Here is a 56,370-nt window from a genome sequence, read left to right on the forward strand (position 1 = left end):
ACGACAGGGTCGGGGAATCGATCGAACGGCTGATGGCGGCCATCGTCAAGATCGAGGCGGTCTGGGATGGCGAGCCGGCGGTCGAGCGGGTCCAGCTGCTGGGCGGCAACGTTGAGACCGCGCGGCCCGATGGTCTTCTGGAATACGAGATCCCGCCGCGGCTGCGGAAAATCATCTCTAATTCGACCATTTTCGCGCGGCTGCAACGGGAGGTCATGTTTGCCCTGTCCTCCAAATACGCACTGACCCTTTATGAGATGGTGCAGAAGCGCGGCAATCTGCGCTGGCGTTCTTCCGAGAAATTCAGCCTGGAGGCGCTGCGCGGCGTTTTGGGTGTGCCGAAGGGCAAGCTGACCTCGTGGTCCAATCTGCGGCTGCGGGCCATCGACCCGGCGGTGGCCGAGGTCTCGGCCCTGTCCGATTACATGGTGGAGATACAGCCGATCAAAACCGGGCGGTCCGTAACCCATGTGGAGCTGCGCTGGTGGCGCAAGGACGGAGAGGCGCGCGACAAGGTGGAGCGGGCGCTGCAATTCGCCTCTCCCGGTCGCCGGGCTCGGGCGGAGGGCCGGGAGGAAGCCGTGGAGACGCCCGCCTCTCTCCGCCCGCGTCCGGCCTGGCTCGACCGGCAGGGGGCGGCGCTCAAGACCCAGACCTATGAAACCGCGCGGCTCAGATATCCGGGCTATGACCTCTATTATGTCGAAGGCGAATGGCGGAGCTGGTCCAGCGGAAAGGAACCGCCAAATGATCCGGATCGCGCCTTCCTGGCGTTTTTCCGGAAATTCGCCGAGGCCAATCCGCTTTAGCCGTAACGTTCTGATATAAAGAAAAAAACCGAGTTCTTGCCAATTGGCAACGGGCCGGAGAGTGCGGCCCGTTGTCAGGGCGGGATCAGTCCCGGAACAGGTAGATCGGGCTGCTCCAGACCTGATTGCCATCTTCCAGCGTGGCGCAGATCCATAGCGGCGTGTCGCCGGTTTCGCGCAGGGGCACGCGTTCCTGCAGTGTGACAGATGCGGGCAGGGGGCCGTCCGGCAGGCGCTGCACCCGCAATTCCCGCGCAAGACCGCCAGCGGGCATGACCGATGGCTCCAGCCCGATATCCGACACAGCGAGATCGAGGTTGCCGAGGCTGGTCGCGATCTGGAGCCGGGCCTCCGGTTCCGGCCCGATCCGGGCGTCGAACCCCATCATATTGCCGGTAGTGACGGTCGACCAGACCACGGCAGAGGATCCAGTCTGATCGAGCAGCTGCTCATGGTTGAGCCGGTTGATCCGGGTAAATTCCTCGATCCGGGTGCCAAAGAAATCGGCCCGTCCGCGCCAGGTGGTGTTACGGCCCCGGCCGCGATATTCGGCGCCGGACCACATCACCCGGATCCGCTGTCCCAGGTCGGCCGCGGCATAGGGTCGGAGGCGCCGGATCACCTCTGTACCGTCGCGCAGCTCCAGGCTGACGATGCCGGTTGGCGCTTTGACCGTGACCGAGATCTCGGCGCTGTCGCCATTGACCCGCACGATATCGCCCATGATGCACTGGTCCACCGCTTCGGTGGCTGTGTCGGGGAAGGCATCGGGATTGCGGTGAAACAGGGTGCCACCCTCGGGCAGGCGGACCGTCACCTCGGCAAAGACCCGGGGGCCCGTGGTGCCGTAGGTATGGCGCCGGCGGATCGCCTCGAAAACCGTTTCTCGGGTATTTTCGGACATGATGAAACAGGTCAGCCCGCCATAGGCACCAAAGACAGAGGCGCCCGGATAGCTGGCACCGGGCCGACCCTTGTGGCCGTCACTGTTGCAGACAACCCCGACCCTGCGGCGCAGCGGGAAGCCGTCGGTCAGAATCCATTCAAAGCTGCCCCAGGCCGAATGCATTTCGACGGCGGCCTCATACCGGGGATCGTGATCGTAAAAGATATTCGCATATCGGCCGCCGACATGGGCATACATGACCTTGTCGACGGGCTCCTGCTCGAACTTGGCGTAGAGATCGGTAAGCGTGTGGGCGTCGGTGTCCATATCGCTGCGGTCGGCGACCAGCGCATGGGAGCAGCGGTAGATCGGGGCGCCCTCGGTGGCGTAGAACACATTGTGGTCGCCCCCGACCGCGGTGTTGCCGGACCATTCATATCCGGGCAGGACGGTGAACCGGCCGGGCTCGTTGGCCGCGGCGGTGATGTCATTCAGGTGGCGCCAGAACCTGTCGGTGATCTGAAAGTCATTGCCCTGATGGCTGGTCACATCGAGGAAGGATTTCGTGCGGGCAAAATCGAAATAATATTCGGCGGTATTGGTGCCAACGGTTTCGCCGGTCTGACCATGCAGATCGCCCCAGAAATGAACCTCGGGCCGGTCCGCGACGGTCATCGGGCCGGCCCGGACGATCTGGCCCCTGTCATCGGTCAGAGTGATGCGGAGCTCTCCCTCCGTCTCGCAGCTCAGCCCCTCCAGGGTCATGGCGCCGCTGTCGGGGGCAAAGTCGATGACCTCGGGCAGGCCGGTGACGGGAAGGCTGCTGTCGACGCGGAACTGCCGCGGACCCTGGCCGGTGGGATTGCCCCAGAGGTCTTCGGCCTTGATCCCCAGGTGAAACGGCTGGCCGGGACGGCGCAGGGTCGGAAGCACGGCAAGGTGACGATGCGCTGGTCCGGGCACGACCGTCACGAACAGCGGGTCGCCCGGTACGGGAATATGCACGCCGGTGGCCTGAATGTCCGACATGACCCGGAACACGCGGCCGGAGTCGAGAAAGGTCGGCATCAGCATCCCCGGAGAGCCGCCGCTGGTATCGCCGATCACGACCTCGATCGTTTCGCCGGGCTTCAGATAGCCGCCGCTTTGGTAGATGGTCAGCGTCTCGTTCCAGGGTCGCTGGCCGCCGTTGCGGTCATATTTGATCTGCAGCTGTCCCTCGCCAGAGCTGCGGGCGGTCACGTAGTTCGGGGCAGTGGGGTCGGATGTCTGCAAAAGCCCGGCGTCCGAAATGAACCGGAAGGCGATGCGGATGCTGCCGGTATCGTCCAGCCCCAGCTTGCCCGTTGTATAAGTGACGCGAAAGGTCTGATAGGTGCGCACCTCTGCGGTGGCCGGACCCTGCATGGTCGCCGTACCGTAAAGATTCGCGTCATCGCCGGGGCGGGTCGAGAAACTGGCATCGCCCACAAGGTCGGCGGCGGCGGGATAACGGGGCAGGGACATGTGGCAGGCTCCTAAGTTCTTATACTATGTAGTTATGATATTATTGCGGTGTTATGAGTAAGCCTTTCCGGTGGGATTTGTCCAAATTGCCCCAAAAATGATCGAAAAACAGGCAAAAAACGAGAAATATGCAGGATTCTGACGTTTCGCCGGAAAATCTTTGGACCTGTAAAACAATATAGTCATTTTGAGATTCATCCAGCCAGAGAGGTATTTCCCATGAAGATCATCAGAACCATGGTTGCGGCAACCCTTGCCGCCGGCGCGATGACCGCGGCCGTTGCGCAGGACTATCCGACGAAACCTGTGACGCTTGTCATTCCCTATGCCGCGGGCGGGACGACGGAGACGATGGCGCGCGTCTTCTCTGTCGCGCTTGGCGAAGAGCTGGGACAGAAGGTCATTGTTCAGGTGAAACCCGGTGCCGGCGGTGCGCTTGGCGCGTCGGAAGTGTCGCGGGCGGCGCCCGATGGCTATACGGTGCTGTTTTCCACCGCGTCGACGCTGATGTGGCCGCCGCTGACCCAGGATGTCGATTTTACGCTTGAAAGCTTTGATTTCGTTGCGAAAATATCTGACTATCAGCAGGCGGTCGTGGCCAAGGCCGACGCGCCGTTTGACACGATGGAAGAGCTGATCGCCTATTCCAAGGACAATACGCTGAGCTATGGTGACCAGAGTTCGCTGTCGCGCGCCTTTATCGATGCCGTGGCCGACAAGGAAGGTATCCAGTGGAACGGTATCCCGACCAAGGGCGGCGGCGAAATGGTGCCCTTCCTGCTGGGCGGCAAGATCGATTTTGCCTGGTCGGGTGGTGTGCATCAGGCCTATGAAGGCAAGATGAAAGTGCTGATGTCGATGAATTACGACCGTCTTGCCGCAAGCCCGGACGTGCCCTCCATCCAGGAGCTTTACGGCATCTCTATGCCGAGCCAGGCTATTCTGAGTGTCCCGGCCGGAACCCCGGCAGAGGCCATCGCGGTGCTGGCGGAAAAGGCCGAAGCCGCCATGGAAAATCCGGAGTTCGTTGAGCTCATGACCACCAAGCTGAACTTTCCGCTGGCCTATCAGGGCACAGAGGCCATCACCAAGGCGATCACGGAGAGCAATGCGGTGCTGGCGGACATCGCGGCCTCCCAGTGACAGGGGCAGATGATACCGGTCAGGGCGCGGCGGCGCGCCTTGATCTGATCAGCGGGCTGATCCTGATCGTGATCAGCCTGCTGGCTCTGGTCTGGGTCATTCCGGTTGCCGTGCCGGGCGAGGCGGCCCGCGGAGAGGTGGCGCCGTCGCTGTTTCCCAATCTTGCAGCCGGTGTGATCCTGATTTGTTCGCTGGCGCTGGTGATCGTCAACCGCCGGGCGCTTCGGATGAGCGGAGACGGAAGCGGGTCGGCCCTGCTGGTAGAGCTGCTGGGCTGGGCCGTCTTTGCGACGCTTCTTATGGTCGTCCTGAAATTCATCGGCTTCATCGCTGCCAGCATCTTTGCCAGCGCGGTTGCCACGCTTGTTGCGCGGCACCGGGGGCGGTGGTGGATCCCGGTCATCATCGCTCTGGGGCTGCCGGTCTTTCTGCAATGGGCGGTTAACGCCTTGTTTTACATAAACCTTCCCTGAGGCACCGATGCTGGATCAGATCGTTACGGCGTTTCAAGCGGCCTTTGGCCTGTATAACCTGATCGCCATTGCCGGGGGCATCACGCTGGGCATCGTCATCGGGGCGATCCCCGGGCTGGGCAGCACGACGGCCATGGCGGTGCTGATCCCGGTCACCTATTACATGTCGCCGCTTGTCGCCATCGCCTTCCTTGTCGGGGTCAACAAGGGCGGCACATCGGGCGGGGCGATCCCGGCGATCCTGCTGAACAGTCCCGGCACGCCGGAGGCGGCGGCCACCGCGCTGGACGGCCACCCGATGGCCAAACGCGGAGAGGCCAAGCGGGCGCTGAAATTCGCGATCTTCTCCTCGGTATCCGGGGATACGATTTCGGATGTGCTGCTGATCCTTCTGGTCGTGCCCTTTGCCGCGATCGCGCTGAAATTCGGCCCGCTGGAATATTCCATGGTGTTCCTCTTTGCCTTTGCGCTGCTGTCGAGCATCACGGGCGATTCACCGTTGAAGGGGGCGATTGCGATCTTTGCAGGGATCTTTCTGTCGACCGTGGGGCTCGACCCGGTGCGCAGCACGCAGCGGCTGACCTTTGGCGAGATGAACCTGTACGACGGGCTGCCGCTGATCCCGATTGCCATCGGCGGTCTGGCGCTGGCATCGGTTCTGACCGAGATGCTGGACATTGGCCGGGCCAGGGGCAAGGTGGCCTTTGACATGAGCCAGTCGACCACTGGCGAAAAGACGCGCCTGCCCGCGCGGGAATTCTTCTCCTACTGGAAGACGATTATCCGGTCCGCTCTGGTCGGGTCCTTTGTGGGCATGCTGCCGGGGTTGGGGGTCACGCTGGCCGCCTTTCTGTCCTATGGCGCGGCGCGGCGAAGCTCGCCCAATGGCGCGAATTTCGGCAAGGGCGAACCGGAGGGCATCATCGCGACAGAGGCCGCCAATAGTGCCGTGGTGGGCGCCAACCTGGTGCCGACCATCGCGCTTGGAATTCCCGGAAATATCGCGGCGGCGCTGCTGATTGGCGCCTTGGTGATGCATGGGGTGGTGCCGGGGCCCTTCATGCTGCAGATGCATGGCGATCTGGTCTATGCGCTGTTTGCCTCGATGATCCTGGCCAATGTGGTGCATCTGGTGATCGGGCGTCTGGGGGTGAACCTCTGGGTGCATTTCGCGACCATTCCGCGCGGGCTGATCCTGCCGCCGGTGCTGACCTTCTGTATCGTCGGGGTCTATCTTCCCGCCCAGTCGTTCTGGCATATCGGGGTCATGCTGGTCTTTGCGGGACTTGGCATCGCGATGACGCGGACCGGCTATTCCATGGTCTGTCTGGTGATCGGGTTCCTGCTGGGCGGGCAGTTTGAAATTTCCGTTCGGCAGACGCTGCTGCTGTATAATGGCAAGTATCTGGAACTGCTGCAGTCGCCCGTCGCATTCCTGTTCCTTCTGCTATCGGTGGGGGTTATGGTGCGCGGGTTCCTGCGAAACCGGAGCAGTTCATGACCGAAACCGCCCTTGCTGACGATACTAAACCGCTGACCGCGCTGCTGCGCGATATCCTTGGTCGGGAACAGGCACAGGGCCAGACAAAGCGGGACGCGCTGCGCATTGCCCTGGTCTGGGCGATCAATTCCGGCCGGCTCGCTCCGGGCACGCGGCTGCCGCCGGAAACCGTGCTGACGCGCGATCTGGGCGTCAGCCTGGGAACCGTGCAGGCCGCCCTGCGGCAGGTTCAGGATCTGGGTCTGATCGAACGGCGCCGCGGCGATGGCACGACAGTTGCGGCCGGCACGGCCTTTTCGCCATCCGTCTGGCATTTCCGGATGTATCTTGCCCAAACCGGCGAACCCTTTCGCATCCATAATCAGGAGATCGAGGTTCTTCAGACCACGGCGCAGGGCCGCTGGACCGAACATCTGGGCGATCTGCCGACCTGCCTGATGATCCGGCGCCGGATCGAGGGCACCGGCGGCGTGGTGGTCGGCGCGGAGATGGTTCTGGACCCGGCGCTTGTGCCGCCGCATCTGATTCTGGCCAGCGAGCTGCGGCTGACCAACCTGCGCACGGTGATCGAACAGAAGATCAAGGTGAAGGCGGCCGGGGCCAAGCACCGCGTGCATTATGAGGATGTCGACCCGCGGCGGCTGGCCAGTTTCGGGATGGATATGGCGCAGCGCACCCTGACGGTTGATGCCCGGACCGTGCTGACCGATGGCCGGCCGTTCTATTTTCAGTCGCTCTATACCCCGGCCGACCAGATCGAGCTGGAATTCTGACCTCGTCGCCGGTGCGGCGATTGCTAGCCCCCCGGATCAGGCGGCCGGCGGCCTGTCGGCGTCGATCTCCTTGGTCGCCCAGACCGTGTCGCGCGGGGGATCGGGCAGCTCCTGCCGGGTGTGATTGCGGTGGATATGCACCTTGGCGATGAAGTGAGCCGAGATCGGCGCCGTGACAAAGAGAAACGCCATGATCAGAAGTTCGTGCAGCGACGGTTCGCCGCGCAGGATACTGAACAGCACCGATGCAACCAGAAGGCCGCCGACGCCCAGCGTGCCCGCCTTTGTCGGGGCATGCAGCCGGGACATGGGATTGGTCAGTTTCACCAGCCCGACAGAGCCGACAAGTGTGAAGGCGGCCCCGATGACAATGGTTGCGGCAATCAGGATTTCCAGAATTTCGGGCGTCATTCGATGATATCCCCCCGCAGCACGAACCGGCAGTAGGCCACGGTCGAGACAAAGCCCAGCATGGCGATGATCAGGGCCGCTTCAAAATAGATCTGCGTTCCGCCTGCAATGCCAAGCAGGACAATCAGGGCGACCGCATTGATCGACATTGTGTCCAGCGCAAGCACGCGGTCGCCGATGCCGGGCCCGATCACCAGCCGGATCATGGCCAGGATCTGGGCCAGCCCGACGCAGGCGAAGCCAAAATAAAGCGCGATGTCGATCATCCGAAGATCTCCTTCAGGCGGCGTTCGTAGCGGTCCTTGATTTCGTCGCGGACGGCATCGGGGTCGTCGGCATCCAGCGCGTGCACCAGAAGGGAATGCCCCTCGTCCGAGACATCGGCGGAGACGGTGCCGGGCGTCAGGGTGATGGTGCCGGCCAGGATGGTGATCGCCTCAGGCGACTTGAGATCCAGCGGGATCGCGACCCAGCAGGGTTTCATGGCGCGATTGCTTTTGAACAGAACGATGCCGGCCACCACCACATTGGCGACCAGAATGTCCCACATGACAATCAGAACATATCCGACCATGCGGAAGGGCCGCGCCATCTTGGGCCGGTCGGGCCAGTAGGGCGCGGTCATGAAGGGGATCACGATGCCCAGGATCAGGCCGAACACGATGGTGCCCAGGCTGATATGGTTGATCAGCATGCACCAGACCAGGGCCAGCAGAAAGGTCAGCAGCGGGTGGGGCAGAATGCGGTTCAGCATCAGTGGCTTGCCTCCGTTCCGTGGCTGTCTTCAGCCGGGGCGGCGCCATGGTCATCGCCATGGGCATCCGCGTCGTCATGGTCGTCCCCGTGATCGTCGTCATGATGATCCGAGATCTCCTTGCCCGGCGTGTCCAGCACGGCGGAGATATAGGGCTCGGGGTTGAAAAGCTGATCCACCGTTGCCGTCAGATAGCGGTTGAGCGGCCCGGCAAAGACGGTGGCCGCAACCAGCAGGGCCAGAAGCCCGCCAATGGCGACCAGCGGCAGGGCGGGCAGGGGGCCGCTTGGGTCGCGGACCTCTCTGGCGCCCTGTTCATCTTCGGGGTCGGTGACGGATCCGGGGTCAGCCACTGCCTGGGCGTGGCTTTTCCAGAAGACCAGGCTGCCCGCGCGGGAAAATCCCACAACGGCAATCAGCGAGGATCCCAGCACCACCGCCCAGACCCACCAGACCAGCGCGCTGTCGGTGGCCGCGTCAAGGATCAGCAGTTTGCCGAGAAACCCCGAAAGCGGCGGCAGGCCGGTCATGGCAATGGCCGCGGCAAAGAACATGCCCGCGATCAGCGCTCCGCCCAGCATCGGCGGCGCGGCGTCGGTCAGCGAGGATCCATGTGATCCGCGCCGGTCCCGGATCACGTCGACCAGCAGGAACAGCGCCGCGGTCGCAAGGGTCGAATGGATGGCATAATACAGCGCCGCCGTGATCCCCTTGGGGGTAAAGACCCCGATGGAGGCCAGCAGCATGCCCATCGACCCGATCACCGCATAGGCCACCAGCCGGTTCAGGTTCAGCGCGCCCAGCACGCCGACCATGCCCATGGCCAGCGTCATCAGCGCGGCGGGAAGCAGCCAGCTGTCAAAGAGGCCCTGCGTCAGCTCAAGATCCGGCGGGAAGACCAGCGTGTAGAAGCGGATGATCCCGTAGGCGCCGACCTTGGTCATGATCGCAAAGAGGGCGGCCACCGGCGCGGGTGCGTTGGCATAGCTGGACGGCAGCCAGAAATGCAGCGGCAGGAGCGCGGCCTTGATGGCAAAAACCATGATCAGCAGGACGGAGGCGACCCGCAACCCGGCGGACTGGTCGGCGGCGGACTGGGCCACGCGCACGGCAAGGTCGGCCATATTGAGCGTGCCGGTTTCGGCGTAAAGCGTGCCGAGGGCAAAGAGGAAGAGCGTCGATCCCAGCAGGTTGTAGAGCATATATTGCACGCCCGCGCGCAGCCGCTCTGTCCCGCCGGAATGGATCATCAGCCCGTAGGAGGCGATCAGCAGCACCTCGAAGAAGACAAACAGGTTGAAGGCATCGCCGGTCAGAAAGGCCCCCATGATCCCCATCAGCTGAAACTGGTAGAGCGCGTGGAAATGCTGCCCCCGGCGGTCCCAGCCGGAGCCTATGGCATAGAGCAGCACCAGCGGCGCCAGCAGTGCGGTCAGCAGCACCATCAGCGTCGACAGCCGGTCGGCGACCAGCACGATGCCAAAGGGCGCCTGCCAGTCGCCCAGCAGGTAGAGGGTGATCGTCCCGTCGGAGGCCTGCCAGGCCAGCCCCGCCGCGACCGCCAGCAGCGCCAGCGTCCCGGCAAAGGATACAACCCGCTGCGGCAGCACATGGTGGCGCAGGCCCAGCACGATGATCGCGGCCAGCATGGCGGGCAGAACGATGGGAAGGATGATCCAATGCGTCATGCGCGGGACTCCTCTGATCCGGGCTGGATATCGCTGCCCATGTCAGCGCCGCGTTCGTCCTTGTCCGGATCGAAAAGCCCGTCTTGATCGTCGATATGGTCGTCATTTCCCGACAGATAGGCGCCCATGGCGATGATCACGACCACGGCCGTCATCCCGAAGGAGATCACGATGGCGGTCAGCACCAGCGCCTGCGGCAGCGGGTCGGTATAGCTCTGCGCGGCATCGTCGAGGATCGGCGGCCGGTTTATCACCAGCCGGCCGGTGGCAAAGAGGAACAGGTTCACCGCATAGCTGAGCACGGATGTCCCGAGGATGACCGGGAAGGTCCGCAGCCGTAGCACAAGGTAGAGACCAACAGCCGTGAGCAGCCCGATGGTGGAGGCGATCAGCAGTTCCATATCAGGCCTCCTGTCCGTTTTGATCTTCGGGGCGGGACGGGTCGATATCCATCGGATGTTCGCTGACATCGGTATTCGCCGTCCGCGCAAGACGGGAGAAACTGTGTAGCGAGAGCATCACCGCCCCAACGACCGCCAGGAAGACGCCGAGGTCGAAGCCCATGGCGGTGGCCAGCTCGAACTTCTCCATCGGGGGGATCTGGAAATAGCCGAAGGCGGAGGTCAGGAAGGGCTGGCCTGCATACCAGGCGCCGATACCCGTCAGCCCCGCAATCAGCACACCGGCGCCGATAACCCCGTGATAGGGGAAGCGCTGCCGCGCATCGGCCCAGGCCAGACCGGAGGCCATATATTGCACCAGCAGGGCAATCGCGACGACCAGCCCGGCGATGAACCCGCCGCCCGGTTCGTTATGGCCGCGCAGGAAGATATAGACACCGACCATCAGGAAGAGCGGCAGCATCACCCGGGTCATGACCACCATCATCAGCGGGTGAGCATCGCCGGCCTGCTGTTCCTCCGGCCGGCGGTTCAGCAGTTTGGCACGGACGGGGCCGGACAGCAGCGTCTCTGTCAGCGCGTAGATGATGAGGGCGGCGATGCCCAGCACGATGATCTCTCCGAATGTGTCAAAGCCGCGGAAGTCGACAAGGATCACATTCACGACATTGGTGCCGCCGCCGCCCTTGTAGGAATTGGCGAGGTGGTAGTCGGAGATCGACGGCATGCGGAAATCGCGGATCAGGATCGACCAGATCAGCAGCGCTGCCGCCACGCCCGCCGCGATGGAGATCACGCCATCCCGCAGCCGCCGCGCCATGCTGCTTTCCACCGGCGTCTTGTTGGGCAGGAAGTTCAGCGCCAGCAGCATCAGGACGATCGTCACCACCTCCACCGAGATCTGGGTCAGGGCAAGGTCCGGTGCGGAGAGCAGGTTGAACCCGATGGAGACCATGAGCCCGATCACCCCCATCAGCACCAGCGCCAGCAGGCGGTTGCGATGCACGACGACCAGCGCGATGGCGGCGGCGACCAGCAGTAGCCAGCCGGCGATGAAAATGGGTTTCAGCGGGATCATCTCCCGCGTGGGCGCGGCGACGGATCCGGTCATCCAGGCATGCACGGCAATGGCCACGACAAAGACGGCGAAGATCGCGGCATAGCGGGTCAGCGCGCCGTTGTGCACCCCATGGGTGATGCTGCGGGCCAGCCGGACTGCGGCCGCCATGATCGCGTCGAAGATCGCCTTCGCCTCGGGGCGCGGCGTGGCCTCCCAGGCGCGCGAGAGCGGCGGGTAGATTGCCAGCAGAACCAGGCCGCCCAGCACCGCGATGGCCGACATCTGCAGTGCCGGTGTGACCCCGTGCCAGATTTTCAGATGCGCATCCGGCAGGGCGGCGGTGCCGCCCACCACGGCCTCTGTCACCGTCACGACCAGCGGTTCGGCCACGAAGGGTGCAAGGCCGATCAGCAGGACCAGACAGGCCAGCAGAGCCGGCGGGGCGTACATGCCGAAATTCGGATCATGGGGTTTATGCGGATAATCGTCCCGCACCGGCCCGAGGAAGGTGTGCGAAATGAAGCGGAAGGAATAGGCGGCGGAGAAGAGCGCGCCCACCGTCGCCAGCACCGGCACCAGCCAGGGCAGGTTGAAGAGGGTCGTATGCGCGGCCTCCTCCAGCATCATCTCTTTCGACAGGAAGCCGTTGAAAAGCGGGATACCCGCCATCGACAGCGCTGCGACCGTGGCAATGACGAAGGTCACCGGCATCAGTTTTCGCAGGCCGCCGAGCGCGGGGATGTGCCGTGTATGCGCCTCGTGATCCACGATCCCGGCGGTCATGAAGAGCGCGGCCTTGAAGGTCGCGTGGTTCATGATGTGAAACACCGCGGCCATGGCGCCGTAGGTCGTGCCGGTGCCCAGCAGCATGGTGATGAGGCCGAGATGCGAGACGGTGGAAAAGGCCAGCAGCGCCTTGAGATCGTTCTTGAAAAGCCCGATCACCGCGCCCAGCACCATGGTCACCAGACCCGCCGTTGTCACGATATAGAACCAGGCATCCGTGCCCGACAGCACCGGCCAGAGCCGCGCCATCAGGAAGATCCCCGCCTTCACCATCGTTGCCGAATGCAGATAGGCCGACACCGGCGTCGGCGCGGCCATGGCATGCGGCAGCCAGAAGTGGAACGGGAATTGCGCCGATTTGGTGAAACAGCCCAGCAGGATCAGGATCAGCGCCGGCATATAGAGCGGCGAGGCCTGGATCGCCTCCCGGTGCTGCAGGATCACGGTCAGGTCATAGGATCCGGCAATCTGGCCCAGCATCATCATGCCGCCAATCATGGCGAGCCCGCCCATGCCGGTGACGGTCAGCGCCATCCGCGCGCCCTGACGGCCTTCGGGCAGGTGTTTCCAGTAGCCGATCAGCAGGAAGGACGACAGCGAGGTCAGTTCCCAGAACACCAGCAGCATCAGGATGTTGTCGCACAGGACAATCCCCACCATCGCGCCCTGGAAGAGCAGGAGGTAGGTGAAGAATTCGCCCATATTGTCTTCGCGCGACAGGTAGTAGCGGCCGTAGACAATGATCAGCAAGCCGATGCCGAGGATCATCAGACCAAAGAGCAGCCCCAGCCCGTCGAGGTGGAAATTCGCATTGAGCCCAAGCGCCGGCAGCCAATTCAGCCGGGCCGAGACAGTGCCGCCTGCCAGTACGGTTGGCACATGTGTCAGAAGGCCGATGAAGGCGGCAAGCGTGACCCACAACGTGGCCAATGCGCAGGCGCGCCGGCCGGCTGTGACCATAAAGCCCGGAAGCAGGGCCCCGAGGAAGGGCAGGGCGGCAATGAGAAATAGCGACATGGGACTCCCTGGTTCCGTCCAAAATTGTCGTTGCGCCGCGCGAGGGCAAGACCCCGGGGCCAGAAAAAGCGCATCACGGATGAGCCGGGCCTTCGGCGCCCCTTCGGATAGCGGTTTCGCCCGCGCGATGCTAGGTCAGCAGCTTGAAGATACGTGATTTAATTTTGACACCGGCGGGTTCGGGGCAAATCTGCGGCCGGGCTGGGCGGTGCCGGGTCAGAAACGGTTCAGCTGTCCGACGATATTGGACTGGAAATCCGTGATGTGATCGCGCAGCGCCTGTTCCGCGCGGTCCGGATCGCCCGCCTCGAGCGCATCGACGATTGCGGCATGCTGGTCGCAGACCCTGTCGTTCCGGTCGGGCATCCGCAGGGACAGGGTCCAGAACCGCAGCGACCTGTCATGCAGATTGCCCAGCATGTCGGTCAGCACCGAATTGCGCGCCGTCTGGGCGATCAGCCCGTGAAATTCGCTGTCGAGCGTGATCAGATCGGCCAGCTCTCGCGTTGCGGAGGCCTTGCGCATCTTGTCCAGATTTCCGCGCATCAGCTGGATCTGCTGGGGCGTCGCGTTCTCTGCCGCCCAGCGTCCGGCCTGCACTTCGTTCAGGAGCCGGACCTCGATGATTTCGATCAGCTGGTCGAGCGACACCGGGCTGACAACCACACCCTTGCGCGGCATCACCTCGACCAGACCGTCATTCATCAGCCGGTCCACGGCCTGCGTCACCGGCGTGCGGCCCATCCCCAGCGATTCGGCCAGGCCCGCAACCGTCACCGCCTCGCCCGGGCGCAGTTCGCAGCTGAGGATGCGGCGTTTGATCAGGTCATAGGCCTGGCCCCGAAGCGAGAGAACCTTGCCCTGCGGGCCTGCGGTTGTGTTGATATCTTTCATGGGATGTTGGGCATCTGCTGAGCTGGATCACCTGCGCGCTATTTGAAGACCTTCGCCGGGTCGAGGCGGAGGTCGATCAGAAGCGGGCGCAGCCGGCTGGCGATGGCGGAACAGGCACGGTCGAGACCGGCGGTATCGGTGACAGTGACAGCATCGAACCCCGCGCCCTGCGCCATAGTGGCAAAATCCGGCGGTGCGGTCAGCGACAGGTCGGGCGCCATTTTGCGATTGGTGAACTGCACATGTTCGGCGCCGTAGCTGCCGTCATTGCACAGCAGGATGATCAGATCGGGGTTTTCACGGCGGATCGCCGACAGCTCTCCCAGACCGGAGAGAAGGAACCCGCCATCGCCGACCAGCAGCACCGTCGGGCGGTCGTCCACCGCCGTGGCGGCGCCAATGGCCTGACCCATGCCGCAGCCGATGGCCCCGAAATGCGCGGTAAAGACCAGATCGCGGGGGTCGGTGACCGGCAGACAGCGCCAGGCCGAGAAGACAAATCGCCCCAGGTCGGCCACGAGGACACGACGCTGGGGCAGTGCCTGATGAAGCCGCCGCAGAGCCGGAACGATATCAATCGTCCCGGGTGCGGTGGCTTCGACAGGGGGGAGAGAACTGAATAGGGCCGCTTCGGCCGTCAGGGCTTCGGACAGATCGGTGCCGGTGGCCGCGGATGCCGGGATCTCGGCCATGTCGAGCAGGTCGATCATGGCGCGGGCGGTGCCGGCGATGTCACCGATGAGGCGGATCGTCGGCTCTTCCATCCGGGGCGTTTCCAGCGTGTCGGGCAGGATCTGGATGACGCGCTTGCCCTGCGTATAGGTGCCGTTTTCCGTGGTGTATTTCGACAGGCTGGCCCCGAAGGCCAGGATGCAGTCGGACTGCATGATTGTCTCGGTCGCCGTGGCGTGGCTGAGATTGCCGCTGATGCCGATATTGAACGGATGGCCGTGAAAAAGGCCCTGCGCCTTGAGCGTGGTGGCCAGCGGGATCTGCATCCGGTCGGCCAGTGCGATCAGGGCGTCGCGGGCCTCGGGCTCGATACAGGCGCGGCCGGCGAGGATCAGCGGGCGCTTGGCAGAGGCCAGCATTCCGACCGCTTCTTCCAGCAGGTCGCCCGTCGCGGGGGCCAGTTTCGGCAGAGGTGCGGGGAAGGGGATGGTTTGCGGCGGCGTTTCCGCCCATTGCAGGTCGACGCGCATGTTTAGCACGACGGGTTTGCGCAGGTGGGCGGCGCGGCGGAAGGCGCGGTCGAGGTCCTGAAGTGCCGTGTCGGGGGTGCGGAGGTCGACGTAATCGGCGCCGGTGGCCGCGACGACCTCTCTCTGGTTGATCTTCTGCAGGTGCTGGAGGTCGCCCGGCGCGGTGTCGCCGCAGATGAGGACGAGGGGGATGCCGCCCTTCGCGGCCTCCGTCAGGGCGGTGGCGGCATTGGTGAGCGCCGGGCCATGGGTGATCGTGGCGACGCCGGTGCGGCCGGTGACCTGGGCATAGCCTATGGCGGCCAGCACCGCGTTGGCCTCGTGATTGCAGGCGATGTAGCGGCCTTTGCCGGTGGCGACAAAGCTCTGCACCATGAAGAGGTTGGCATCGCCCAAGAGCCCGTAGAGATGGGTGACCCCAAGCTGGGTCAAACCGTCGGCGATGGTTTCGTGCAGATACATCGGGCCAATCAGGCGGCTTCGGTCAGCCGCGCACCTCCAGCGTCGTGATCGTGTAATGGCAGGACATCTTGCGGTTCAGCACCGGGTCCTCCAACTCGCAGGTGAAATCGGTCGAACCGCGCACGCCGCCGATGGCGGGCAGGGTGCCGCAGAACATGGCGGTGCCGGGGGCGATTGCGTCTTCCTCGTATTTCCCGATCAGCGTGTCGGGGGCGAGCATGCCGGCGATGGGGCCTTCCTGATAGAGGACGCGTTCGCCGCCGATCGTGGCATAGCTGCGGATGATGATCTGGTCCCAGTGGTCCTTGAGCTCGGCATAGGGCCATGCGGTCGGACCCACGGGTTTGTCGCACATCTGTTTCGACAGGGTGACGCCGACGGTTTCGGCCTCCCGGTCGGTATGGTCGGAGCCGAGGGAAACGAGCATGCCGTCGTTGGTGCCGATGAGGACGAATTCGGCCTCTCCGGACGAGCCTTCGCCAATCACCTCGATCGCGCCGGACTGGGTCAGGCGGGAGGCGGAGAGGAGGTAGAACATGGGCGTTGCGGCGGGACGTTTGACACCAAGCGCTTCAAGTTCGGCGATGTGATGTTCCATCGCGTCCTTGTTGCGGCCGGTCCAGCCGGCGACGACCAGCTTGTCGATGGCGATCTCGGCATCTTTGGGTCCGTCGAGGCTGTCGATCCGCAGGGAGAGCTGGGTCATGGATGGCGTCCTTTATGGCCGGGGTCATGGGGGCAGGGGCCGGAAACGGGACAAAATCCCGCCCGAACCTGCGCTTACATAAGTTATTAAAGCTGGTGTGAAATTTCACAATACCTTTATTAGCGTTTCTCAAAACAAACCCCAAAAATCCCTGTCAAAAATTCAGCATAGCAAATAAAATATTGAATTGTAATAATAAAAAGTGATTGCAGATTGCGCAGCTGAGAATGTTGAGCTGGCGGGGGCAGAGTTTCCGCCCTCAAACGGCATAGAAACTCACTCCTATGTTGACGCATACATTCTGACGTGTGTAACTCTTGTGAAATATTACAAGAGTGCGACAAAGCCCGGAGCGCGCGAAGGCGCAGATGCTCAGAGCCCGCAGGAAAGGACAAGCGCATGGCCTATGAAGGTCTGACCTGTGTCGAGGTGGAGATCGAAGGCGGAATCGCCTGGGTCTACCTGAACCGTCCCGAAAAGAAGAACGCGATGAGCCCGACCCTGCATGCGGAGATGTGTGCGGTGCTGGACGAGCTCGAAGGCGATGCTTCGGTCAAATGTCTCGTGCTGGGCGGCCGCGGCGGGGCCTTCAGCGCCGGGCAGGATCTGAAGGAGTTCTTCCGCGACCTGTCGGGGGATCTGGTGGCGCAGAAGAAGGCGCAGCGGAACGCGAACGAGTGGCGCTGGCACCGGCTGGAGGTCTTTGACAAGCCGACCATCGCCATGGTCGAGGGCGTCTGCATCGGCGGGGCCTTTACCCAGATGATCGCCTGCGATTTCGCAATCGCCGCAGAGGACGCGACCTTCTGCCTTTCGGAGATCAACTGGGGCCAGATCCCCGGTGGCCTTGTCACCCGCGTGCTGACGGAGGCGCTTGGCTATCGCGATGCGCTGGACCTCTGCCTGACGGGACGGAAGTTTGACGGGGTCGAGGCCGCCAGGCTGCGCCTGATCAACGAGGCCGTGCCGGTTGCCGACCTGAAGGACAAGACCCGCGCTCTGGCGGAGCTGCTGATGGGCAAGGACCCGGAAGCCTATCGCGCGACCAAACATGCGCTGCGCTACGTCCGGAACATCCCGATGCGGGAGGCGGAGGATTACCTCGCCGCCAAGATCGGGGAGCTGCGGATGCGGGCCGGCACCGGCGCGCAGGAAACCGCGATCAAGAAATTCGTAGATGAGAAGAGCTACCGCCCGGCGGACAGCTCCTACACCTCCGCGCCGGACAAGAAGACCTGAAGGACCTGAGCCATGACTTTCGAGCTTTCCGACGACCTCAAGATGCTGAAGGAGCAGGTCCGCCGTTTCATCGACCGTGAGGTGATCCCGGTAGAGCGGGAGGCCAGCGACGGCTTTGACATCCTGCCGGACTACCGCGCCAAGTTCGAGGCGAAGACAAAGGAGCTGGGCTACTGGTTTGTCGAGCTGCCGGAAGAGAAGGGCGGGCTGGGCCTTGGCCTGATCGCCCGCGTCCTGCTGTGGGAGGAGATGGGCCGCACCATCGCGGGCCCGCCGCGCAAGCAGTCGATCTTTGGCCCCGAGGTTTCGCCCATCCTCTTCAACCTGACGCCGGAGCAGCAGGAGGATTACCTCTTCCCCGTCATGCGGGGCGAAAAGACCACTTGTTTCGCGTTGTCCGAACCCGATGCCGGGGGCGATCCGGGGAATATCCGCACCTCTGCCGTGCGGGATGGCGATGACTATGTCATCAATGGCTACAAGATTTTCATCACCGGGGCGCAGTCTGCGGATTTCGCACAGGTGATGGCGGTGACGGATCCGGTGAAGGGGCGGAAGGGGGGGATTTCCACCTTCCTCGTCGATATGGACACGCCCGGCCTGACCATTGCCCGCGAACAGCAGACCATGATGGGCGACCGGCCCTGCGAGCTGTCGTTCGAAAACGTCCGGGTGCCCGCCAAGAACCTGATCGGTGCGGAGGGGCGCGGTTTTGCCCTGGCGCAGGACTGGATCAACCAGGGCCGCATCCGCCACGGCGCCCGCGCCATCGGTGTGATCGAGCGCAGCCTTGAGATGGCCGTGACGCAGGCCCGGCAGCGCAAGACCTTTGGCAAACCCCTGTCAGAGCGGCAGGCGGTGCAGTGGAAGCTGGTGGACAGCTATCTTGATCTCAAGGCGCTGCGGCTGATGGTTTACGACACGGCGCTGCGCTACGACGCCGGCGCCGACGTCCGCCATGATGCCTATATCGTGAAAATGCAGGGCGACCGGATGGCCTTTGAGGCCATGGATCGCTGCATGCAGATCCATGGCGGGTCGGGCCTGACCACCGATCTGCCGATCGAGAAATTCTGGCGCGACCAGCGCTCGATGATGATCACCGAAGGACCCGAGGAGATCCTGCGCGGCTCTCTCGCCCAGAAGATCCTGCAGGACTACGCGCAGTAACGACCACAAGAAAAACCCCAACCCAACAGAGGAAACGCCATGAATGTATTGAAGACACTCGCAGCGGGTGCGGCGATGATGGTCGCCGGGCTGAGCCCCGCGCTGGCCGAGACCAGCTATGAAGGCAAGCAGCTGACGCTGCTGATCAACTACGGCGCCGGTGGCTCCACCGATGTGGAAGGCCGGCTGATCGCCAAGCACCTGGCAAAGCATATCCCCGGCAGCCCCGACATCATCGTGCAGAACATGCCCGGCGGCGGCGGCAATATCGGGTCGAATTTCCTGGGCACTTCGGCCAAGGCGGATGGGATGACGGTGGGCTTTTTCACCTGGAACCCGATCGACCAGATCATCGAGGCGCCCGGGCTGATGATCAATTACAACGATTTCGACTTCATCGCCGGGATCTCTCAGCCGACGATCTTTTACATGCGCAAGGACGTGGCGCCGGGGGTCGAAACGCCTGAGGACCTGCTGAAGACCGAAGGGTTCAAGGCGGGCACACTGTCGCCGACCATCCACCAGACAATCCGGACACGTCTGGCGCTCGACCTGCTGGAAATTCCGTTTACGCTGGTCTCGGGCTATAAGGGGCTGAACGATGTCGCCACGGCGGTTCTTCAGGACGAAGTGCAGCTGTCCAACGGATCGCTGACGAGCTATTCGTCGTCGATCATTCCGATGCTGATCGAGCCCGAAGTCGCGACGCCGCTGTTCCACTTCGATGTCGAGAAGGACGGTGAATTTGCCGCGGATCCGCTGCTGGACCAGTACAACACCGCGACGTTCCTGGATCTCTACCATGCCAAGTTCGGTGAGGAGACCATGCCGTCGGGCGAGAATTGGGAAGCCCTGCGTCTGATCAACAACATCATGGAAGCGATGTACCGGTCGGTATTCATGCCGCCGAATTCGCCCGATGATGCGGTCGAGATCATGCGCACGGCCTTTTCCGAACTGTCGACGGATGAAGAGTTCCTGGCCGACTATGAAAAGACCGTTGGTATTCCGCCGCGCATGACCGTGGGCGATGCCGGTCAGGCGATCATCAACGAGCTGGGCGATCTGACGCCGGAGTTCGTCGAAGGTTTCACGGCTTACGTGAATCAGTAATTCTGGCTCGCAACAAATTCCGGGCGCGCTGCCTATGGTGGCGCGCCTGACGGTTTAAGACCCAGCAAGGAGATTTGGGATGCTCGAGCAGGCAATGGCGGGTGCGGCACAGCTGCTTGTGTGGCCTGCAATCGGATTTCTGTTCCTGGGAATTCTTATCGGCATCTTCTTTGGGGTGATCCCCGGTCTGTCCGGACTGAACGGCATGGCGATCCTGCTGCCCTTCACCTTCACGATGGAGACGGTGCCGGCGCTGTGTTTCCTGCTGGGCATGTATGCCGTCACCTCGACCGCCGATACGATATCGTCAGTCTTGTTAGGCATACCCGGGACAGCCGCGTCACAGGCCACCGTGCTGGACGGCCACCCGATGGCCAAACGCGGCGAGGCGGAGCGCGCCTTTGGCGCGGCCTTTACCGTTTCTGCCGTCGGCGGTGTACTGGGGGCCATTGCTGTGGTGGTGTCGATCCCGATCCTGCAGCCGATCATCCTCGCCTTTTCGCAGCCGGAATTCTTCATGCTGGGCGTCGTTGGCCTGACCATGGTCGGCGCGCTGAGCGGCGGCTCGGTTACCAAGGGCATCGCGGCGGCCGCGCTTGGCACGCTGATCGCCTGCGTGGGCTATGGCCAGCAGGTGGCAATCCCGCGCTACTGGTTCGACGTGCTCTACCTGATCGACGGGCTGCCGCTGATGCCCGTGGTGCTGGGGCTTTTCGCCATTCCCGAACTGCTGGACCTGATGAAGGGCAAGGGCGGGATTTCCGACGTCTCCTCCGCACCCGGGGAGGGCAGCGGTTTGATGCAGGGCGTGCGCGATGCGGTGCAGAACTGGTGGCTGACGCTGCGCTGTTCGATCCTGGGCGTCTATATCGGGCTGTTGCCGGGTCTGGGCGCGGGGATTGCCGACTGGGTGGCCTATGGCCATGCGGTGCAGACCACGCGCAAGGATCCGAAATTCGGCCAGGGCGACGTGCGCGGCGTGATCGCGCCGGAGGCCGCGAACAACGCCGTCAAGGGCGGGGCGCTGGTGCCGACCATCGCCTTCGGTATCCCGGGCAGCCCGCCGATGGCGCTGCTGCTGGGCGGCTTCCTGATCCAGGGGGTGGCGCCCGGTCCGTCGATGCTGACGACAAACCTGTCGCTGACCTTCAGCCTGATCTGGACGCTGGTGATCGCCAATGTCGCGGCGGCGGTACTGCTCTTTGCGCTGTCGAAATACATTTCCCGCCTGATCTTTATCCCGGCGCTGCTGCTGGTGCCTGCCGTCACCGTCTTTACCCTGATGGGGTCGTGGATGAGCACCTTCCAGCTGGGCGACTGGATCGCACTCTTTGGCGCTGGCGCGCTTGGTGTCGCGATGAAGCGGGCGGGCTGGCCACGGCCGCCGCTGATCCTGGGCTTCATCATTGCGCCGATCCTTGAGAATGCCTTTCACATCTCTCGTCAGTCCTACGGCTATGCCTGGCTGGGACGTCCGATCGTGCTGATCCTGCTGGCCGTAGCGGTTCTGACCATCGTTCTGTCCATTCGGAAATCGTCGAAGCAGGCGAAGCTCGACAAAGCCGATCCGGTGCAGGCGGCCGAGGCGCTGTCGATGGCCGAGCTGGCCGGGTCGGCCCGGTTCGGCGCGGTGTTTTCCGTCATCATGGTCGGCGTCTTTGGCTTTGCGATCTGGGCGGCGCGGGACTGGCCCGGTGCGCTGGCGGCCTTCCCGGTGGCCATGGCGGTCCCCGGGTTGATCTGTGTGGTGCTGGCCGGGGTCGCCGACTGGCGGCGGCGGCATCTGGATGAACATCAGTCCGACCCTTTTGCAGTCTGGCCGTTGATTGAATTCTGTCTGTGGATGCTGGGGATCGTGCTGCTGACGATGGCCGTGGGCCAGATGATCGCGCTGCCGGTGTTTACGCTGGTCTTCCTGCTGATCAAGGCGCGGGCCAAGCCGCTGTTGGCGGCGGGATATACGGCCGGGGTCGCGCTGCTGCTCTGGGGGGTGTTCGACCAGATCATCAACGTGGCCTGGTATCCGTCCTGGCTATCGTGAGGAGAGTGTCATGAGCTACCCAGTTCGGAATGATGGCGGGCAGAGCTGGCGCGAGGCCGGATCGGGCGATCCGCTGGTGCTGGTCCACGGGATCGGCGGGACGACGGCGAACTGGCTGCCGGTGATCGGACCTCTGGCCGGGGCGCATCACGTCCATGCCTGGGCCTTTCCCGGCTATGAAGGCGCGCGGGCCCTGCCGATGGAGGCCCCCATGGCCGAGGATTACGCCGACCGGCTGCTTGCCTTTCTGGACGCGCGCGGCATCGGGCAGGCGCATGTGGTCGGCCATTCGCTGGGTGCGATTGTCGTGGCCGCGCTGGCGCGGATGGCGCCGGACCGGGTGACACGGGCGAGTTATGTCTGCCCGGTGATCGGGGCGGGCCATCTGCCGCTGGAGCAGCGGTCGCAGATGCGGCAGGGCCGTGTGAGCGAGATCACAGGGGACGGCATGGCGGCCTTTGCGGAGGCGCGGACCGGGTCGATCATCGGCCCCTCGGCCAGCCCGGAACAGGTGGCAGAGATCATCGCGACCATGGCGGGCATCCCGGCGGCGGCCTATCTTCAGGCGTGGGAGATGCTCTGCGGCTCCTCGATCCTGCCGATGCTGGTGCCTGGTGCGGCGCAGGTGGCGGGGGGCGATGTCGATCCGGTGGCGCCCGTGGCGGCCGTCACCCAGATGGCCGAGGCGCTGTCGGTCGATCCGGTGTTCTGGCCCGGCATCGGTCATTTCCCCACCCATGAGGCGCGCGACGCGCTTCTCGCATTCATCCGCCGCGCCTGACCGGCCCGGCAACCGAAGGAGACCTGAACATGTCCGCTCCGCTCAAGGGATTTCGTGTGGTTGAGCTCTCGACCATGATCACCGCGCCACTGGCCGGGATGATGCTGGCCGATATGGGCGCGGAGGTCGTGAAGGTCGAACGCCCGGACGGCGGCGATCCGTTCCGCAGTTTCCGGGGTGGCCAGTACAGCCCGCATTTCTGCTCCTACAACCGCAACAAGCGGTCGGTGGCGCTGGATCTGCAGGGCGACGACGGGAAGGCGGCGCTGACGAAGCTGATCGAAGGTGCGGATGTGCTGCTGGACAATTTCCGCCCCGGCGTGCTGGACCGGCTGGGCTTTTCCGACGCGCGCCTGATGGAGCTGAACCCAAAGCTGGTGCGCTGTTCGATCAGCGGCTTCGGCACGGATGGCCCCTATGCGCAGCGCCCGGCCTATGACGCGGTGGCACAGGCGATTGCGGGGATGTCGAGCCTCTTTGTCGATCCCGATGCGCCGGCGCTGTCGGGACCCACTATTTCGGACAATGTGACGGGCATCTACGCGGCCTATGGCATCCTCTCGGCCCTGCTTGAGCGGGAACGCGGCGGCCCGGCGCGGCGGGTTGAGATCAATATGCTGGAGGCGACCATGGCCTTCATGCCCGACCCGTTTGGCTATTACACCCAGATGGGGATGCAGAATGACCCCTACCTGCGGGTGCGGACCTCGCAATCCTATGTGTTCCGCTGTTCCGACGGGCGGCTGGTCAATGTGCACATGTCCTCGCAGGAGAAGTTCTGGAAGGGCTTCCTCGCCGCGATCGACCGGCCCGAGCTGGCCACCGACCCGCGCTTTGCCGAACGGGCCGCGCGGATCGAGAATTACTTTGACCTGAGCCGGGAGGCGGCGGGGAGCTTTGCGCAGCATCCGCTGGACTACTGGCAGGAGAAGCTGGCCGCGTCCGACGTGCCCTTTGCCACCGTCAACAAGGTGGAAGAGGTTTTTGATGATCCACAGGTGCAGCACCTGAAATCCTTCATGGATCTGGAGCACCCCTCCGAGGGGACGGTGCGTGCGGTGCGCAACCCGGTCTGGATCGACGGATCGCGGGAGGCGTTGCCGCAGGTCGCGCCGCCGGTGCTGGGCCAGCATACGGCAGAGGTGCTGGCAGAGCTTGGGTTGACGAATAAGGCGGAGGATACCGCCGGGGCGGACTGAGGCGCTAGCCTCGGGTCGTCTGAAAAGAAGACCGACCTCCCGCGGCTTTCGGGCCGCGGGATTTTTTGTGGGTGAGTCGGGGTATTGGCCGCTTTGCGGACCAAAATGACCCCCTTCTCCGACTATAGCGCCGGTCATCATTCGTGACTGGCGCGGGGCGACCAGCCCCGGGCCGCGCCCGACCCTCCCCCGGGAGGGCGCATTTGCGATGTCACTTGCCGCACAGCCATCGCCCCATGCTTTTGAGATAAAACGCTGACCACGGGCGGAGCGGGGCGCCCTCCCAGGGTCGGGCGCAGCCCTCCGTCCGACTGGGTGCTGTGGAGCCGTCTTCCGATGCCCGGATCTTCAGCACCTCTCCGCCTCTCTGTGAAAATCCTGTGAAATATCATTGACGACTTAATTAAGTTACTTCACGATCTGACCCAAGCGTCCCGAAAGGCCGCATGGAGTGATGATGACCGACAGCTCGATCAATACGCGACTGACCGTCAGCCGGGAGGCCTTGTTGCAGGATGGCAGCGATGCCGCCTTTCGCCAGATGCTGCATAACCTGCTGGCCTTCTCGGCGCGGCTGCAGCAGGTGCGGGGCCAGTTCGCTGCCTATATCGGGCTGAGCGGGCCGCAATACACGATCCTGATCACGGTCCGGCAGTTGCAGGGCGAAGACGGGATCGGCGCCAATGCCGTGGCCACCCATCTGTCGCATTCCCCGGCCTTCGTCACGGCGGAGACCAACAAGATGGTCAGGCTGGGCGTGCTGGACAAACGCCCCAATCCCGAAGACGGGCGGCGCGTGCTGCTGACCGTCACGGCAAAGGGGGAGGAGCTGCTCAACAGCCTCGCGCCGCTGCAGCAGGAGATCAACGACCAGCTTTTCGACCCGGTCACTGCAGAGAATTTCGACATCCTGCGCGGGCTGGCCCGCGATCTGAACCTGAGCGCCGAAAAGGCCGTGCTGCTGTCCGACTACCTGCTGCGCAGCGAGGATGAGGCATGAGCCTGTCGGTCGAGGAACAGAAGGCGCTGCGCGGAACGCTGGGACAGTTCCCCACCGGTGTCTGCCTGATCACCTGTGCCGTCGGCGGGGAGAAGCTGGGGATGACGATGACCTCGTTCAACTCCCTCTCGCTGACGCCGCCGCTGATCCTGTTTTCCATCGACAAGCGGGCGCGCAGCCTGCCGCAGTGGGAAAAGGCGGAAGGGTATGCCGTGCATGTCCTGTCCTCCACCCAGCAGGACCTGTCGAACCGCTTTGCCCGGCCGGGCGACAAATGGGCGGGGGTGCCGCATGGCACCGGCCTGCATGACGCGCCGGTCCTGCCGGGGGTTACCGCGCTGATGGAATGCCGCGCCTTCCGGGTGGAAGACGCGGGCGACCACCTGCTTTTCATCGCTGAGGTCGAAAGACACAGCGCCGATCCTGACCGCGATCCGCTGGTCTTTGCGCGCGGCCGCTACGCCGCGCTGGAGACCGGGGAACGCGCCGATACCGGCTGGCCACTGGCCATCCACTACTGACCGCATACCGAGACCGAAGGGAGTACAAGATGCTCAAGACCGGACAGAACTACCTCGAAAGCCTGCGCGACGGGCGCCAGATCTACATCGACGGACAGCTGGTGGAGGATGTGACAACCCATCCCGCCTTTACCAATGTCGTGCATTCCATGGCGAAGATTTACGACTTCCAGTCCGCGCCGGAAAACCGGGAGCTGATGACCTATGAGATCCCCGGATCGGGTGGCGAGCGTGCCAACCGGATCTGGCAGCTGCCCACATCGCATGCGGAGCTGGTGGAACGGCGGAAGGCGCTGGAGGCCTGGACCGAACTGCACGGTGGGTTTCTGGGGCGCGCGCCTGACCATGTCGCCTCCTGTATCGCGGGGATGTACATGGGGATCGAGGCGTTTGAGGCACATGATCCCGACCGCGCCACGGCCCTGTCGACCTACTATAAATACGCGCGGGATAACGAGCTTTACCTCACCTATGTCATCATCAACCCGCAGGCGGACCGGTCGAAGAAGGCCGATGAGCAGGCCGATCCCTTCCTGACCGCCGGTGTCGTCGCGCAGGATGACGAGGGGCTGACGATCCGCGGCGCCAAGATGCTGGCCACGGGCGGCATCATGGCCAACGAGGTCTTTGTGACCTGCATTCAGCCGCTGCGTGAGGGCGAAGAGCCCTATGCCGTCTCCTTCGCCATTCCGATGAATGCCGAGGGGCTGAAGATCCTGTCGCGGAAATCCTACGAGGCCGCCGCCACCAGCACCTTCGACAACCCGCTGGCCAGCCGTTTCGACGAAAACGACGCGGTGCTCTATTTCGACGATGTGAAGGTGCCGTGGGACCGGGTGTTCATCAATCAGGACACCGAGATGTGCAACAAGCAGTTCCACGCGACGCCTGCGCATGTCTACCAGAACTATCAGGCGCAGGTACGTCTGATGGTGAAGATGCGCTTCCTGATGGGGATCGCCCGCAAGACCGCCGAGACCAACGGCGTGATCGGCTTCCCGCAGGTGCGGGAGACGCTGGGCCAGCTGGCCGCGCAATGCGCCATGGTCGACAGCCTTGTCCATGCGATGGAGATCAAGGGCGGTATGCGGGGCGAGTATTTCATCCCCGACCGTCATACGCTCTATGCCGCGCAGGTGCTGACGCAGCAGCTCTATTCCACCGTGATGACGACGCTGCGCGATCTGGCCGGGGGCGGGATGATCATGCTGCCATCCTCCGTCGTGGATTTCGCCAATCCGGAGATGGCGAAGCTGATCGGCAAGACCCAGCAATCGCCCACCACCACCTCCGAAGGCCGCGTGAAGTTCTTCAAGCTGGCCTGGGATGCGGTCGGGTCTGAATTCGCCTCGCGCCACACGCAGTACGAGATGTTCTACGCGGGCGCGACCTTTGTCACCAAGGGCCATTCCTTCCGGACCTTCGACTGGGACCGGTGCACCGGCCTCGTCGACCGGATGCTCGACAGCTACTCGCTGGAGAGCGAGCTGGCCCAGATCAAAACTGCAGCGGAGTAAGCAGATGCCCATCAACAAGGAACACAAGGAATTCCATACGCTCGATATGGATGCGGGTTGGGAAACGCCGCCGGGATATCCGGCGGGCATCCAGCAGAAGATCATCTCCGGCGCGCTGGACGAAGAGGGCAAGACCGGCCACCGGACCCGCCTGCTGCGGTTCGAACCGGGCGTCTATACCACCGCGCCCTTCGTGCATGAGTACTGGGAAGAGGTCTATCAGCTGACCGGCGACCTGATCGTCGGCAATGACGAGAATGGCGAGGGCGGCGAGAGCTTTCCGCCCAACACCTATGCCTGCCGTCCGCCGGGGGCCTATCACGGGCCGTTCAAATCCGTCGGCGGCTGCATCCTGATGGAAATCCACTACTTCGAAGAGAAAGCCTGATGGACAGCGTCCCCTCCCTTCTGGAGCAGATGGGCTCCGGTGAGACCTCGAGCCTTGCCCTGACCTCTGCCTGCATCGACCGTATCCTCGATCCGGAGGGGCAGGGGGCGACCGTCTTTACCATGATCGATCCGGAGCGCAGCTTTGCGCAGGCCCGTCGCGCCGATGCGGCGCGGGCGGCCGGGGCGGCGGGATCGCCGCTGGCCGGTGTGCCGGTCTCGGTCAAAGTGCTGTTCGATCTGCAGGGCCGGGTGACCCATGCCGGGTCAAAGGTTCTGGCCGGGGCCGCGCCTGCGGCGACGGATGCCACGGTGGTCAAACGGCTGCGGGAGGCCGGGGCGGTGATCACCGGCCATACCAATATGACAGAATTCGCCTATTCCGGGCTGGGGCTGAACCCGCATTACGGCACGCCCGCGAACCCGGTCGATCCGGCGCGGATCCCCGGCGGGTCCTCCTCCGGCGCGGCGGTGTCGGTGGCCACGGGGATGAGCGCCGTAGGTCTGGGCACGGATACCGGCGGGTCCTGCCGGATCCCCGCGGCCTTCTGCGGGCTGACCGGCTGGAAGCCGACGGCGCGGCGGGTCGATATGGCGGGCACCTATCCCCTGTCCGGATCGCTCGATTCCATCGGCGGGATGGGCCAGACGGTTGCCTGCGTCGAGGCGCTGGACCGCGTGATCGCGGATGAGAGCTATGATCCGGTTGCGGTGCCCGACCTGTCGGAGCTGCATTTTGCCGTTCTTGAGAATTACGTGCTGGAGGGGCTGAGCCCGCTGGTCGCCGCCACCTTTGAGGCGGAAGTTGCCGCGCTGGAAAAGGCGGGCGTCCGGATCAGCCGGGTCACGCTGCCCTTCCTTGACGATCTGCCGGGGCTGAACGCGCGCGGCGGGATCATCGCGGCAGAGGCGCTGGCGCTGCACCGCGACCTGCTGGCCACCTCCGAGGCGGGCTATGACCCCCGCGTTTCGGTCCGCATCCGCAAGGGCGAGACGCAGGAGCCCGGTGAATACGAGGCGCTGCTGGCGGCGCGGACCGGGATGATCGGCACGGCGGACGAGATCACGCGCGATTATGACGCTCTGATCATGCCGACCGTCGCCATGGAGGCGCCGACGCTGGCGGAGATGCAGGACGAGGCCGCCTTTGGCACCGCAAACCTGCTGGCGCTGCGCAATACGACGGTGGCAAATATGCTGGACCGCTGCGCGATCAGCCTGCCGATGCGCTCGGCCGGGCTGCCCGCCGGGCTGATGCTGATGGGCGAGACGATGGATGACGCGCGGCTCTTCGCCATGGCGAAAAGCGTCGAGCGGATGCTGCGGGGCTGAGGGATGCGGCTTGCCCCGGCATATCCCCTATCGGCGCATGACGCGGTCGACGATATTGCTCTGGAAGGCGGCGATGTGAAGGCGCACGGCTTCCTCGGCGGCATCGGCATCGTGTTTGGCCAGAGCCTCCACGATATCGGTATGCTGTTCGACGACGCGGTCGTTCTGGTCCGGAACCTGCAGCGACAGGGTCCAGAACCGCAGGGACCGGTCGTGCAGGTTGCCCAGAAGTTCCGACAGGATGTCATTGCCGGCGGCCTGGCTGATCAGGGCGTGAAAGGCGCTGTCGAGCGCGATCAGCTGGTCGATGTCGCGGGCCGCAGCGGCCTTGCGCATCGTTTTCAGGTTATCCTCCAGCGCCTTCACCTGCTTTTCGGTGATCCGTTCAGAGGCCCAGCGGGCGGCGCGGCATTCGTTCAGCATGCGCACCTCGATGATCTGCACGAGGTCTTCCAGCGAGACGGGGCTGACGACGACACCCTTGCGCGGCATGACCTCGACCAGACCGTCGAGCATCAGCCGGTCGACGGCCTGAATGACAGGCGTCCGGCCAAGTCCCATATCATCGGCGAGGCCCGCGACGGTGACCGCCTCGCCGGGTTTGAGCTCAAGGCTGAGGATGCGCTTTTTCAGCGTGTCATAGGCCTGCCCGCGCAGGGACACCCGTTTGCCGCTCACGGCTGAGGATTTTGATATGCTGCTCATCTGCCCCGAAATTAACCATACGTGTGAAGTTTCAGGACCAATATGTGCCCTCCGGCGGCTACATAATGCAAGTCGTGCGGCGCGCCTAGCCCCCGATCGGGACAGAGTGACGCGCTTTGGCGACATGAGGCGGGGGCGCAGCGCCCGAGTGCAATCAAAACGGATGTCTGGTTTTCAGGCAGATCACCGGGCCAGGTGTTCGTCGCCCGTTTTGAAGCAGCCTCAGAGCTTGACAGCGCAGAGATTTGCTTCGCACTGTAAAATATCACAAGAATTTCAGATGGCATTCAGAACCGTCGGAATACCCGAAACCTCCCGACCACTTCTTAAAAGGGGACCCCTATGAACCTACCTCTCTTCTCCAGAAAAACCGCCACGGCGCTGGCCCTGATCGCGGCTGCGACCGGTGCCATGGCGCAGGACAAGCCCGAGAGCCTCGACCTCGGTGTCTTCACCTTCATGTCCGGCCCGGCGGCTGCCTATGGTATGCCCGGCAAGCAGGGCGCCGAGGTGATGATCGAAAAGATCAATGCCGAGGGTGGCATCGGCGGCGTGCCGATTGAGGCGACCTTTGTCGACGAGGCGCAGGGCGCGGAGGGCGTGATCTCTGAATACCGCCGTCTGGCCGAGGGCGAGGCCGAGTTCATGATCGCCGCGCTGTCTTCGGGCAACTGCCTTGCGCTGGCGCCGATTGCTGATCAGCTGAAGATGCCGACCATCGGCTGGAACTGCGATACGCATCAGCTGTTCAAGGAACCGCACGACTATTACTACCGCCCGAATGGCAACACGATTGCCGAATTCATGGCCTATACGCTTTATTTCCTGAAGCAGAACCCGGACATCAAGCGCGTCGCGATCATCAACCCGGATTACTCCTTCGGGCATGACGCGGCGGAGATCGTGAAGGCGACGCTCGCCACCATGAAGCCCGATGTGGAGATTGTCGCGGAGCTGTTCCCCAAGATGGGGTCGGCCACCTACCAGACGGAGATTTCGCGTCTCGCCGCAACCCGGCCCGAGGTGATCTTCTCCAACCTCTGGGGCGGCGATCTTGAGAACTTCATCCGTCAGGCCGCGCCGCGTGGCATCTTCAAGCAGAGCCAGGCCGTTCTGGCGCTTGGCGAGGCGGTGCTGCAGCGCTCCGACCTGCCGGAAGGTGTGGTTGTCGGCGTGCTGGGTGACGGCTGGTGGCGGTCGCCCGATGCCGAAAGCATTGGCATGGCGTCGGACTTTGCCACCGCCTATGCGGAGAAGTTCGGCGAGGATCCGGTTTTTCCGGCGATCAAGATGGCCAACAGCTTCCTCGTGATGAAGGCGGGCTATGAAAAGGCGATGGCCGACAATGGCGGCGCCTGGCCGACCGAGGAGCAGGTGATCGCGGCGCTGAAGGGCCTGACCACCCAGACCCTGACCGGCGAGATGACCTTCCGCGAGGATAACGACGGCATCGTCGATCAAGTTGTCGGCATGACCACGATGGTCGAGGGCATCGATTACCCGGTGCTGGGCAATATGGTGCGCTATGATGGCGAGGCCTTGCTGCCGCCGATGGGTGAGGATCCGCTGGCCTGGATCGGGTCGCTGACGCCCGAATTCCTTGACACGCTGCCGGAACCGGGCAGCTACGAATAAAGACCGACGATGCCGGTCCCCTGCGGGGGGCCGGCCCCACGACGCGGCCCCCGGGCCGCCAAAGACCGGACCTGTCATGTTGATGGTTTTCATCCCCCTGATCGTGGACGCGCTGGCGAATGCGGCCCTGATCTTCTTTGTCGCCGTAGGGCTGACGCTTGTCTTCAGCGTGCTGCGGATTCTCAATGTCGCGCATGGCAGTTTCTATTCGATCGGCGCCTATCTGGCGGCGAGCGCCGGGCTCTGGATCGTGTCCGCGGGCGCGCCGGGCTGGCTGACCTTTCCGACCCTGCTGGTCTCTGCCATTATCGTGGCGATGATCTTTGGCCCGCTGGTCGAACGCACGCTGATCCGCTGGACCTATGGCAAGAGCGAGGCGGTGCAGGTGCTGGTCACCTTCGCCCTGTTCCTGATCCTCGAAGACCTGCAACGCATGGTCTTTGGCGTGCAGTCCGTCTATCAGGACACGCCGATGACGCTGCTCGGCGTGGTCGAGATCGGCGGGATCGTCTACCTGACCTATCAGCTGCTGCTGATCGCGCTGGCGGTGCTGACGCTGATCGCGCTGAAGGTCTTCATCTCCTATTCCCGGACCGGCAAGCTGCTGTCGGCCGTGGTGGCGGATCGCGAGGTGTCGCAGGCCATGGGCATCGACACCAGCCGCATGTTTGTCACCGCCTTTACCATCGGGGTTTTCCTCGCGGCACTCGGCGGCGCGTTGGCGACGCCCACATCCGGCGTCAGCCCGGGGCTGGGGGCCGACACCATGGTGCTGGCCTTTGCCGTCGCCGCCATCGGCGGGCTGGGGCAGGTCGAGGGCGCGGCGATTGCCGCGATCATCGTGGCCTTTGCCAAGGTGCTGGCGATCTATTTTGCGCCTGCGCTGGATGCGGTCGCGCCCTATCTCGTCATGCTCGTCGTGCTGATGATCCGCCCCTACGGGTTGTTCGGCCGCGAAACGGCACGGAGGGTCTGATGCCGAAACTCACGCTATTCCTCGCGGCGGGCGTCGCGGTGCTGGCCGTCGTGCCCGTGCTGTTCCCGTTCACCCAGTTCGTCCTGACCATCGCCATTGCCAAGGGCTTTGCCGCGCTTGGGGTGGCCCTGCTGCTCAGGGCCGGGCTGATCTCTCTCGGTCATGCGATGTTCTACGCCATCGGAGCCTATGGCGCGGCCTTCCTCGCCTCCAAGATGGGGATCACGGATATCCTTGCCATCTTTGTCTTCTCCATCGCCGTCTCGGCGCTGTCGGGGCTGATTGTGGGGCTGTTTCTCGTGCGCTACCGGGCGATCTTTTTCGCGATGCTCAATCTCGCCGTGTCGATGGTGGCCTATGCGCTGGCGTCCAAGGCCTACGGGATCACGGGCGGCACCGACGGGCTGCGCGTGCCCGTGCCCACCCTGCTGGGGATGGAGCTGGAGAAGGCCCGGTTCGATGTCATCCTCTATTATATGGCGCTGGTGCTGATGGTCGTCGTGGGCGTGCTGGTCTACCGCTACCTGCGCAGCCCGCTGGGCCATGCGCTGTCGGCCGTACACAGCAATGAGATCCGGCTGGAATATCTGGGCGTCTCGGCCCGGGCGACCTTGCTGGTGGCCTATGTGATCTCGGCCACGCTGGCGGGGATCGGCGGGGCGATTGCCGCGACCTCCATCGGGCATGTGCTGCCCGAATATGCCTTCTGGACGGAATCCGGCCATCTGGTGCTGACCGCCGTTCTGGGCGGGGTGGCCGGGATCACCGGGCCCTTCCTCGGCTCGATCTTCCTGGAGCTCGTGCATACCGTCGCCGTGGGCTATGCGGCGGAGGCCTGGAACATGATCATCGGCATCGCGATGCTGGTGGTGATCTTCTTCCTGCCGCGCGGGCTCTTCGGGCTGGTCGAGCGGCTGACCGGAACCCGCCAGAAAGGGGAGGCCGAGCTGTGAGCACACCGCTTCTGATCGCCCGCGACCTTGAGGTCGCTTTTGGCGGGGTCAAGGCCGCCGACGGGGTCAACCTGACCATCAACGAGGGCGAGTTCGTCGCCATCATCGGCCCGAACGGGTCCGGCAAGACGACCTTCCTCAACCTCTGCACGGGCTATGTGCGGCCGGTTGCGGGGGAGGTTCTGCTGAAGGACATGCCGATTACCTCGCTGCCGCCGCGACGGATCGCGCGGCAGGGGATCGCGCGGGCCTTCCAGATCCCGCAGCTGTTCACGGACCAGACGGTGCTGGAGAACGTAATGCTGGCCATCGCCGCACAGCGCGGCATCTGGCAGGCGCTCAATCCGCTGGACCGGCCCGACTACCGCCGGGAGGGGATGGAGCTGCTGGAGCTGCTGAAGCTGGCCGATCATGCCGATACGCTGGCCGGCGCCCTGCCGGAAGGGCTGCGCAAACTGGCCGATGTGACCGTGGCCATGGCGCTGAAACCGCGGCTTCTGCTGCTGGACGAACCGACAAGCGGTGTGTCGGCGCTGGAGCGTTTCCCACTGATGGAGACGCTGATGACGGCGATGCGCAGCCGGGGGATGACCGCGCTATTTGTCGAGCACGACATGGAGATCGTGGAGAAATATGCCGATCGCGTCGTGGTCTGGGACAGCGGTCAGGTGCTGGCCGAGGGCCGCGCCGATGTGGTGATGAAGGACCCGCGCGTTCTGGAACGCGTGGTGGGGGTGGCATAATGCTGGTGATCGACAATCTTTCGGTGGATATCGCCGGCGTGCAGGTGCTGCGCGAGCTGAGTTTCGAGCTGAAGGCCGGGGTCTGCACCGTGCTGGTCGGCCGCAATGGCGCGGGCAAGACGACGACGCTGCGGTCGATCATGGGCCTGCTGCCGCGTCAGTCGGGCCGGATCGTTCTGGGCGGGCGGGAGATTCAGGACAGCCCCAGCCACGACCGGGCCAGGGACGGGATCGGCTATGCGCCGGAGGACCGGCGGCTGATCGGTCATTTCAGCATCGAGGACAATATCCTGCTGCCTGCCGTGGCCCTGAAAATGCCCCGCGAGGAGCGCGAGGCGCGGCTGGCGCAGGTCTATGACTTCATGCCCGAACTGGTGAAACTGAAGGCGCGGCCGGGTGGCGGTGTCTCCGGCGGGCAGGGCAAGATGGTGGCGCTTGGCCGGGCGCTGATGGTGGCGGACAAGGTGCTGTTTCTGGACGAGCCGTTTCAGGGCCTCGCCCCGGCACTGGCGCTGGATTATGCCCGCACGCTGGCCCGGCTGCGCGATGCGCGGCCGGAGCTCTGCATGATGGTCACGGAATCCTCGCCAAAGCTGCTGGACGCCATCGCCGATGAGACGCTGATGATCGAGCGCGGGGCGGTGACGCGGCAGTAAGGCTCAGGTGGCGGTCTCGCGCAGCCAGTCGCAGATCGCCTGCAGCCGCGCCCCGGCCTCGTCACAATATTCCAGCGCCCGCAGATACCCGTGGATGAGACCCGTGCCGGGATCGAAGGCGACCGGAACCCCGGCCGCTTTCAGCGCATCGGCATAAAGCGTCCCGCTGTCGCGCAGCGGGTCGTATTGCGCGGTGGCCACAAAGGCCGGCGCAAGACCGGCATGGTCTTTTGCCACCAGAGGCGCAAGCGACGGGTCAGAGGCCCGAAGCGCCTCATCGGGGCAATACCACTCCTCCGCCTGCCGGAGCGCCGCGAGCTTTAGAAGCGGGCCTTCGGCGTTTTCCTGACAGGAGGGGCGGGTCCGGTCGAAATCGCACAGCGGCGTGATCAGCAGCTGCGCCCGCAGCTTGACCCCGATGTCGCGGGCGCGGATCGCCAGCGCTGCGGCCAGATTGCCACCGGCGCTGTCGCCGCCGACGCTGATGCGCGCGGGGTCGATATTCAGCATCCCGGCCTCCCGCAGGGCCCAGTCGAGCACGCCGCAGCACTGGTTGAAGGCCGCGGGGTAGGGGCTCTCCGGCGCCAGATCGTAATCAACAGAGATGACGGTCAGACCGGACCAGGCCGCGATCCGGGCCGTGATATCCCAATGCGTTTCCGGGCTGCCCTGTATCCAGGCGCCGCCATGCATGTAGATCATCGCCGGGCCGGGGCCCGCCGCCACCGGCCTGAAAATGCGGACCCGGACCGGCCCGCCGGGGGTTTCGATCCAGTGCTCTTCATCCGTTTCTACTCCGGCGGGCGTCGGCATCCGCATGTCCCGGGCGATGGATTCAAAGCGCATCCGCCGGTCCTCTCCCGTCGCATCGGGCGGCAGACCGGCCCATTTGCCGTCCCAGACTTCAAGAAACCGGAAAATATCGGGATGGATGGCCCGGTCGCTCGGGCGGGTGTCTGCCGGCGCGCGCTGCGGCCCCTCCTCCAGCCCGACGCCACCGCGCAGGACAAACCGGACGATCATGTCCCCGACATGCCGGCGCAGCTTCTGCTGTCCCATCTCGCCAAACAGATCTTCCCCGAAGATCAGCGAAAAGGTCGAGCGGTTGGAGACGTTGAAATAGCACATGGCCGAGATGTGCCAGTGCAGCTCCAGCGCGGTCAGGCCGCGCCGGAACAGGCCCTGCTGACAGCCACGGCGATAGATATCTTCAAGGTGGCGGATGGCGGAGGAGTTCTTGGCCGCGATCTGGTGCGAGCGCGACATATGCCGTGCCTCGTGCACATTCTCGATCATCACGATCCGGATGAAATCGGTGTTGCGGCGATGGTGGTCAAAGGTGACCTCTGCCAGCTGGCGCAGCGCCTCGATCGGCGGCACCCCGGCCAGGTCGAGCGCATCCTCCGACATCCTGATCTTGCGATAGGCGTCTTCCAGAACCGCGCGGTAGAGCCCTTCCTTGTCGCCGTAATAGTAATAGATCATCCGTTTGGACGTGGCGGTGCGGCGCGCGATCTCGTCGACACGTGCACCGGAGAACCCATCCTCGGCAAAAACGCGGCGTGCCACGTCGAGGATATTCGCCTGGACGGCATCGGGGTCCTGTTTCCAGTTCCGGCGGGTCGCATCGCCGCCGGGCGCCTCCGACCCCGGCTGGCCGCTGGTCTGCCCCATACTCTGCCCTTTCCTGTTCCCCTTGTTCTCATGGTCTGTCCCGCCCTGGAACGACAGGCGTCGGTTCAGATCCCAGTCGACAATGAACCGCAGGGTTACATATTAACGCCAAATTTAACCGAAATGAAAAGGTTTTGCGGCCACCAACGACCACAGCGGTCACCGGCAAGAGCGTAATGTCCGTGCCTGACTGGGGGTCGCCGCTGCCGATGCGCGCGGTAACAATCAGGCCGGCAATTGCCGACATCAGGCCACAGAACATATAGGCCCCGAACCGGATCCGGTTGATCGGATCACCGGCGACAAAGGCCGCGCCCCGGTCGGACCCCGTGGCGACACCGGAATAAGGACGGCCAGTACACAGTGCATGAGGCCAAGTGGCGGGCCGCTGACGATCAGGAAGGATGCACTGGCGGTCGACAGGCTGATGGTCGGTCCCCCAGCATGATGACCGCGAACTGCCCCATGGAGACGATCACAAGCGGCACGATCTGGATTGCCAGAGAGCACATGTTCCGCGGTGTCGGGCTGGCCGGACGGTTCGACCCGCCGGTCCGGCTTTAGCTTTTGCCCAGGGCGTCATAGGCCGTGACCGCCTGGGTCGCGGCTGCAGACACCTGTGCCGCCGTGACCCCCGGTTTGAAGAGCGATGAGCCAAGGCCAAATCCGCTGATCCCGACCGCATGCCAGTCGGCAAAATTGCCGGGCTCAGCGCCACCGACCGCAAAGAGCGGCATGTCAGGCGGCAGCACCGCCTTGATCGCTTTCACGCCAGCGGGTCCCATCAGGGAGGCCGGGAAGATCTTCAGCCCCGTCGCCCCGGCCCTGATCGCCGCGAAACATTCCGTTGGCGAGAAGACGCCGGGCCAGGACTGAAGGCCCGCGGCAACCGTGGCGCGGATCACCTCGGGATCGCAGTTTGGCGACACGACGAGCCGCGCGCCCAGCCCTGCCAGCCGGTCGACATCGGCCAGGTCCAGAACCGTGCCGGCGCCGATGTCCGCGCGGTCCCCGCAGGCGGTGATGATCCGTTCGATACTGTCGAACGGGTCGGGCGAATTCAGCGGCACCTCGATCCGTGTGATACCGGCTGCGATCAGGGTTTCGGCGATGTCCACGGCCTCGGGCGGCGTCAGGCCGCGAAGAATGGCGATCAGGTTTCGGCTCATGTCGTCTGGCCTTTCATCTGGTGGTAGGCGGCGGTCAGTCCGCGCAGGGTGGCGGTTTCGGCGTCGATACGGGACACCTCGGCCCCGGCGGTGGTCAGGGCGCGGGCATAGCTGTCGGAAAGTCCGCTGGCCCCCAGTATCGCGACGGGCCGTCCGTCCCACTGGCCGCGCATTACGCCAACTTCGGACCCGATGAGCAGGCCGGAAAGGCGCGCCGTCGCCTTGTCCGGCCCGGTTCCGTGGAGGAGCGCACTGGCGCGAATGCCAAAGAGCGAGGGGGTCAGGGCGCCGGGTTGTGACAGGGCTTCGGCGACGGCCGTGTCGAAGACCGCGGCGTCCCAAGATGCGCGGTCCACCGAATGGCGCAGCACGGATGACCCGGCGAGCAGAGCGAACAGCTCTCCAGTCATGCAGGTGGCAAAGGACAGGACCTGACCGTCCTTGATCCGGGCCCATTTGCAATGGGTTCCGGGCAGGCAAAGCATACCGTCGAACCCGGGGTCGGTAGCCAGAAGACCGGCGATCTGGGTTTCTTCGCCGCGCATCACATCGGCGGGCTGTTGCTGGCTCATGCCGGGAAGGATAAAGACGGAAAGACCTGCGCCTACGTCCGATACGCGGAGGGCCAATTTGCCATCGACGGGGACACCGGGCACGGTCAGATAGGCCGCCTCTGCCCAGCCTTGTCGCGCCCCGACCATGCCGCAGGCGATGACGGGCAGATCGCCCCCACGCCAGTCGGCCAGCACGGGCGCAAGGCAGGCCCGCAGGGTGTCTTCGAATGCCGCGCCGGAAAGGCCGGCGGCCCCGCGCGGATCGTTGATCGCGGCAATGACCGCATCGTCCGGGCCCATGACCCAGAGCCGCAGGTTCGAGGAGCCCCAGTCCGCCGCCACCCATTGCGTGTCGGACAGGTCAAGTTCTGGCATGGGCGGTTTCCTCAATACTGGGGGTTGTGCCAATTGGCGCAACCGTAAGTCGCAGCGTCACGGCCATATGGGCGCCCGGAGCGAGCAGGGAAAGGCCGTCTTTGCCCGGATGCAGTTCGCCGCTCACATGGCTTTGCGGCTCCAGCGCAAATCTGTCCAGCCCGGGATCGGTATACAGCATCAAAGCTGTTGCGCCAGTGGCTGCCATGTGGATGTCCACCCCGTCCGAGGGCTGTCGGATCAGGGCGTGCCCGGTCCAGTCCGAATAGCACTGGTTGTGCCAGACATGGGGCAGGGGGCGCGGCTTGACCCAGCTCTTGGCCCTCTGAACGGGTTCACGGCGGGTTGGCAGATGATCCGGCCCCTCCCGCCAGACATGCCCGGCTGAAAACTGCAGCTGCGTGTCCGGGCGATGCGGAAAGTAGGGATGCAGTCCCAGCCCGGTCAATGTTGCCGTATCGCCCGCGTTGCGCGCAGACAGGGTCATGGCGAGGCCCGTGCAATCGAGGGCGATATCATAGGTGAGATCCAGCCTGAGACCATGATCGCGCAAGGGAAGGGCCATCCGGCAGGAGGCATCGGTCTGCTGCGTGACGACCCAGGGCCGCTGCCACGCCCAGCCATGCAGGCAAAGCGGGTCAGGGGTGTTGGGCGCAAGCTGCACCTCCCGATCTGCGACAGTCAGCCGGTTATCGCGCGCCCGGTTGGCAAAAGGTGCCATGGGGAAAAGCGCAGACTGTCCAGCATCCGGCCCTCCGTCCCCTGTTGCAAGGATCGGCACCGAACAATTGTCGCGGATCAGGTCGAGCCGCCGGATCGCGGCGCCATGATCCGGATCGAGGGACAGATGAAATGGCCCTGCAGACAGCTCAGCCATGGGACCTGGAATTGACCTGCACGGCCGGCATCACGACGGGTCCTTTCGGATACCCCGTTGTTCGGCTGCAACGCGGGCGAGGTCCTGCGCAGCCACGGATATCAGCTCTGTCATCAACTCGCGGGATTTGTCGGCCTGTCGCATCCGGATGGCCTCCAGCACCGCGCCATGGGTGTCCAGCGAGGCCGAGAAATTCTCGGATGCCTGAGCGGTTATGCGGAAACTCATGCGGAGGGCCGATCCGATCACGGCGCCAAAATTGGCGAATATCTCGTTCTTGGAGGCCATCAGGATCGACAGGTGAAAGGCTTCGTCGGCGCCCACTGTCGCGTCCAGGTCCAAAGCCTGACTGTCACACATGCGGTCATAGGCTTCCTGCATGCGGCCAAGATCCGTGCCGTCTGCCCGCAGCGCGGCCATTTCCGCCGCGGCCGGTTCGATGACCTGCCGCGCCTCGGTCAGGGCACGGATAAAGGCGACATCGGGGGGCAGGCTTTCCCGCCAGGCCAGGATATCGCTGTCGAGATGGTTCCACTGTTCCGACGGCAGAACCACGGTGCCAATCCGTGGCCGGCTTTCGATCAGCCCCTTGCCGGCCAGCATGCGCACGCTTTCGCGCAGGGCGGTTCGGCTGACATCCATCTCCTGACCCAGTTCGGCTTCGGTTGGCAGGCGGGCGCCCGGGGCGAATTCGCCCGAAAGAATGCGCCGCGCCAGGGTGCTCGTCACCATTTCCCGCTGACGCGGGGTTGCGCTGCGCATTGCCTTTGCCCGTTCGCCTGCCATTCGCGCCTCAGTTCTTGTTCAGACGGTATTCTGCCAGAAATACCGCGAGGATCAGAAGCGTCCCCTTGGCCAGCATCTGGTAGAATGTCGGAACGGCGGTCAAGATCATACCATTGTTCAGCACCCCGATGATCGCCACGCCCAGAAGCGCGCCGACAACCGTGCCACGTCCGCCCTGCATCGCGCAGCCGCCAAGGAAGGCCGCCGTGATCGCCTCAAGCTCAAGCCCGTCCGAACCCGAGATCGGCTGGCCCGACCCGGTGCGCGCAGCCAGAAGAATGCCGCCGACGCCCGCCATGATACCCGAGACGACATAGATCGCGACCCGGTAGCGCGGGATGTTGAGCCCCGAGAGGCGCGCCACGATCGGATTGCCGCCGATGGCGTAATAGTTCCGCCCGACGATGCTTTTGTGCATGAAGACATAGAACCCGATGGCTACGGCCACGAGGATCCAGAGCGGCACCGGAAGCCCTATGATCCGCCCCGTCCCGATCCAGCGAAACGCATCATTGAAGATCGAGATCGACTGGCCATTCGACAGGATAAACGCGATGCCGCGAAAGATCGCCATGGTGCCAAGCGTCACGATCACGGCGTTGATCCGGCCGTAGGTCACGAGGATACCATTCACCAGACCGGCGAGCGCGCCCACGGCGATGCCGGCAATGATGCCGATGCCGGCCGCATCGGTCGCCTGGATCGTCATGGCGGTTGCGACCGTGGTCAGCCCGACGATTGAGCCGACGGAGATATCCAGCCCGCCAGACACGATCACCCCGGTCTGAGAGATCGCCAGCACGCCAAGGATGGCGACGCCCATGCCGATATTCAGCAGGTTACGGGTGGAAAAGAACACGTCTCCGCGCAGCGTGCCGAAGATCACCAGCAGGCCGACAAGCGCGACCAGCAGGCTGATGTTATGGATGCCGATACGTTCGACAATGCGGTGGACCGAAATGCCGGCCCGGTCGGGGGTTGCTGTCTGGGCGGTCATGCGCCGGCTCCTTCCATATGTCTTGTCGCTGCGGACTGGCCATGCGGGATGGCCGCCTGCAGAACGGTTTCCTCAGTTGCGTCGCTGCGGTCGAAATGCGCGCGGATCCGTCCGTCGGACATGACAAGCACGCGGTCCGAGAGGCCAAGCAGTTCCGGCATCTCGGAGGAGATCACGATCACGCCCAGCCCCTGCTCATCCGTGAGCTTGCGGATCAGGTCGTAGATCTCGGATTTGGCGCCGACGTCGATGCCGCGGGTCGGCTCGTCCAGGATCAGCACCTTGAGGTCGCAGGCCAGCCAGCGGGTCAACACGACCTTCTGCTGGTTCCCGCCCGACAACGAGGTGATCGGCGCATCGAGGGACGCGGCCTTGAGCCGCATCTGCCCGGAGATGCCCGAGATCAGGTCAAGCGCCTTGGACCGGCTGAAGAACCCACCGCTGGAGACTTTCTGCGGCACGCAGAGGACCGCGTTTTCGAGGATGGTCTGAAGGAGGAGGAGCGCCTCGTCCTTGCGGTCCTCGGGTGCAAAACCGATCCCCGCAGCGATGGCCGCCGCCGTGTCACCTGACGGCAGGTCGACGCCGTCGATCGTCACGCGCCCGGCGGTACGCCGGTGAAATCCGAAAACGCCCTTGGCCAGTTCCGACCGACCCGCACCGATCAGACCGCCGATGCCCAGCACCTCGCCCTTTCTCAGCTCGAAGGTGATGTCGTGGACATGCTCCGTCGTCATGCCGTCGACTGTCAGCACCACCTCGCCGGTGGACGGGTCGCGGTCCGGGAACATGTCCGACAGCGGACGGCCGACCATCATCCGGGTGATCTGTTGTTCTGTCACACCTTCCGCCGGCAGATCGTCGACAAGTGTCCCGTCGCGCAGCACGACCACGCGGTCGGCAAGTTCGGTGATCTCGGGCAGGCGGTGCGAGATATAGATGATGCCGACGCCGTCATCGCGCAGCCGCCGGATAATCCCGAAGAGCCGCCCGGATTCCTCGTCGGTCAAAGATGACGTCGGTTCGTCAAAGGCGATCATCCTGCCGCCCGCCTGCACCGCGCGCATGATCTCGATCATCTGCCGTTGCGCGGGGCCGAGGCCGCTGCACATCTGGCGGGGATGAAGCTCTTTCGCCATGCCGAACGTTTCCAGCAGCTCTGCCGTCCTGGTATGGAGCGTCGACCAGTCGAGGAAGTATTTGGCCTTGCGGGGCAGCGTCCCGGCAAAGATGTTCTCGGCCACGGTCAGGTCCGGGACGATTTCCGGTTCCTGATGGATGACCCGGATCCCGGCGGCATGCGCCTCTTTCGGCTGAGCGAAGCGGCACTCCTGCCCCTCGATCAGAATGCGGCCACGGGTCGGAGGGAAGACACCCTCGAGCAGGCGCATCAGGGTCGATTTGCCCGCGCCGTTTTCACCAACCAACGCCAGCACCTGTCCGGCGCGAACGTCTATGGAAATGTCCGTCAGGGCGTGGACCGGTCCGAAATGCTTGGTCAGCCCCTCGGTTTTAAGAAATGGGGTGGTCATGTGATCCTCCCGTATATGGGTGGGGGCCGGGCGGGGTATCGCCCGGCCCGGCGGCTCAGTTACAGAGCCGGTCCTTGTACTCGCCGAAATTGTCCATCGTGATGAATTCGGGATCGGAATAGGTGGCCGCTGGAAGGGCGGTGCCGTCCTTGATCGCGGCCAGCAACAGCGCGACTGCATCCCGCCCATGATTTTCCGAATTCAGCCACATCGTGCCCTTGTAGGCAGAGGCGCGACCGTTGCCGAAAGCGTCGCAGGCGCGGCTGCCGTCGATACCAATGCCGATGCCCGTTTCGGCCGGATAGCTGGAATTTTCCATGGCCCGCGCGGCGCCAAGCACACCATCGTCATTACAGGCGTAGAAAATCCAGTTCTCGTACTGCGGATTGGCGGTGAGTGTCGTGGTCATGACGTCGATGGCGTTGACCATCGTGTTGTCATAAGCGGCGCGGACGATCTGATCTTCGGTCAGGTCGGAATTTGCCAGAAGCGCCTTTTCCGCCCCGCCGTTGCGCTGCATGCAGGTGTCGGCCTTGCGATCCTCGATCGAGACGATGCCGACCGATCCCTTGTCCCAGCCCGCCGCCTTGTAAAAGTTTGCGAGCTCCTCGCCGACCCGCTCGCCGATGGCAAAGGCGTTCAGCCCGACATAGGGCACGGGATTGCCGGCCTCGTCCAGAATGTCGTCATCCACGGCGACCAGCGGCACACCGGCCTCTGCCGCGCGTGCTGCAACGACCGGCCCAAGTGCACGGTCCGGCACGACAATTGCGATCCCGTCGACCCCGTCGCCGATCATGGTGTCGAGCGTCGTGATCGTCAGGTCAGCATTGAACTGCACGTCCTGGCTGACAAAACCGGCGCCGCCCGCCTTGGCGGCCTCTGCTGCGCCGGCCACTTCGGCAACGAACCAGGGGTGATCGCCCATCTTGTTGATGTAGCCGATCTTGATGTCGTCCGCCTGTGCCGCGAACGGCATCAGAACCGCGGCTCCAAGCGCGGTAAGGGTCAGGTATTTCATGGTTTCTCCTCCCATTTGAAATCTCAGTCGTGAAAAAGCGCGGAGCGGCCCCCGTCGATGGTGATCGTTTCCGCATTGATGAACGTCGCCTCGTCCGAGGCGAGGAAGACGGCGGTCATCGCCACCTCTTCGGGTCGCCCGATCCGTTTCGGCGGATGCAGGTCTTCGGCCTTGCGTCGCTCTGCCTCCGGATCGTCGAACCCGGCCCAGTAGGCGCGGGCGATATCGGTATCGACATAGCCCGGCGCGATGGCATTCACCCGGATCCCCTCGGCCGCGTATTCGATGCCAAGCGACCGGGTGAGACCGATCAACCCGTGTTTCGCGACAGGATACGGGAACGTATGGGGAATGATCTTGAACCCATGGGTGCTGGCGATATTGACGATGGCCCCGCTGCCTTGGGTGCGCATACCGGGCAAGACCGCTTCGGACATGGCCCAGCAGGCTTCGAGATCGAGCGCCATGCAGCGGGCCCATTCCGAGCGCGGCATCTCATGCGGGCGGTGAAAGACATTCGCCCCGGCATTGTTGACCAGAATGTCGACCCGACCGTATCGCTCAAGTGTCGCAGCGACGGTGGCGTCGATGTCCGATTGTTTGGTCACGTCGCACCGACAGAAGAGGCCAGCGGTCTCCTCAGCTACTGCGGTCCCGGTCTTCTCGTTGATCTCGGCCACGACGACCGTCGCGCCTTCGCGGGCAAAAGCACGCGCAATGGCGGCCCCGATGCCCTGTCCGGCACCGGTGATCAGGGCCACCTTGTCCTGAAGACGTCCGGTCATCGCGGTCACCAGTCCACAACCGTGCCATCGGCGAGCACGGCGTTGCGGGTGTGCAGAACCTCCTGCTGGAAGGGATGCGCGGCGATTTCCGTTTCGTCGACGTCCAGACCGAGGCCCGGTTTTTCCGGCCGGTCCCACCGTCCGGGCACCTTGTCGATTGGCCACTGAACCACGGAGTCGTACCACGGCACAGCGCCGACCATTTCTTCCTGAATGATGTGGTTCGGGGTCGAGATACCGAAGTGCAGCGCGGCGATCCCGGCAATCGGCCCCAAGGGGTTATGCGGTGCCACGCCGATCCCGGCGGTTTCGCACATAGCGGCGATTTTCTTGGTTTCCCAAAGCCCCCCGGCATGCACGATATCAGGCTGAGCGATATGGAACGCCCCGGCCTTCAGCGCCGTGTCGAAACCCGCCCGCCCGACGATGCGCTCACCCGCCGCAATCGTCACGGGCGAGGTCCGGGTAAGTTCGGCCAGCGCATCGAGGTTCTCTGGCGGCACGGGTTCCTCCGCAAAGAGGATCCGCGAAGGCTCCAGTACCTTCAGGAATTCCCGTGCAAGCGAGGCCGACGCGGGCCGGCCGTGGAAGTCGACCATGATGTCGATGTCAGGACCGACCGCGGACCGAAGCGCCGCCATGCTTTCCCCGACCTGATCAATCGCGCGGTTTGGCGCGATGTAATGCGCGTAGGGGATCGAAACGACCTTCACCGCACTATACCCCGCCTGAACAACCGCCCGCCCACGTTCGGCCAGCTCATCCGCACCATCGGTTTCATAGACCGAGGTCATATTGCCCATGCCGAGATGCGTGTAGGTTCTGAGATGATCGCGCACTTGCCCGCCCAGCAGCCGCCAGACAGGGGTGTTGAGCGACTTGCCGAGGATATCCCAAAGCGCGATCTCGATCCCGCTGATCGCTGACATGCCAATCACACCCATGCGCCAGAACCCGTGCCGGGTCATGATCTGATAGCATTGCTCAATGTCGCGCGGGTCCTGACCGACAAGCAAGGGTTCGATGTCGGCAATCGCTCCGGTCACCGCGCGGGTCTTCCATTCGAGCGTGGCCTCACCCCAGCCGATCAGGCCCGGAACATCCGTCTCGACCCGGACGAAAACCCAGTTCCGCATCTCCGCGTTGCAGATGATCGCCGAGACCCTGGTGATCTGCACGATGATTCCTCCCAATTTGTAGTATTATTAATTCTGAGCGCGGAGACCTGTCAAGCCTGAGCGCTGTGCATGGCGTGATGTCTGGACGTGCTTGCGCCGGGTGCAGGCGGTGACCCGGGCGCTGTCTTTTGGCTGACGAACAAGTCCGGGAGAGCACTGACAGGAACAGATAAATCTATATATCAATGACATGCACGGGTTTCTCTGCCTGCAACCCACACTTCATTGCATCTGAAAAGGTTGTCGCGACGGCTGACCGAAGACCAGGTTGCAGCACCCGACAAAGCAGAGTGTTGCATAGGCACCTGAGCGACGGGCATTCATAGCCGTAGCTTTTTGATCATGAGGTTACTGACGAAGGTCATGCCCGCAGATCGGTATCGCAGAAGGTCGCGGACAGTTGCGCCTTTCATGGCGTCCAGTAGGCGCACATCCGCCCGGTTTTCAGGGTCAGAGCCTGCATTTCGCAGAGATTTCACGCGCTACGCCGGAAATCTGAAGCTGAAGCTGCAACAGGCGTTCGTTGTCGGTCTTGTCGGCACTGACAGAGGCACCGACGGAGCCGATGACCGCGCCGGCCTTTTCGCGTATCACGCAGGCGATCGCGACCTCGTTGTCCCGGAACTCCCTGTCTTCAACGGCAAATCCGTGCCGCCGGATCTGGCGGAGACTTTCCACCAGCTCTCCCAGAGACGTAATAGTCCGCCCGGTAAGACGGGGCAGGCCATGGTCGGCGACGACCCGCGCAATCTCTGGCTCCGGCAGCCAGGCGAGGATTGCCTTGCCAAGCGCGGAGGCATGGGCCGCGTCGCTGATTGAACCGCCGCCGCCGGCCTCTCCGCTCTGTTCAAAGAGGGTGGAGAGCTCGGTGCCCTCAAAGGCGGCAAGACGCACGGTTGCGCCGGTTTCCTGGGCGAGACGGTCGAGATATGGCCGCGCTTCGCGCACCAGATCGAACCGGGCGCCGCGCATAGAGGCGATGTCCGATATCCGGGGGCCGAGGAAATAGGCGCGGGGGCGATCCAGCTTGGCCACGTATCCCCGCCGCAGCAGCGTGTTCAGGAGGTGATGGCAGGTCGACAGCTTCAGGTCTGTCATACGTGCGATGTCCTGCAGGCGCAGCTCGTGCTTGGCCTCCGCCAGTGTCTCCAGGAGCGTTATCGCACGGTCGACGGCTTGCACGGTTGTCTGATCGCCTTTGTCGCCAGGCGCCTGCCAGCCGGAGACGGTCTGCGGCGTATGAGCATCCTCCATGGAGACCTGCGTCCGGGTATTGGTGATATCGGCCGGTTCAAGCCGGTGCTGCACCAGATTCTGATACTCGTCGTCCATGCCGCTCCCCGGCTCGATCCCTGCAGAGTCAATCATGATTGGTCGCGGCCTCCGGCGCAATGCGTGAGGCGAGTGTTACAAAAAGCGCCAACGCGGTCATTCCCGCCCCGAGTGCCATGACGCCTGTCCAGCCGAAATAGTGCCAGGCCTGCGCGCCTGCAAAGGTGCCAAGAGCAGCGCCGCCGAACCGGATCACCATATAGATTGTATTAAGCCGGTTGCCCGCGGCGGGATCGAGACGCAGAACCTCGGACATCGATGTCACATGGCCGACCTGCATGCCCAGATCGAGCAATACGATCGCGGGAATCAGCCAGACGAGGGTCCCGCCGCCCAGTCCCATCAGCAGAAATGAAAAAGCCATCAGCGCGCCACTTGCGGAAATGATCGTGCTCGCGCTCAGCCGGTCCGACAGGCGTCCGGCCATGGGGGCCGCCAGGACGCCGGCGGCACCGATCAGGGCCAGCAGACCGACAATGACCGTCGCCTCCCCGGTCATAGAGCGTTCGACATGGAACACGAGGGTGGTCCAGAACATTGCAAAAGCCCCGAACTGCAGGGCGGCGACAAAGGCCAGCAGTCGCAGACGGCCGTATCTGAGAAAAAAATCTGCAAGGCTACGGATCAGGCCGACATAACTGCCGCGAAATGTCGGTTCCATACGGGGAAGCGACCGTTGTAACAGCACCAGCAGCAGGATCATCATCGCGGCCGCCATCAGGTAGACCGCCCGCCAGCCGAAAAGCCCGCCGAAGATGCCGCCGACAAACCGTGACAGGATGATCCCCAGCAACAGCCCGCCCATGACAAAGCCGACCGCCCGACCTGACTGTCCTTTCGGCGCGAGGCGCGCGGCAATGGGAGGCAAAAACTGCGGCACGACGCTGGAGAACCCGACAAGGAAGCCGATGAAGACCAGCGCGGGGAAGGTCGGGGCAAGTGCGAACCCGGTCAGCATGGCGCAGGAGGTCACGAGCAAAATCGAGAGAATCCTGCGTCTTTCGATCATGTCCCCCAGAGGCAACAGAAACAGCAGGCCAAGCGCATAGCCAATCTGGGTCAGGGTGGCGATCAACGCCGCCGCGCGTTCGCTGCGCCCTGTATCCTGCGCAATCTCTGCCAGCAGGGGCTGGTTGTAATAATTGTTCGCGACGACCACACCTGCGGTAATCGCCATCAACCAGACCAGCCTGCGGAATGCCCTGTCCGGGTGCTGCGTCTCACCAGGCAATGTCAGGATACCCCGCATCGGCCATCAGGCGCGGTCCCCGTTCGGCGATCTCTTTCCGCGCGGTGCCAGCCGCCGCGGTATCCAGGATCATCCCGTGGCGCTTGCGAAGGATACCGTCGATCATGACGGTATCGACATTGCCGGGATGGGCGAACATGACCACAGCGTTTTCCGGGTTCAGTGCGGGCCCCATGTTCCAGTCGTCCCGACGCAGCAGAACGATATCCGCCTTTTTGCCCGGGGTGAGGGAACCGATCATATGTTCCATCCCCAGCACGCGGGCATTGTTGAGTGTCGCCCATTTCAGAGCATCGCCCGTAACGATCTTTTCCTTCTGATAGACGCCGCCGCCGGTTCCGATCGTTTTGAGGTTCTCCGCCTCAAAGGCCGCGGCCTCGGGATTGGACCCTTCTTCCAGCTCTCGCTGGGTCTGGACGTTGCGGTAAAACCGGTCGGCCTGCAGCGAGAGTCGCATCGTCTCGAACATGGACCCGGTCACGCCGACCTCGCTGTCATTGGCGACCGACGGCCGGCCGCCCTGATCCGCGACGCGCCCGATCAGCGGCGGAACACCATGGCCGCGCAGCTCGGCAGGCGGCGTTGCGGTGATCGTGCAGCCTGCGTCAACAAGCGCCCGGATTTCTGCATCGGAAATATAGTTGGCATGAACAGCATTATGCCCCTCTGGCAGAAGTCCTTCCTTCTGCAGGTCGAGATATCCGCCCGGGTTCAGGCGGTTGCGGCGGCCCCAGACATGGGCGGAGGTGATCAGCCCCGTCTCTTTTGCCAGTGCGAAATCCTGCCGGCAGACGTCGATGGTGGAATAGTCGGGCCCCAGCACGCACATGGCCAGAGAGAGCAGCCCGTCATCCGAGGCAAAGCGCCCCTTGCGCAGCCGCTCGATCTCTTCGCGTGGATGCGGGATTTCGGAGAAATGCGGATCGCCCGGTTTCGGCTTGGGCTTGACTGTGCCATGCCCGAAGAGGGCCCGGACGCCGCTGGCCGCGAGCCCGTCAATGGCCGCATCCGTATGCGCGGGCGTCGGGTTGTTGTGGCACCAGTCAAACACTGTGGTTGTGCCTGCATCGATCTGTGACAGCCCGCCCGCCAGTTCGGAATAATACAGATCCTCCGGCAAGAACCGCGGCGCTGCACCCGCGTGCAGGTAATTATAGTAGTCTGCCCCGCCGAAGTTCGACCCGATGCCCCGGATAACCGTTTGCCAGAGGTGGTTGTGAGCATTCACCAGACCCGGCATTGCAATCATGCGTGCGCCGTCGATTACCTCGGCATCCACTGTCCCGAGGTCGGGCGCAATGGCCGCGATCCGGTCACCCTGTACCAGAATATCGCCGCGCGACAGGTTCCCGATCCCGGGGTCGACGGAGACGATCGCGGCACCTTTGATCACATAAGCGGACATCAAAGTCTCTTTTCATAATATAGAATAAATTCGCGAAGGCCGCGGCATATTTCGACTATTGATCGTGCCAAATGCCGCCGCAAGGGGGAAATCCGATATTTTTTTCATGAAACTCGTTGACTTCACGGTTTCCTTCCAGAGATGCTGAAAATACGAACAACAACTCTTCAGTAATATGAAAAATTGGGTGAGACATGTTAGCTTTTGCGATGCGACGGTTCGGACTGACGGTTCTTGTCCTGATCAGCGTCTCGATCATTACCTTTGCGCTCGTGCGGCTGGCAGGTGATCCGGCGGTGGCGCTGGCAGGGGCGGAAGCCTCTTCGGAGGAAATCGAAGCGGTGCGGCTCGCCTACGGGTTCGACCGGCCGCTGCCGGCACAATATTTCAGCTGGCTGGGCGATGTGATGAAGGGCGATCTGGGCTTTTCCAACATTCTGCAGCGCCCGGTGATGGATGTCGTGATGGAGCGTCTGCCGGTCACGGCCAAGCTTGCCGGGCTGTCGCTGATCTTTGCGCTCGTGCTGGCTGTGCCGCTGGGCGTTATTGCAGCGGCGCGACGCAACACGGTGATCGACCGGATTGCCCTGTCTATTGCGGTCGTTGGTCAGGCCCTGCCCAATTTCTTCTTTGCGCTGCTCCTGATCCTCGTCTTCGGAGTGATGTTCCGCTGGCTGCCCATCTCTGGCGACACGTCTTTTGCGCATTACATCATGCCGTCCATTGCGCTTGGCTATTTCTCTACCCCTGCGATCATGCGGCTCACCCGTGCAGGCATGATCGAGGTGCTGGACAGCGATTATATCCGCACCGCCCGCGCCATGGGGCTGCCGCGGTGGAAGGTCATATTCAAACACGCCATGCGCAATGCGCTGATCCCGGTGGTGTCCCTGACGGCCGTTCAGATGGGGTTCATGCTGTCCGGTTCGATCATCGTGGAGAGCGTGTTTTCCATGAACGGGATCGGGCGGCTTGGCTGGCAGTCGATCCAGCGCACCGACCTGGAGGTGATGCAGGCGCTCGTCCTCATCATTTCTGTTATCTACCTCGCCCTGAATTATTTTGCCGACCTGCTCAACGGCCTGCTCGACCCGCGTCTGCGGGTGCAGTGACGGCATGGAGACCAAAGACCCTATGACCGCGACCGAGACTTTGAATACCCAGACGCCCGCCTTGTCCCCGGCCGTGCCGGAGCGACCCCAGTCCGACACGCTGCGCCGGGCGCGAGGGCATGCCGGCCTGCTGATCGGAGGCGCTGTGCTGCTGCTGATCGTGCTCATGGCGCTGGCCGCACCATTGCTGGCTCCACATGACCCCTACACCCAATCCCTGACCGAACGCCTGATCCCGCCCGTCTGGTCAGCCGACGGCAGCTGGGAACATCCGCTGGGCACTGATGCGCTTGGCCGCGATTACCTGTCACGGATGCTTTACGGGGCGCGGATTTCCCTTTTGATCGGGTTTGGCGCCACGGCCATCGCCGCCGTGATCGGCACGACAATGGGGGTGCTGGCCGGCTATTTCGGCGGCTGGGCGGATTTCGTGGTCAGCTTCGTTACCAATGTGCGGCTCGCTCTGCCGGCCATGCTTGTGGCGCTGGTGGTGGTGGCGCTGGTTGGCGGGTCGCTGACCGTGGTGATCTGGACGCTGGGCCTGCTGGTCTGGGACCGGTTCGCCGTGGTCATGCGGGCGGCAACGCAACAGATCAGAACGCTCGACTACCTGTCTGCGGCACGGGCGGCCGGGGCCTCGGTGCCGCGCATTCTGCTGTCCGAAGTCGTGCCGAATATCATGGGCGCGCTGATCGTCGTGGCCACGCTGGAAATCGCGCAGGCCATCCTGTTCGAGGCCGCCCTGTCCTTCCTCGGCCTTGGCGTGCAGCCGCCGACGCCGTCCTGGGGGCTGATGATCTCCGAAGGGAAAAGCCAGATGTTCTTCCGGCCCTGGATCATCGCCATTCCGGGAACGGCGCTGTTCATCCTCGTCCTCGCGATCAATCTGCTGGGCGACGGTATCCGGGATGTCACCGCACCGGAGGGCCGGGCATGAGCCTTTTGAACGTAGAGAACCTGACCATCGATATCCCCGGATCGCGCGGCATTCTGCATGCGGTGCGCGGCGTGAGCTTTTCGGTCGAAAAGGGAGAGACGCTCTGCATTGTCGGCGAATCCGGCTGCGGCAAGTCCCTGACCTCGCATGCGCTGCTGGGACTGAGCCCGCGGGTGGCAAAGGTAAAGGCCGATGCGCTGTCCTTCGATGGAACCGATCTGCGGACGCTGAAGGAGAGGCAGTGGCAGGGGCTGCGCGGACGCTCAATGTCGATGATTTTCCAGGACCCGATGACCTCGCTCAATCCGAGCTTCACCATCGGGTCGCTGCTGGAAGAGGTCTACCTGCGCCATTTTCCCGTCAAACGGGCGGAAGCACGGGCAAAGTCGGTGGAGATGCTGAAAAAGGTCGGCATAGCCAATGCAGAGGAGCGGCTGACGCAATATCCGCACCAGCTATCGGGGGGGTTGCGTCAGCGCGTGATGATCGCGATGGGGCTGATCTGTGGCCCGGACCTGCTGATTGCGGATGAACCGACCACCGCGCTCGACGTCTCCATCCAGCTACAAATCCTGCGCCAGCTGCAGGACTTGAAGCGTGACATGGGGCTGGGCATTCTCTTCATCACCCACGACCTCGGTCTGGTGGCGCGTTTCGCAGACAGGGTCGCTGTCATGTATGCCGGGCGGATCGTGGAAACGGCGCCGGTGGACGAGCTTTTCGCGCGGCCCTGCCATCCCTATACCCGCGCGCTGATCAACTGCATTCCTGTCCCCGGACGGACGAAACCGGGCGAGCCGCTAGGTGCGATCCCCGGCGTGGTGCCCTCGCTGATCGGGCCGCAGCAGGGCTGCGCCTTCCGGGACCGCTGCGCCGCGGCCTCCCCGATCTGCGCGACCGAGGCCACGCGGCGGCGCGATGCGGCGAGCCATATCTATGAATGCAACTTCACCCCGGAGGAGACGGCCGCATGAGCGATATCCTGTTGAGTGCACGCGACATCCGGCGCGACTTCTCTGTCTCCGCCGGTTTCGGCAAGCGCAAAAGGCTGGTGCAGGCGGTGCGGGGCGTCAGCCTTGATGTGCCGCGGGGCGGCGTGCTGGGGATCGTCGGTGAGTCGGGCTGCGGAAAGTCCACGCTGGCCAAGATCCTGCTTGGGCTGGATGACCCGACGGCGGGGGAGGTGCTGTTCCAGGGGCAGCCGCTCTCGGGCATGTCCCGCATGACCCGTGCGGCCCATATCCAGCCGATCTTCCAGGACCCCTACCTGTCGCTGAATCCGCGCAAGCGTGTGGAGACGATCATCGGTCTGCCTTTGCGCGTCGCCGGTATCGCAGAGCGCGAGATCCGTCAGCGTGTGCATGAGATGATGGAAATGACCGGCCTGCCCACGCGGCTGGCGGGGGTTTTCCCCAGTCAAATGTCGGGCGGCCAGCGGCAGCGGGTGGCGATTGCCCGTGCCCTGATCTCCCGCCCCGAGCTGGTGATCTGCGACGAGCCGACTTCGGCGCTCGATGTGTCGATCCAGGCGCAGATCCTGAATCTTCTGCAGGAGCTGCGGCAGGAGCTGGGCCTGACCTATGTGCTGATCTCCCACAATCTCGCGGTTGTCGAACATATCGCGACGGAGGTGATGGTGATGAACCGGGGCGAAGTGGTGGAACACCGGCCCACGGCCGCGCTTTTTGCCGCGCCGGAGAGCGCTTACACCCGGATGCTGCTGGCCTCCGTCCTGACGCCGGAGCCCGGAAAGGGTCTCCCCGAGATTTCCTACGATGCAGCCTGACCCCGGAAGGAGACCCCTATGACCGCTCTGCGCAAAACCTTTCTCGCCGGTGCCGCCGCCTTTGCCCTGACCGGGCCGGTGGTCGCGGGACCTGATAACAATTCGCTGGTCTGGTCGACTGACCGGGAGATCAGCGTGCCCTTCGTCTGGTGGGATACCGTCAGCGAAATGGGGGCAATGATGTACCACATCTATGACACGCTGGTGTATCGCAATCCCGAAACGATGGAATACGAGCCCCTGCTGGCCACCGGGTGGGACTGGATCGACGACACCACGCTGGAACTGACCCTGCGCGAGGATGTCACCTATCATGACGGCAGCGCGTTCAATGCCGATGATGTTGTGCGCAGCTATACAGAGCTGCTCAAGCCCGAGACCGGCGTCGTCAATGCGAGCCTGATCACCTGGATGGAGTCGGTGGAAAAGGTTGATGATTTCACCATTCGTATCCATATGGCCAAGCCCTTTCCGCCGGCACTGGAATTCCTGTCTGGCACGCGGCTTGCCGTGCCTGCGGCGGAGGTCTGGGACAATCTGCCGGCCAAACCCGATGGCACGCCGGACTTCGCGCAGATGCCCTCTATCGGCACCGGGCCTTACCGGATGGAGAGTTTCACGCCGGGCGAGGGTCTGACCCTGACCCGCAACCCGGGTTACTTTGACGGGCCGAAGGGCCAGCCGGCGATCGAGACGATCAGCTTCCGCACGATCCCCGATCAGGAGACGCGGGTGGCCGAGCTTATGGTGGGCGGCGTAGATTGGCTGACCGATCTGCCGGCCGATATGGTCGATCAGCTGGGGGCCGTACCGGGAGTGAAGACCGTTGCCGGGCCCGACATGCGGATTGCCTATCTGGTTCTGGACCGCACCGGGCGGCACGCCGGCACGCCGGTGGCCGATCTGAAGGTTCGCCAGGCCATAGCCCATGCCATCGACCGGGAGACCATCGCCCGGGAGATTGTGGGCCCGGCTGCGCAGGTGGTGAATGCCGCCTGTTATCCGACTCAGGTCGGCTGTACGGATGATGTGCCGCATTACGATTACGATCCGGAAAAAGCCAAGGCGTTGCTGGCCGAGGCAGGCTATCCGGACGGCATCACCATCGAGATGGGCGCCTATCGTGAGCGGCCCCATGCGGAGGCGGTCCTCGGGTCGCTGAGGGAATCGGGGATCAATGCTGAGATGACCTATCTGCAATGGTCCGGCCTGCGCGAGCGGCTGAAGGCCGGCGATATCGACATGGCGCTCCGGACATGGGCGTCGTCCGGGCTGAACGACGTTTCGGCCATCGCCTCTGTCCTTCTCAAGATGGGGCCGGACGATCTGTGCCAGTCGCCGGAGATCAAGGCCTTGCTCGACAAGGGCGACAGCACCATCGATCCAACGGCGCGGGCCGCTGTCTACAAGGAGGCGCTGACCATGGTGGCAGAGGAGGTCTGCTGGATACCGCTCTTTTCCTATTCCAAGGTTTATGCGACGCAGGACAGGCTGGATTTTTTCCCGACGGCAGACGGGTTCCCGTTGTTTTTCCTAGCAAAATGGGAAGAGTGACATTGCGCATTTGACCCAAAAGGCGCCTTCGGGCGCCTTTTTTGTTGGTCGCGACATTTGGCGGGCTGTGGCGCCGCGGGGGGATTTTGCATCCCCCCGCCCCCCCTGCAGGATATTTTCGGCAAGAAAAAAGGGGGCAGGGCCGGGATCAGATCGAAATGGGATAGGCCGCGAAGAGGCGTTTGGCTGAGGCAGCTTGCTCCTGGGCGATCCGCGTCATGTCCACGCCATGGACCCTGCCGCCGGACTTGCGGATCTGGCCGGCGATCATGACCAGGTCAATATCCGCGTTCTGGGCGAAATGCACGACCGTCTGTGCCGGGTCGACCGTTCCCATCATCGCCAGCGAATGGCGCCCGATGATGAGGAGATCTGCCTGTTTGCCGGGCGTGAGGGAGCCGATACGGTGATCGAGCCGGAGGGCGCGGGCATTGTCGATCGTGGCCCATTTCAAAGCTTCGATCGACGCGACAGGCGGTTCGGTAACGCGGGCGGTCGGCACCCCGACCTTGCGTTCCTTCACGTCCTCTTCTGCCAGAAGGCCATCGGCATGTTTGGTGTTGTAAAGCCGCGCGCCCATCAGCGAGGCGCGCATCGTGTCGAGCATCCCGCCGGTCAGATCGACCTCCGTATCCGGGCCGATGGAGGGGCGGCCACCCATGCGCAGGATGCGGGACACAAGCGGTTCTACCGGATGCGGCCCGAGTTCAACCGGCGGGGTGGAGGTGACGGTGGCGCCGTGGTCGAGGATCACGCGCAGTTCCTCATCGCCAATGTAGTTCGCGTGGACGATGTTGTGGTCCGGGCCCAGCAGGCCCTCGCGGGCGATGGTCATGTAGCCGTCGGCGACGAGGCGGTTCAGGCCCCAGATATGGGAGCTGGAGAGAAGGTCATAGTCCCGGGCCATACGGAAATCGTGGCGGCAGACCTCGATGCCGGAATAGTCCGGGCCGAGGATGCAGGCGGCGAGCGTCACCAGCGCCGCATCGTCGTGCAGACGGCCTTTGCGGAGGCGGTCGATCTCGGCCACCGGGTGGGGGATCGTGGAGAAATGCGGCTCGCCCGGCTTCGGCTCCGGCTTGACGGTGCCATGGCCGAAGACGGCGCGCAGTCCGGCCTCCTCAAGCGCGTCGATGGCCGCATCGGTATGGGCCGGCGTGGCGTTATTGTGGCACCAGTCAAAGAGCGTGGTGGTGCCGGCTTCGATCTGACTGAGCGCGCCGACAAGCGTGCCGATATAGGTGTCCTCAGGCGTGTAATGCGGCGAGATGCCAGCATGGACATGTTTGAAATAGCCGCCTGAGGGCCAATCCGCGGCAATGGCCCGGATCGCGCCCTGCCAGGTATGCAGATGGGCATTGACGAAGCCGGGCAGGACGATCCGGCCGTCGGCGTCGATGACCTCTGCATCCTCGGCTTCAATCTGGGGGCCGAGCGCGGCGATACGGTCATCCTCGATCAGGACATCGCCGGTGAAACTGCCGAGGCCGTCATCCATGGAGAGGATCTGGCCGCCCTTGATCAGGGTCTTCGTCATATTTTGGTCCTTCGGAATTGGGGCAGGGCGCCCGGAACGGGGCGCCCTCTATCCGCCTATCTGATGCGGT

Annotated in this window: 52 protein-coding genes; 26 read left to right on the plus strand and 26 right to left on the minus strand. The window is 63.8% G+C overall.

Going from position 1 to position 56,370, the window contains the following annotated elements:
- Positions 1 to 809, plus strand: an 809-nt coding sequence (locus tag ACRARG_RS17850; protein ID WP_432691573.1) for a replication initiation protein, incomplete at its 5' end; no start/stop codon positions are given.
- 85 nt (positions 810 to 894) lie between these two features.
- On the opposite strand, the gene ACRARG_RS17855 is transcribed toward ACRARG_RS17850, so the two are convergent.
- Positions 895 to 3,201, minus strand: coding sequence for a DUF3604 domain-containing protein (locus ACRARG_RS17855; protein WP_432691574.1), 2,307 nt, complete (start codon positions 3,199 to 3,201; stop codon positions 895 to 897).
- A gap of 219 nt (positions 3,202 to 3,420) precedes the next feature.
- Between ACRARG_RS17855 and ACRARG_RS17860 the strand changes: the two genes are divergently transcribed.
- From ACRARG_RS17860 to ACRARG_RS17875, 4 genes are read left to right on the plus strand one after another with little or no spacing between them, the layout of a single operon-like run.
- On the plus strand, positions 3,421 to 4,344 hold the full coding sequence (locus tag ACRARG_RS17860; protein ID WP_432691575.1) for a tripartite tricarboxylate transporter substrate binding protein: 924 nt from the start codon (positions 3,421 to 3,423) through the stop codon (positions 4,342 to 4,344).
- A complete protein-coding gene (locus ACRARG_RS17865) occupies positions 4,341 to 4,817 on the plus strand; it encodes a tripartite tricarboxylate transporter TctB family protein (protein WP_432691576.1) in 477 nt (158 codons plus the stop codon). Before ACRARG_RS17860 ends, ACRARG_RS17865 begins: the two co-directional genes overlap by 4 nt.
- Before the next feature lie 7 nt (positions 4,818 to 4,824).
- Entirely contained in the window at positions 4,825 to 6,318 is a 1,494-nt protein-coding gene (locus ACRARG_RS17870) for a tripartite tricarboxylate transporter permease (RefSeq protein WP_432691577.1), read from the plus strand.
- On the plus strand, positions 6,315 to 7,091 hold the full coding sequence (locus ACRARG_RS17875) for a GntR family transcriptional regulator (protein WP_432691578.1): 777 nt from the start codon (positions 6,315 to 6,317) through the stop codon (positions 7,089 to 7,091). The genes ACRARG_RS17870 and ACRARG_RS17875 overlap by 4 nt, the downstream gene beginning before the upstream one ends.
- Before the next feature lie 36 nt (positions 7,092 to 7,127).
- On the opposite strand, the gene ACRARG_RS17880 is transcribed toward ACRARG_RS17875, so the two are convergent.
- From ACRARG_RS17880 to ACRARG_RS17920, 9 genes are all read right to left on the minus strand, one after another.
- Complete coding sequence (locus ACRARG_RS17880) at positions 7,128 to 7,502, minus strand: Na+/H+ antiporter subunit G (protein WP_432691579.1); 375 nt, start codon at positions 7,500 to 7,502, stop codon at positions 7,128 to 7,130.
- Positions 7,499 to 7,768: a K+/H+ antiporter subunit F gene (locus ACRARG_RS17885; protein ID WP_432691580.1), complete on the minus strand. Its 270-nt coding sequence runs from the start codon at positions 7,766 to 7,768 to the stop codon at positions 7,499 to 7,501. The genes ACRARG_RS17880 and ACRARG_RS17885 overlap by 4 nt, the downstream gene beginning before the upstream one ends.
- Positions 7,765 to 8,256 (minus strand): Na+/H+ antiporter subunit E, encoded by a 492-nt coding sequence (locus ACRARG_RS17890; RefSeq protein ID WP_432691581.1) that lies wholly within the window; start codon positions 8,254 to 8,256, stop codon positions 7,765 to 7,767. The genes ACRARG_RS17885 and ACRARG_RS17890 overlap by 4 nt, the downstream gene beginning before the upstream one ends.
- Entirely contained in the window at positions 8,256 to 9,944 is a 1,689-nt protein-coding gene (locus tag ACRARG_RS17895) for a monovalent cation/H+ antiporter subunit D (RefSeq protein WP_432691582.1), read from the minus strand. The genes ACRARG_RS17890 and ACRARG_RS17895 overlap by 1 nt, the downstream gene beginning before the upstream one ends.
- Positions 9,941 to 10,345 carry a Na+/H+ antiporter subunit C gene (locus ACRARG_RS17900; RefSeq protein WP_432691583.1) on the minus strand — a complete coding sequence of 135 codons (405 nt, stop codon included), beginning with the start codon at positions 10,343 to 10,345 and terminating at the stop codon, positions 9,941 to 9,943. Before ACRARG_RS17900 ends, ACRARG_RS17895 begins: the two co-directional genes overlap by 4 nt.
- 1 nt (position 10,346) lies before the next feature.
- Positions 10,347 to 13,208: a monovalent cation/H+ antiporter subunit A gene (locus ACRARG_RS17905; protein WP_432691584.1), complete on the minus strand. Its 2,862-nt coding sequence runs from the start codon at positions 13,206 to 13,208 to the stop codon at positions 10,347 to 10,349.
- A 216-nt stretch (positions 13,209 to 13,424) separates the two neighbouring features.
- Positions 13,425 to 14,102 (minus strand): GntR family transcriptional regulator, encoded by a 678-nt coding sequence (locus tag ACRARG_RS17910; protein ID WP_432691585.1) that lies wholly within the window; start codon positions 14,100 to 14,102, stop codon positions 13,425 to 13,427.
- A gap of 38 nt (positions 14,103 to 14,140) precedes the next feature.
- Positions 14,141 to 15,766, minus strand: coding sequence for a thiamine pyrophosphate-binding protein (locus ACRARG_RS17915; RefSeq protein WP_432691586.1), 1,626 nt, complete (start codon positions 15,764 to 15,766; stop codon positions 14,141 to 14,143).
- A 22-nt stretch (positions 15,767 to 15,788) separates the two neighbouring features.
- Positions 15,789 to 16,472 (minus strand): DUF2848 domain-containing protein, encoded by a 684-nt coding sequence (locus tag ACRARG_RS17920; protein ID WP_432691587.1) that lies wholly within the window; start codon positions 16,470 to 16,472, stop codon positions 15,789 to 15,791.
- Positions 16,473 to 16,871: 399 nt separating this feature from the next.
- Here ACRARG_RS17920 and ACRARG_RS17925 point away from each other — a divergent pair, with 399 nt between their 5' ends.
- The 11 genes from ACRARG_RS17925 to ACRARG_RS17975 all read left to right on the plus strand — a co-directional run bounded on the left by ACRARG_RS17925 (position 16,872) and on the right by ACRARG_RS17975 (position 28,772).
- Positions 16,872 to 17,711, plus strand: coding sequence for a p-hydroxycinnamoyl CoA hydratase/lyase (locus tag ACRARG_RS17925; RefSeq protein WP_432691588.1), 840 nt, complete (start codon positions 16,872 to 16,874; stop codon positions 17,709 to 17,711).
- A gap of 12 nt (positions 17,712 to 17,723) precedes the next feature.
- Positions 17,724 to 18,881, plus strand: coding sequence for an acyl-CoA dehydrogenase family protein (locus tag ACRARG_RS17930; protein ID WP_432691589.1), 1,158 nt, complete (start codon positions 17,724 to 17,726; stop codon positions 18,879 to 18,881).
- A 39-nt stretch (positions 18,882 to 18,920) separates the two neighbouring features.
- On the plus strand, positions 18,921 to 19,994 hold the full coding sequence (locus ACRARG_RS17935; protein ID WP_432691590.1) for a hypothetical protein: 1,074 nt from the start codon (positions 18,921 to 18,923) through the stop codon (positions 19,992 to 19,994).
- A 79-nt stretch (positions 19,995 to 20,073) separates the two neighbouring features.
- A complete protein-coding gene (locus ACRARG_RS17940; RefSeq protein WP_432691591.1) occupies positions 20,074 to 22,035 on the plus strand; it encodes a tripartite tricarboxylate transporter permease in 1,962 nt (653 codons plus the stop codon).
- Positions 22,036 to 22,045: 10 nt separating this feature from the next.
- Positions 22,046 to 22,816, plus strand: a complete 771-nt coding sequence (locus ACRARG_RS17945) for an alpha/beta fold hydrolase (RefSeq protein WP_432691592.1) — start codon at positions 22,046 to 22,048, stop codon at positions 22,814 to 22,816.
- 29 nt (positions 22,817 to 22,845) lie between these two features.
- Positions 22,846 to 24,015 (plus strand): CaiB/BaiF CoA transferase family protein, encoded by a 1,170-nt coding sequence (locus ACRARG_RS17950; RefSeq protein ID WP_432691593.1) that lies wholly within the window; start codon positions 22,846 to 22,848, stop codon positions 24,013 to 24,015.
- A gap of 457 nt (positions 24,016 to 24,472) precedes the next feature.
- Entirely contained in the window at positions 24,473 to 25,015 is a 543-nt protein-coding gene (locus ACRARG_RS17955) for a MarR family winged helix-turn-helix transcriptional regulator (protein WP_432691594.1), read from the plus strand.
- Positions 25,012 to 25,536, plus strand: coding sequence for a flavin reductase family protein (locus ACRARG_RS17960; protein ID WP_432691595.1), 525 nt, complete (start codon positions 25,012 to 25,014; stop codon positions 25,534 to 25,536). The genes ACRARG_RS17955 and ACRARG_RS17960 overlap by 4 nt, the downstream gene beginning before the upstream one ends.
- A gap of 29 nt (positions 25,537 to 25,565) precedes the next feature.
- Entirely contained in the window at positions 25,566 to 27,053 is a 1,488-nt protein-coding gene (locus ACRARG_RS17965; RefSeq protein WP_432691596.1) for a 4-hydroxyphenylacetate 3-hydroxylase family protein, read from the plus strand.
- A 4-nt stretch (positions 27,054 to 27,057) separates the two neighbouring features.
- Positions 27,058 to 27,441 carry a cupin gene (locus ACRARG_RS17970; RefSeq protein WP_432691597.1) on the plus strand — a complete coding sequence of 128 codons (384 nt, stop codon included), beginning with the start codon at positions 27,058 to 27,060 and terminating at the stop codon, positions 27,439 to 27,441.
- The gene (locus tag ACRARG_RS17975; protein WP_432691598.1) at positions 27,441 to 28,772 is read left to right on the plus strand and encodes an amidase; all 1,332 of its coding nucleotides are present in this window, start codon (positions 27,441 to 27,443) and stop codon (positions 28,770 to 28,772) included. Before ACRARG_RS17970 ends, ACRARG_RS17975 begins: the two co-directional genes overlap by 1 nt.
- A gap of 27 nt (positions 28,773 to 28,799) precedes the next feature.
- On the opposite strand, the gene ACRARG_RS17980 is transcribed toward ACRARG_RS17975, so the two are convergent.
- A complete protein-coding gene (locus tag ACRARG_RS17980) occupies positions 28,800 to 29,477 on the minus strand; it encodes a GntR family transcriptional regulator (RefSeq protein ID WP_432691599.1) in 678 nt (225 codons plus the stop codon).
- Between the two features lie 342 nt (positions 29,478 to 29,819).
- Between ACRARG_RS17980 and ACRARG_RS17985 the strand changes: the two genes are divergently transcribed.
- From ACRARG_RS17985 to ACRARG_RS18005, 5 genes are all read left to right on the plus strand, one after another.
- Positions 29,820 to 31,112 carry an ABC transporter substrate-binding protein gene (locus ACRARG_RS17985; protein WP_432691600.1) on the plus strand — a complete coding sequence of 431 codons (1,293 nt, stop codon included), beginning with the start codon at positions 29,820 to 29,822 and terminating at the stop codon, positions 31,110 to 31,112.
- A 76-nt stretch (positions 31,113 to 31,188) separates the two neighbouring features.
- Complete coding sequence (locus ACRARG_RS17990) at positions 31,189 to 32,088, plus strand: branched-chain amino acid ABC transporter permease (protein ID WP_432691601.1); 900 nt, start codon at positions 31,189 to 31,191, stop codon at positions 32,086 to 32,088.
- The gene (locus ACRARG_RS17995; protein WP_432691602.1) at positions 32,088 to 33,041 is read left to right on the plus strand and encodes a branched-chain amino acid ABC transporter permease; all 954 of its coding nucleotides are present in this window, start codon (positions 32,088 to 32,090) and stop codon (positions 33,039 to 33,041) included. Before ACRARG_RS17990 ends, ACRARG_RS17995 begins: the two co-directional genes overlap by 1 nt.
- Positions 33,038 to 33,784, plus strand: a complete 747-nt coding sequence (locus ACRARG_RS18000; RefSeq protein WP_432691603.1) for an ABC transporter ATP-binding protein — start codon at positions 33,038 to 33,040, stop codon at positions 33,782 to 33,784. The genes ACRARG_RS17995 and ACRARG_RS18000 overlap by 4 nt, the downstream gene beginning before the upstream one ends.
- A complete protein-coding gene (locus ACRARG_RS18005) occupies positions 33,784 to 34,440 on the plus strand; it encodes an ATP-binding cassette domain-containing protein (RefSeq protein ID WP_432691604.1) in 657 nt (218 codons plus the stop codon). Before ACRARG_RS18000 ends, ACRARG_RS18005 begins: the two co-directional genes overlap by 1 nt.
- 3 nt (positions 34,441 to 34,443) lie before the next feature.
- On the opposite strand, the gene ACRARG_RS18010 is transcribed toward ACRARG_RS18005, so the two are convergent.
- The 14 genes from ACRARG_RS18010 to ACRARG_RS18075 all read right to left on the minus strand — a co-directional run bounded on the left by ACRARG_RS18010 (position 34,444) and on the right by ACRARG_RS18075 (position 49,374).
- Positions 34,444 to 36,114, minus strand: a complete 1,671-nt coding sequence (locus ACRARG_RS18010) for an alpha/beta hydrolase fold domain-containing protein (RefSeq protein WP_432691605.1) — start codon at positions 36,112 to 36,114, stop codon at positions 34,444 to 34,446.
- Between the two features lie 28 nt (positions 36,115 to 36,142).
- Entirely contained in the window at positions 36,143 to 36,520 is a 378-nt protein-coding gene (locus ACRARG_RS18015; protein WP_432691719.1) for an ABC transporter permease subunit, read from the minus strand.
- Between the two features lie 154 nt (positions 36,521 to 36,674).
- Positions 36,675 to 37,283, minus strand: coding sequence for a 2-dehydro-3-deoxy-6-phosphogalactonate aldolase (locus tag ACRARG_RS18020; RefSeq protein ID WP_432691606.1), 609 nt, complete (start codon positions 37,281 to 37,283; stop codon positions 36,675 to 36,677).
- The gene (locus ACRARG_RS18025; protein ID WP_432691607.1) at positions 37,280 to 38,212 is read right to left on the minus strand and encodes a 2-dehydro-3-deoxygalactonokinase; all 933 of its coding nucleotides are present in this window, start codon (positions 38,210 to 38,212) and stop codon (positions 37,280 to 37,282) included. The genes ACRARG_RS18020 and ACRARG_RS18025 overlap by 4 nt, the downstream gene beginning before the upstream one ends.
- A complete protein-coding gene (locus ACRARG_RS18030) occupies positions 38,199 to 39,089 on the minus strand; it encodes an aldose epimerase family protein (RefSeq protein WP_432691608.1) in 891 nt (296 codons plus the stop codon). The genes ACRARG_RS18025 and ACRARG_RS18030 overlap by 14 nt, the downstream gene beginning before the upstream one ends.
- 30 nt (positions 39,090 to 39,119) lie before the next feature.
- Complete coding sequence (locus ACRARG_RS18035) at positions 39,120 to 39,821, minus strand: FadR/GntR family transcriptional regulator (RefSeq protein WP_432691609.1); 702 nt, start codon at positions 39,819 to 39,821, stop codon at positions 39,120 to 39,122.
- 61 nt (positions 39,822 to 39,882) lie between these two features.
- The gene (locus ACRARG_RS18040) at positions 39,883 to 40,872 is read right to left on the minus strand and encodes an ABC transporter permease (RefSeq protein ID WP_432691610.1); all 990 of its coding nucleotides are present in this window, start codon (positions 40,870 to 40,872) and stop codon (positions 39,883 to 39,885) included.
- Positions 40,869 to 42,404, minus strand: coding sequence for a sugar ABC transporter ATP-binding protein (locus ACRARG_RS18045; RefSeq protein WP_432691611.1), 1,536 nt, complete (start codon positions 42,402 to 42,404; stop codon positions 40,869 to 40,871). Before ACRARG_RS18045 ends, ACRARG_RS18040 begins: the two co-directional genes overlap by 4 nt.
- 55 nt (positions 42,405 to 42,459) lie before the next feature.
- The gene (locus tag ACRARG_RS18050) at positions 42,460 to 43,425 is read right to left on the minus strand and encodes a substrate-binding domain-containing protein (protein WP_432691612.1); all 966 of its coding nucleotides are present in this window, start codon (positions 43,423 to 43,425) and stop codon (positions 42,460 to 42,462) included.
- Positions 43,426 to 43,448: 23 nt separating this feature from the next.
- Positions 43,449 to 44,210: an SDR family oxidoreductase gene (locus ACRARG_RS18055; RefSeq protein WP_432691613.1), complete on the minus strand. Its 762-nt coding sequence runs from the start codon at positions 44,208 to 44,210 to the stop codon at positions 43,449 to 43,451.
- A 5-nt stretch (positions 44,211 to 44,215) separates the two neighbouring features.
- On the minus strand, positions 44,216 to 45,388 hold the full coding sequence (gene dgoD / locus ACRARG_RS18060) for a galactonate dehydratase (RefSeq protein WP_432691614.1): 1,173 nt from the start codon (positions 45,386 to 45,388) through the stop codon (positions 44,216 to 44,218).
- A 450-nt stretch (positions 45,389 to 45,838) separates the two neighbouring features.
- Positions 45,839 to 46,756, minus strand: coding sequence for an IclR family transcriptional regulator (locus ACRARG_RS18065; RefSeq protein WP_432691615.1), 918 nt, complete (start codon positions 46,754 to 46,756; stop codon positions 45,839 to 45,841).
- Positions 46,749 to 47,897: an MFS transporter gene (locus ACRARG_RS18070; RefSeq protein ID WP_432691616.1), complete on the minus strand. Its 1,149-nt coding sequence runs from the start codon at positions 47,895 to 47,897 to the stop codon at positions 46,749 to 46,751. Before ACRARG_RS18070 ends, ACRARG_RS18065 begins: the two co-directional genes overlap by 8 nt.
- Positions 47,898 to 47,940: 43 nt before the next feature.
- Complete coding sequence (locus ACRARG_RS18075) at positions 47,941 to 49,374, minus strand: amidohydrolase family protein (protein WP_432691617.1); 1,434 nt, start codon at positions 49,372 to 49,374, stop codon at positions 47,941 to 47,943.
- Between the two features lie 194 nt (positions 49,375 to 49,568).
- Here ACRARG_RS18075 and ACRARG_RS18080 point away from each other — a divergent pair, with 194 nt between their 5' ends.
- From ACRARG_RS18080 to ACRARG_RS18100, 5 genes are read left to right on the plus strand one after another with little or no spacing between them, the layout of a single operon-like run.
- The gene (locus tag ACRARG_RS18080; RefSeq protein WP_432691618.1) at positions 49,569 to 50,486 is read left to right on the plus strand and encodes an ABC transporter permease; all 918 of its coding nucleotides are present in this window, start codon (positions 49,569 to 49,571) and stop codon (positions 50,484 to 50,486) included.
- 22 nt (positions 50,487 to 50,508) lie between these two features.
- Positions 50,509 to 51,423, plus strand: a complete 915-nt coding sequence (locus ACRARG_RS18085; RefSeq protein ID WP_432691619.1) for an ABC transporter permease — start codon at positions 50,509 to 50,511, stop codon at positions 51,421 to 51,423.
- A complete protein-coding gene (locus ACRARG_RS18090; protein WP_432691620.1) occupies positions 51,420 to 52,397 on the plus strand; it encodes an ABC transporter ATP-binding protein in 978 nt (325 codons plus the stop codon). Before ACRARG_RS18085 ends, ACRARG_RS18090 begins: the two co-directional genes overlap by 4 nt.
- Positions 52,394 to 53,209, plus strand: a complete 816-nt coding sequence (locus ACRARG_RS18095; protein WP_432691621.1) for an ATP-binding cassette domain-containing protein — start codon at positions 52,394 to 52,396, stop codon at positions 53,207 to 53,209. Before ACRARG_RS18090 ends, ACRARG_RS18095 begins: the two co-directional genes overlap by 4 nt.
- Before the next feature lie 18 nt (positions 53,210 to 53,227).
- Positions 53,228 to 54,763: an ABC transporter substrate-binding protein gene (locus ACRARG_RS18100; protein ID WP_432691622.1), complete on the plus strand. Its 1,536-nt coding sequence runs from the start codon at positions 53,228 to 53,230 to the stop codon at positions 54,761 to 54,763.
- 148 nt (positions 54,764 to 54,911) lie between these two features.
- Here ACRARG_RS18100 and ACRARG_RS18105 read toward each other — a convergent pair whose 3' ends face one another.
- Complete coding sequence (locus ACRARG_RS18105; RefSeq protein WP_432691623.1) at positions 54,912 to 56,300, minus strand: amidohydrolase family protein; 1,389 nt, start codon at positions 56,298 to 56,300, stop codon at positions 54,912 to 54,914.
- Between the last annotated feature and the right edge of the window lie 70 nt (positions 56,301 to 56,370).

Source organism: Pseudooceanicola profundi, assembly GCF_050897955.1.
GTDB lineage: Bacteria > Pseudomonadota > Alphaproteobacteria > Rhodobacterales > Rhodobacteraceae > Pseudooceanicola.

What these genes read in the sequence shown, in the direction of transcription:
- ACRARG_RS17855 (WP_432691574.1), bottom strand. Translation starts at nt 3,201, where the DNA reads ATGTCCCTGCCCCGTTATCCCGCCGCCGCCGACCTTGTGGGCGATGCC.
- ACRARG_RS17860 (WP_432691575.1), top strand. Translation starts at nt 3,421, where the DNA reads ATGAAGATCATCAGAACCATGGTTGCGGCAACCCTTGCCGCCGGCGCG.
- ACRARG_RS17870 (WP_432691577.1), top strand. Translation starts at nt 4,825, where the DNA reads ATGCTGGATCAGATCGTTACGGCGTTTCAAGCGGCCTTTGGCCTGTAT.
- ACRARG_RS17875 (WP_432691578.1), top strand. Translation starts at nt 6,315, where the DNA reads ATGACCGAAACCGCCCTTGCTGACGATACTAAACCGCTGACCGCGCTG.
- ACRARG_RS17880 (WP_432691579.1), bottom strand. Translation starts at nt 7,502, where the DNA reads ATGACGCCCGAAATTCTGGAAATCCTGATTGCCGCAACCATTGTCATC.
- ACRARG_RS17885 (WP_432691580.1), bottom strand. Translation starts at nt 7,768, where the DNA reads ATGATCGACATCGCGCTTTATTTTGGCTTCGCCTGCGTCGGGCTGGCC.
- ACRARG_RS17890 (WP_432691581.1), bottom strand. Translation starts at nt 8,256, where the DNA reads ATGCTGAACCGCATTCTGCCCCACCCGCTGCTGACCTTTCTGCTGGCC.
- ACRARG_RS17895 (WP_432691582.1), bottom strand. Translation starts at nt 9,944, where the DNA reads ATGACGCATTGGATCATCCTTCCCATCGTTCTGCCCGCCATGCTGGCC.
- ACRARG_RS17900 (WP_432691583.1), bottom strand. Translation starts at nt 10,345, where the DNA reads ATGGAACTGCTGATCGCCTCCACCATCGGGCTGCTCACGGCTGTTGGT.
- ACRARG_RS17905 (WP_432691584.1), bottom strand. Translation starts at nt 13,208, where the DNA reads ATGTCGCTATTTCTCATTGCCGCCCTGCCCTTCCTCGGGGCCCTGCTT.
- ACRARG_RS17910 (WP_432691585.1), bottom strand. Translation starts at nt 14,102, where the DNA reads ATGAAAGATATCAACACAACCGCAGGCCCGCAGGGCAAGGTTCTCTCG.
- ACRARG_RS17915 (WP_432691586.1), bottom strand. Translation starts at nt 15,766, where the DNA reads ATGTATCTGCACGAAACCATCGCCGACGGTTTGACCCAGCTTGGGGTC.
- ACRARG_RS17920 (WP_432691587.1), bottom strand. Translation starts at nt 16,472, where the DNA reads ATGACCCAGCTCTCCCTGCGGATCGACAGCCTCGACGGACCCAAAGAT.
- ACRARG_RS17925 (WP_432691588.1), top strand. Translation starts at nt 16,872, where the DNA reads ATGGCCTATGAAGGTCTGACCTGTGTCGAGGTGGAGATCGAAGGCGGA.
- ACRARG_RS17930 (WP_432691589.1), top strand. Translation starts at nt 17,724, where the DNA reads ATGACTTTCGAGCTTTCCGACGACCTCAAGATGCTGAAGGAGCAGGTC.
- ACRARG_RS17935 (WP_432691590.1), top strand. Translation starts at nt 18,921, where the DNA reads ATGAATGTATTGAAGACACTCGCAGCGGGTGCGGCGATGATGGTCGCC.
- ACRARG_RS17940 (WP_432691591.1), top strand. Translation starts at nt 20,074, where the DNA reads ATGCTCGAGCAGGCAATGGCGGGTGCGGCACAGCTGCTTGTGTGGCCT.
- ACRARG_RS17945 (WP_432691592.1), top strand. Translation starts at nt 22,046, where the DNA reads ATGAGCTACCCAGTTCGGAATGATGGCGGGCAGAGCTGGCGCGAGGCC.
- ACRARG_RS17950 (WP_432691593.1), top strand. Translation starts at nt 22,846, where the DNA reads ATGTCCGCTCCGCTCAAGGGATTTCGTGTGGTTGAGCTCTCGACCATG.
- ACRARG_RS17955 (WP_432691594.1), top strand. Translation starts at nt 24,473, where the DNA reads ATGACCGACAGCTCGATCAATACGCGACTGACCGTCAGCCGGGAGGCC.
- ACRARG_RS17960 (WP_432691595.1), top strand. Translation starts at nt 25,012, where the DNA reads ATGAGCCTGTCGGTCGAGGAACAGAAGGCGCTGCGCGGAACGCTGGGA.
- ACRARG_RS17965 (WP_432691596.1), top strand. Translation starts at nt 25,566, where the DNA reads ATGCTCAAGACCGGACAGAACTACCTCGAAAGCCTGCGCGACGGGCGC.
- ACRARG_RS17970 (WP_432691597.1), top strand. Translation starts at nt 27,058, where the DNA reads ATGCCCATCAACAAGGAACACAAGGAATTCCATACGCTCGATATGGAT.
- ACRARG_RS17975 (WP_432691598.1), top strand. Translation starts at nt 27,441, where the DNA reads ATGGACAGCGTCCCCTCCCTTCTGGAGCAGATGGGCTCCGGTGAGACC.
- ACRARG_RS17980 (WP_432691599.1), bottom strand. Translation starts at nt 29,477, where the DNA reads ATGAGCAGCATATCAAAATCCTCAGCCGTGAGCGGCAAACGGGTGTCC.
- ACRARG_RS17985 (WP_432691600.1), top strand. Translation starts at nt 29,820, where the DNA reads ATGAACCTACCTCTCTTCTCCAGAAAAACCGCCACGGCGCTGGCCCTG.
- ACRARG_RS17990 (WP_432691601.1), top strand. Translation starts at nt 31,189, where the DNA reads ATGTTGATGGTTTTCATCCCCCTGATCGTGGACGCGCTGGCGAATGCG.
- ACRARG_RS17995 (WP_432691602.1), top strand. Translation starts at nt 32,088, where the DNA reads ATGCCGAAACTCACGCTATTCCTCGCGGCGGGCGTCGCGGTGCTGGCC.
- ACRARG_RS18005 (WP_432691604.1), top strand. Translation starts at nt 33,784, where the DNA reads ATGCTGGTGATCGACAATCTTTCGGTGGATATCGCCGGCGTGCAGGTG.
- ACRARG_RS18010 (WP_432691605.1), bottom strand. Translation starts at nt 36,114, where the DNA reads ATGGGGCAGACCAGCGGCCAGCCGGGGTCGGAGGCGCCCGGCGGCGAT.
- ACRARG_RS18020 (WP_432691606.1), bottom strand. Translation starts at nt 37,283, where the DNA reads ATGAGCCGAAACCTGATCGCCATTCTTCGCGGCCTGACGCCGCCCGAG.
- ACRARG_RS18025 (WP_432691607.1), bottom strand. Translation starts at nt 38,212, where the DNA reads ATGCCAGAACTTGACCTGTCCGACACGCAATGGGTGGCGGCGGACTGG.
- ACRARG_RS18030 (WP_432691608.1), bottom strand. Translation starts at nt 39,089, where the DNA reads ATGGCTGAGCTGTCTGCAGGGCCATTTCATCTGTCCCTCGATCCGGAT.
- ACRARG_RS18035 (WP_432691609.1), bottom strand. Translation starts at nt 39,821, where the DNA reads ATGGTGACGAGCACCCTGGCGCGGCGCATTCTTTCGGGCGAATTCGCC.
- ACRARG_RS18040 (WP_432691610.1), bottom strand. Translation starts at nt 40,872, where the DNA reads ATGACCGCCCAGACAGCAACCCCCGACCGGGCCGGCATTTCGGTCCAC.
- ACRARG_RS18045 (WP_432691611.1), bottom strand. Translation starts at nt 42,404, where the DNA reads ATGACCACCCCATTTCTTAAAACCGAGGGGCTGACCAAGCATTTCGGA.
- ACRARG_RS18050 (WP_432691612.1), bottom strand. Translation starts at nt 43,425, where the DNA reads ATGAAATACCTGACCCTTACCGCGCTTGGAGCCGCGGTTCTGATGCCG.
- ACRARG_RS18055 (WP_432691613.1), bottom strand. Translation starts at nt 44,210, where the DNA reads ATGACCGGACGTCTTCAGGACAAGGTGGCCCTGATCACCGGTGCCGGA.
- ACRARG_RS18065 (WP_432691615.1), bottom strand. Translation starts at nt 46,756, where the DNA reads ATGATTGACTCTGCAGGGATCGAGCCGGGGAGCGGCATGGACGACGAG.
- ACRARG_RS18070 (WP_432691616.1), bottom strand. Translation starts at nt 47,897, where the DNA reads ATGGCGATTACCGCAGGTGTGGTCGTCGCGAACAATTATTACAACCAG.
- ACRARG_RS18075 (WP_432691617.1), bottom strand. Translation starts at nt 49,374, where the DNA reads ATGTCCGCTTATGTGATCAAAGGTGCCGCGATCGTCTCCGTCGACCCC.
- ACRARG_RS18080 (WP_432691618.1), top strand. Translation starts at nt 49,569, where the DNA reads ATGTTAGCTTTTGCGATGCGACGGTTCGGACTGACGGTTCTTGTCCTG.
- ACRARG_RS18085 (WP_432691619.1), top strand. Translation starts at nt 50,509, where the DNA reads ATGACCGCGACCGAGACTTTGAATACCCAGACGCCCGCCTTGTCCCCG.
- ACRARG_RS18090 (WP_432691620.1), top strand. Translation starts at nt 51,420, where the DNA reads ATGAGCCTTTTGAACGTAGAGAACCTGACCATCGATATCCCCGGATCG.
- ACRARG_RS18095 (WP_432691621.1), top strand. Translation starts at nt 52,394, where the DNA reads ATGAGCGATATCCTGTTGAGTGCACGCGACATCCGGCGCGACTTCTCT.
- ACRARG_RS18100 (WP_432691622.1), top strand. Translation starts at nt 53,228, where the DNA reads ATGACCGCTCTGCGCAAAACCTTTCTCGCCGGTGCCGCCGCCTTTGCC.
- ACRARG_RS18105 (WP_432691623.1), bottom strand. Translation starts at nt 56,300, where the DNA reads ATGACGAAGACCCTGATCAAGGGCGGCCAGATCCTCTCCATGGATGAC.